The 57,671-nt window shown below is 57.2% G+C and carries 38 protein-coding genes and 2 pseudogenes (1 of these 40 running past the window's edge); 21 read left to right on the forward strand and 19 right to left on the reverse strand.

All coding sequences use genetic code 11. The features are described from left to right. Positions 1-372: 372 nt before the first annotated feature. A complete protein-coding gene (locus tag G8764_RS12795; RefSeq protein ID WP_166165050.1) occupies positions 373-2,826 on the forward strand; it encodes a TonB-dependent receptor in 2,454 nt (817 codons plus the stop codon). Positions 2,827-2,867: 41 nt separating this feature from the next. Next, a complete protein-coding gene (locus tag G8764_RS12800; RefSeq protein ID WP_207951869.1) occupies positions 2,868-4,646 on the forward strand; it encodes an amidohydrolase in 1,779 nt (592 codons plus the stop codon). Between the two features lie 296 nt (positions 4,647-4,942). Here the strand turns inward: G8764_RS12800 and G8764_RS12805 are convergent, their stop codons facing one another. From G8764_RS12805 to G8764_RS12815, 3 genes and pseudogenes are all read right to left on the reverse strand, one after another. Further along, complete coding sequence (locus G8764_RS12805) at positions 4,943-5,941, reverse strand: CobW family GTP-binding protein (protein ID WP_166165051.1); 999 nt, start codon at positions 5,939-5,941, stop codon at positions 4,943-4,945. Next, a pseudogene (locus G8764_RS23065) lies at positions 5,929-6,114 on the reverse strand (phosphoribosyl-AMP cyclohydrolase); the annotation flags it as partial. The gene G8764_RS12805 and the pseudogene G8764_RS23065, both read right to left, overlap by 13 nt. 68 nt (positions 6,115-6,182) lie before the next feature. Then, a complete protein-coding gene (locus G8764_RS12815) occupies positions 6,183-6,365 on the reverse strand; it encodes a CopG family transcriptional regulator (protein ID WP_166165052.1) in 183 nt (60 codons plus the stop codon). A gap of 354 nt (positions 6,366-6,719) precedes the next feature. Between G8764_RS12815 and dauA the strand changes: the two genes are divergently transcribed. The 9 genes from dauA to G8764_RS12860 all read left to right on the forward strand — a co-directional run bounded on the left by dauA (position 6,720) and on the right by G8764_RS12860 (position 17,366). Further along, entirely contained in the window at positions 6,720-8,462 is a 1,743-nt protein-coding gene (dauA, locus tag G8764_RS12820) for a C4-dicarboxylic acid transporter DauA (RefSeq protein ID WP_166165053.1), read from the forward strand. Then, on the forward strand, positions 8,449-8,679 hold the full coding sequence (locus G8764_RS12825) for a hypothetical protein (protein ID WP_166165054.1): 231 nt from the start codon (positions 8,449-8,451) through the stop codon (positions 8,677-8,679). Before dauA ends, G8764_RS12825 begins: the two co-directional genes overlap by 14 nt. A gap of 23 nt (positions 8,680-8,702) precedes the next feature. Next, complete coding sequence (locus G8764_RS12830) at positions 8,703-9,053, forward strand: zinc ribbon domain-containing protein YjdM (RefSeq protein WP_166165055.1); 351 nt, start codon at positions 8,703-8,705, stop codon at positions 9,051-9,053. A 738-nt stretch (positions 9,054-9,791) separates the two neighbouring features. Further along, positions 9,792-12,917, forward strand: coding sequence for a TonB-dependent receptor (locus G8764_RS12835; protein ID WP_166165056.1), 3,126 nt, complete (start codon positions 9,792-9,794; stop codon positions 12,915-12,917). 170 nt (positions 12,918-13,087) lie between these two features. After that, entirely contained in the window at positions 13,088-13,435 is a 348-nt protein-coding gene (locus G8764_RS12840) for a cupin domain-containing protein (RefSeq protein WP_166165057.1), read from the forward strand. Then, positions 13,432-14,733: an MFS transporter gene (locus G8764_RS12845; RefSeq protein WP_166165058.1), complete on the forward strand. Its 1,302-nt coding sequence runs from the start codon at positions 13,432-13,434 to the stop codon at positions 14,731-14,733. The genes G8764_RS12840 and G8764_RS12845 overlap by 4 nt, the downstream gene beginning before the upstream one ends. An 80-nt stretch (positions 14,734-14,813) precedes the next feature. Beyond that, positions 14,814-15,695 carry an NAD(P)-dependent oxidoreductase gene (locus G8764_RS12850; RefSeq protein ID WP_166165059.1) on the forward strand — a complete coding sequence of 294 codons (882 nt, stop codon included), beginning with the start codon at positions 14,814-14,816 and terminating at the stop codon, positions 15,693-15,695. 196 nt (positions 15,696-15,891) lie between these two features. Continuing rightward, on the forward strand, positions 15,892-16,971 hold the full coding sequence (fbaA, locus tag G8764_RS12855; protein WP_166165060.1) for a class II fructose-bisphosphate aldolase: 1,080 nt from the start codon (positions 15,892-15,894) through the stop codon (positions 16,969-16,971). A gap of 212 nt (positions 16,972-17,183) precedes the next feature. Beyond that, complete coding sequence (locus G8764_RS12860) at positions 17,184-17,366, forward strand: PLDc N-terminal domain-containing protein (protein ID WP_166165061.1); 183 nt, start codon at positions 17,184-17,186, stop codon at positions 17,364-17,366. A gap of 93 nt (positions 17,367-17,459) precedes the next feature. Here the strand turns inward: G8764_RS12860 and G8764_RS12865 are convergent, their stop codons facing one another. The 3 genes from G8764_RS12865 to G8764_RS12875 form a co-directional block, all read right to left on the reverse strand. After that, entirely contained in the window at positions 17,460-18,089 is a 630-nt protein-coding gene (locus tag G8764_RS12865; protein ID WP_166165062.1) for a cupin domain-containing protein, read from the reverse strand. After that, positions 18,073-18,696 (reverse strand): sigma-70 family RNA polymerase sigma factor, encoded by a 624-nt coding sequence (locus G8764_RS12870; RefSeq protein WP_166165063.1) that lies wholly within the window; start codon positions 18,694-18,696, stop codon positions 18,073-18,075. The genes G8764_RS12865 and G8764_RS12870 overlap by 17 nt, the downstream gene beginning before the upstream one ends. A gap of 267 nt (positions 18,697-18,963) precedes the next feature. Next, entirely contained in the window at positions 18,964-19,554 is a 591-nt protein-coding gene (locus G8764_RS12875) for a hypothetical protein (RefSeq protein ID WP_166165064.1), read from the reverse strand. Positions 19,555-20,019: 465 nt separating this feature from the next. Between G8764_RS12875 and G8764_RS12880 the strand changes: the two genes are divergently transcribed. The 3 genes and pseudogenes from G8764_RS12880 (at position 20,020) to G8764_RS12885 (ending at position 26,506) form a co-directional block, all read left to right on the forward strand. Further along, a complete protein-coding gene (locus G8764_RS12880) occupies positions 20,020-20,724 on the forward strand; it encodes a hypothetical protein (protein WP_166165065.1) in 705 nt (234 codons plus the stop codon). Next, positions 20,714-21,235 (forward strand): annotated as a pseudogene (locus G8764_RS23135) (Tle-like phospholipase domain-containing protein); the annotation flags it as partial. The gene G8764_RS12880 and the pseudogene G8764_RS23135, both read left to right, overlap by 11 nt. Before the next feature lie 285 nt (positions 21,236-21,520). Next, a complete protein-coding gene (locus G8764_RS12885; protein WP_166165066.1) occupies positions 21,521-26,506 on the forward strand; it encodes a cadherin-like domain-containing protein in 4,986 nt (1,661 codons plus the stop codon). Positions 26,507-26,533: 27 nt separating this feature from the next. Here G8764_RS12885 and G8764_RS12890 read toward each other — a convergent pair whose 3' ends face one another. From G8764_RS12890 to G8764_RS12900, 3 genes are all read right to left on the reverse strand, one after another. Next, positions 26,534-27,784 carry a hypothetical protein gene (locus G8764_RS12890; RefSeq protein WP_207951870.1) on the reverse strand — a complete coding sequence of 417 codons (1,251 nt, stop codon included), beginning with the start codon at positions 27,782-27,784 and terminating at the stop codon, positions 26,534-26,536. A 393-nt stretch (positions 27,785-28,177) separates the two neighbouring features. Continuing rightward, a complete protein-coding gene (locus G8764_RS12895) occupies positions 28,178-28,450 on the reverse strand; it encodes a helix-turn-helix domain-containing protein (protein WP_166165067.1) in 273 nt (90 codons plus the stop codon). A 1-nt stretch (position 28,451) separates the two neighbouring features. Further along, positions 28,452-29,186: an AraC family transcriptional regulator gene (locus G8764_RS12900; RefSeq protein ID WP_166165068.1), complete on the reverse strand. Its 735-nt coding sequence runs from the start codon at positions 29,184-29,186 to the stop codon at positions 28,452-28,454. Between the two features lie 200 nt (positions 29,187-29,386). Between G8764_RS12900 and G8764_RS12905 the strand changes: the two genes are divergently transcribed. The 6 genes from G8764_RS12905 to G8764_RS12930 all read left to right on the forward strand — a co-directional run bounded on the left by G8764_RS12905 (position 29,387) and on the right by G8764_RS12930 (position 36,784). Beyond that, positions 29,387-30,595: an acetyl-CoA C-acetyltransferase gene (locus tag G8764_RS12905; RefSeq protein WP_166165069.1), complete on the forward strand. Its 1,209-nt coding sequence runs from the start codon at positions 29,387-29,389 to the stop codon at positions 30,593-30,595. A gap of 67 nt (positions 30,596-30,662) precedes the next feature. Then, the gene (locus tag G8764_RS12910) at positions 30,663-32,834 is read left to right on the forward strand and encodes a 3-hydroxyacyl-CoA dehydrogenase NAD-binding domain-containing protein (protein ID WP_166165070.1); all 2,172 of its coding nucleotides are present in this window, start codon (positions 30,663-30,665) and stop codon (positions 32,832-32,834) included. Positions 32,835-32,853: 19 nt separating this feature from the next. Further along, positions 32,854-34,026 carry an acyl-CoA dehydrogenase family protein gene (locus G8764_RS12915; protein ID WP_166165071.1) on the forward strand — a complete coding sequence of 391 codons (1,173 nt, stop codon included), beginning with the start codon at positions 32,854-32,856 and terminating at the stop codon, positions 34,024-34,026. A 360-nt stretch (positions 34,027-34,386) separates the two neighbouring features. Continuing rightward, positions 34,387-34,611, forward strand: a complete 225-nt coding sequence (locus G8764_RS22970; protein WP_166165072.1) for an SDR family NAD(P)-dependent oxidoreductase — start codon at positions 34,387-34,389, stop codon at positions 34,609-34,611. Between the two features lie 135 nt (positions 34,612-34,746). Beyond that, complete coding sequence (locus G8764_RS12925; protein WP_166165073.1) at positions 34,747-35,886, forward strand: CaiB/BaiF CoA transferase family protein; 1,140 nt, start codon at positions 34,747-34,749, stop codon at positions 35,884-35,886. Positions 35,887-36,010: 124 nt separating this feature from the next. Then, on the forward strand, positions 36,011-36,784 hold the full coding sequence (locus G8764_RS12930) for an SDR family NAD(P)-dependent oxidoreductase (RefSeq protein ID WP_166165074.1): 774 nt from the start codon (positions 36,011-36,013) through the stop codon (positions 36,782-36,784). A gap of 198 nt (positions 36,785-36,982) precedes the next feature. Here G8764_RS12930 and G8764_RS12935 read toward each other — a convergent pair whose 3' ends face one another. The 10 genes from G8764_RS12935 to G8764_RS12980 form a co-directional block, all read right to left on the reverse strand. Further along, positions 36,983-37,357, reverse strand: a complete 375-nt coding sequence (locus G8764_RS12935) for a hypothetical protein (RefSeq protein ID WP_166165075.1) — start codon at positions 37,355-37,357, stop codon at positions 36,983-36,985. Then, positions 37,354-38,028: a response regulator gene (locus tag G8764_RS12940; protein ID WP_166165076.1), complete on the reverse strand. Its 675-nt coding sequence runs from the start codon at positions 38,026-38,028 to the stop codon at positions 37,354-37,356. The genes G8764_RS12935 and G8764_RS12940 overlap by 4 nt, the downstream gene beginning before the upstream one ends. Positions 38,029-38,391: 363 nt before the next feature. Next, positions 38,392-39,201, reverse strand: coding sequence for a thioesterase II family protein (locus G8764_RS12945; protein WP_166165077.1), 810 nt, complete (start codon positions 39,199-39,201; stop codon positions 38,392-38,394). Positions 39,202-39,250: 49 nt separating this feature from the next. Next, complete coding sequence (locus G8764_RS12950) at positions 39,251-40,483, reverse strand: hypothetical protein (protein ID WP_166165078.1); 1,233 nt, start codon at positions 40,481-40,483, stop codon at positions 39,251-39,253. A 74-nt stretch (positions 40,484-40,557) separates the two neighbouring features. Beyond that, on the reverse strand, positions 40,558-41,406 hold the full coding sequence (locus G8764_RS12955; RefSeq protein WP_166165079.1) for an outer membrane lipoprotein-sorting protein: 849 nt from the start codon (positions 41,404-41,406) through the stop codon (positions 40,558-40,560). A gap of 73 nt (positions 41,407-41,479) precedes the next feature. Then, entirely contained in the window at positions 41,480-43,882 is a 2,403-nt protein-coding gene (locus G8764_RS12960) for an efflux RND transporter permease subunit (RefSeq protein ID WP_166165080.1), read from the reverse strand. Positions 43,883-43,884: 2 nt separating this feature from the next. Continuing rightward, positions 43,885-48,045: a non-ribosomal peptide synthetase gene (locus tag G8764_RS12965; RefSeq protein ID WP_166165081.1), complete on the reverse strand. Its 4,161-nt coding sequence runs from the start codon at positions 48,043-48,045 to the stop codon at positions 43,885-43,887. 19 nt (positions 48,046-48,064) lie between these two features. Beyond that, positions 48,065-54,679, reverse strand: coding sequence for a type I polyketide synthase (locus G8764_RS12970; protein ID WP_166165082.1), 6,615 nt, complete (start codon positions 54,677-54,679; stop codon positions 48,065-48,067). 525 nt (positions 54,680-55,204) lie between these two features. Beyond that, positions 55,205-55,975: a 4'-phosphopantetheinyl transferase family protein gene (locus G8764_RS12975; protein ID WP_166165083.1), complete on the reverse strand. Its 771-nt coding sequence runs from the start codon at positions 55,973-55,975 to the stop codon at positions 55,205-55,207. 183 nt (positions 55,976-56,158) lie between these two features. Then, positions 56,159-57,259: an NAD(P)H-dependent amine dehydrogenase family protein gene (locus G8764_RS12980; protein ID WP_166165084.1), complete on the reverse strand. Its 1,101-nt coding sequence runs from the start codon at positions 57,257-57,259 to the stop codon at positions 56,159-56,161. A gap of 378 nt (positions 57,260-57,637) precedes the next feature. On the opposite strand from G8764_RS12980, the gene G8764_RS12985 reads away from it, so the two are divergent. Beyond that, a protein-coding gene (locus tag G8764_RS12985) for an ATP-dependent acyl-CoA ligase (RefSeq protein ID WP_207951871.1) crosses the window boundary here: on the forward strand, positions 57,638-57,671 show its beginning. Its footprint extends 1,589 nt past the window's final position; only the first 34 of its 1,623 coding nucleotides appear in the window; it begins with the start codon at positions 57,638-57,640; the stop codon falls past the right edge of the window.

Raw genomic sequence — 57,671 nt, forward strand, 5'->3', positions numbered from 1 at the left:
CGAGCAGATCATCGAACTGCGCCGCAACGCGAAGGCTGGCGGTGAATCGGATAACAACCAGGCAGACCTGCCGTTTGACGACAACATCGATTTCTGAGCGCCCGTAAGCAAAATAGGGCGATTACGAGGCGGTGTAATGGCGGTGTTGCGTGAAATCAAACGGCGGCAAATAACCGCGCTTTTACTCCGGCGTTAACACTTAGTGCACTTGACCTATTCTATAGATGGTGGAAGAATGCTCGCCAATTAGTGATACGTAAAATAAAAAAAACACATAAAATAGTATCAAAAAATATAGGGTCGTAGTTAAAGCATCAACGGGCGACCTGAAAAACGAAACTCCGATCTAATATTATAATGGAGCACAGCAGCATGAAAATAAGCACCTGCAGGTCTGGATTTACCCCCTCAACACTCGCCGCCCTGATTGCTTTGGGCACCGTCTCCAGTGCACAGGCCGTGCTGGAGGAGGTCGTCGTCACCGCACAGAAACACGCCCAAAGCGTCAACGATGTTGGCATCACGGTAAACGCCTTCAGCGGCGAAACCATCAAGGATTATGGCGTCAGTTCGGCGCAGGATATTGCCGCCTTCACCCCTGGTCTGACTGTTAGCTCTACAGGCGCTACCGGTGTTCCGGTCTACACCATTCGCGGTGTCGGATTTCAGGATATCACCACCACCAGCTCTTCCACCGTTGGCCTCTATTTTGATGAAGTTGCCATTCCCTATACGGTGATGAGTCGCGGCGCCCTGTTTGACGTGGAGAGAGTGGAGGTATTAAAGGGCCCGCAGGGTGATCTCTACGGTCGCAATACCACCGCCGGCCAGATTAACTACATCAGTAACAAGCCCACCGATGAGTTCGAAGCAGGTATTACCGGCAGCTATGGTCGCTTTGATGTGCTGGACGTGGAGGGTTTTGTCAGTGGCGGCCTGAGTGACAGCGTTCAGGCCCGTCTTGCCTTTAAAACCACGCAGTCCAGTGAGGGCTGGCAGGAAAGCCTTTCCCGACCGGGGGATGAACTGGGGGAACAGGATGTACTCGCACTTCGCGCCCTGTTTAATTTTGACCTGCCCGATCAGGGGGCAATACTGCTGAATATTCATCATGTGGATGACCAATCCGACAACCGGGCGCAAACAGCGTACGATGGCCGTCTGGTAGGTTTGGGGGAATACGGTGCACCCTATATCCCCCTGAATGAATACCGCCTTTCCGAGGGCACTCAGTTTGGCGAAACACCGCCCTGGTATTCGACGGGTGATAATCGTGTGGCTGACTGGACCAACAACTGGACCAACCCGGTAACGGGAGAAACCAACAGCCTGAGACCGAGCAGAGATAACCAGTTGAGCGGTATATCAGTAAAACTGGAATGGAATTTCAATGAGGTCACATTCACTTCAATTACTGCCTATGACGAATTTGAGCGCAGCGAGACTAACGATATAGACGGTGGTGCTTTTTCCAGCCAGGAAACCATCAACGTCACCGAGCTCGAGGTGTTCTCTCAGGAGCTAAGGCTGTCGGGGCAGAACGACAAATTGTTGTGGATTGCAGGTTTGTATTACTCCAGCGATGAAGCCGACGAGCTCTATAATTTTTTTATGGCGGATTCCATTTTCGGTGACGCCTCGGCTGCATGGGGGCTTAACAATCCTTTTGCCGCATTTCCCATTCGCCGTTTACACACCAAATACCAACAGGAGACTGAGTCCAAAGCGGTATTTGGTCATATTGAATACAACTTTACTGACAAGGCACGGCTTACCCTGGGGCTGCGCTACACAGAAGAACAGCGTGACTGGATTGGTTGTACCTACGACGTCGGCGACAATACCTACGCCGGATTCTGGAATGGAATTGTCGGTGCCAGCCTGCCGCCGGGTTCATGTTCCACTCTCGACGATACTGCCGGTTCACCCACCAATATTGCCAACGTTATTGGCACTGCCAACATCAATGATGCTTTTCATCCTTTTGAAACCGATATCAGTACCGAGAAGTGGATGGGGAAAATCGGTATCGATTACGCCATCAGTAATGATCTTTTGGTGTACGCCACCCTGTCAAACGGCTTCAAGTCCGGTGGTTTTAACGGTAATAATTCCAATACCACGACTCAGCTCAAACCATACAAGCCGGAGGAGTTGACTTCACTGGAGCTGGGGGTCAAAGCCACCCTGTTGAACAATACCATGCAATTCAATGCTGCTGTGTTTCACTACGACTATCGAGACAAGCAGGAGTCGGAGCGAGCAATTACCTTTGTCGGTGCCATTGGCGGGCTGGGCAATGTAGACGAATCCACAATACGCGGTGCCGAACTGGATATTCAGTGGGCCCCGATTGACGGCCTCAGTGTAAACCTGGGGGCTGCTTACCTGGAGACTGAAATCGAGGAGTGGATTACACCTGTGTCCGGAGAATTTGACTTTGCTACAGGCAGCGCCATCAACGTTGTGTCTGTGGATGCCTCGGGATCCGGCTTGCCCCAATCGCCTGAGTGGTCTTACAACGCGCTGGCGCGCTACGAGTGGCCCATCAGTGATAACCTGTACATGGAAGCTTCTGCCGACATCAACTTCACCGATGAAACACCGGACCCCGTGCGTCTGCAGAACTCTCTGGACGATTACCTGATTACCAACTTCCGTATTGGCATTGGTGAAACCTCAGGCAAGTGGCGCGCCTTGCTCTGGGGCCGCAACATCACCGATGAATACTATTACCAGGCCGCATTTGGCGGCACCAATGGCGGCTATATGCGCTCGGTCGGCATGCCGCGTACCTATGGCATTAGCCTGGCCTACAATTTTTGATTGCGCACTTCACGCCGCAGAATTTGAGAACGGAGAATTTAATGATCATATGCTTTAAGCGCGCAACTCTACTGTTTGCGACCCTTGCGCTCGCAGCCTGCAGCGAGAATCACCTGAGGCAGTCTTTTGCAAGTGAAAAAGCGCAGGAAGAGGCTGACCTGCTACTTACCAACGGCAAATTTTACACCGTCAATGCAGACCAGCCCTGGGCCGAGGCCGTTGCGATAAAGAACGGCAACTATCTGTACGTCGGTGCTATGAGAAACGCTGCCGAGTTCAAAGGTGAAAACACTAAGGTTGTCGATCTGGGCGGCAAGATGGCCATGCCCGGTATCAATGATGCGCACGTTCACCCAACCAGGGGCGGCATCAAAAAGTTATTTGACTGCAATTTCCCGTTTGACAGCAATCCGGATCAAATCGCGGCTGCGGTTGCTGAGTGTGTCGAAAACAATCCGGACGCTACCTGGATTCGCGGTGGCCAATGGGATAGTGGCTTCTTCGATCGCTATAAGATTGCCTCACCGCGCAGGTTCCTGGATGCTGTTTCGGGTGACAAGGCGGTATTGCTGAACGATGACAGTAATCACAATGGCTGGGCTAACACCAAGGCACTTGAGTTGGCGGGCATTACTGCCGAAACTCCCGATCCGGCGGATGGAACCTACGTTCGCGAGCCGGGGAGCAGGGTTCCAAATGGCTTGTTGCTCGAAGGTGCAGAGCAACTGCTCAGTGACAAGTTACCTGACTGGAGCCCCCGAGAGTATCAACTCGGTGCCCTGGAGGCGGTGCGCATCGCCAATGGTTTCGGTATCACTGGCATGAAGGATGCCAGCACCGATGAGCCAACTCTCGCGGCTTATCATGCTCTGGACCAGAAAGGGTTGCTGAGTGTGCATATGACTACCTCAATCCGCACACCCTATGGGCATCGTACTCAACCGCTTGACTACGATCGTATCGACGGGTTGAGAGATAAATATTCCAGTCGGCACGTCAATACCGCGGCGGTGAAAATCTTTATGGACGGGGTTCCCACTGCGTCGCGTACCGCTGCCATGCTTCACCCCTATGCACACGCCGAAGAACATTCACACGGCAACCCGGTGGACGGCATGCTGCACCTGCAACCGAACTTACTAACAGAGGACCTGATCGAACTCGACAAACGCGGTTACACAGTAAAGATTCATACCGCTGGTGATCGCTCTGTACGCGTCGCCCTGGATGCCATTGCCGCCGCTCGCTTGGCAAACGGCGACTCCGGCCAGCGCCATGAACTGGCGCACGCGGGCTATATTGACCCTGTCGATTTGCCTCGCTTTGCCGAATTGCAGGCGGTCGCCGACCTGTCACCCTACCTGTGGCACCCGTCGCCGATCATCGCCTCTATTATTGATGCGGTGGGCTCGCCACGTGGAGAACACTACTGGCCGATTAAATCCTTGCTGCAGGCACAGGCGCCCATACTGGCCGGATCGGATTGGCCGGCTGCTGTGGAAACCATCGACCCCTGGCTTGGTATCGAAGCGATGGTCACTCGCGCCGATCCCGAGGGCAAACACACCGGTACCCTGTGGGAAGCCCAGTCTATCAGCCTTGAAGACGCCGTCGAAATCTACACCACCAGAGGCGCGGCAGCCCTCGGGCGAGGTAACATCACCGGCTCTATCGAGGTTGGCAAGTCGGCCGATCTGATTGTCCTGAATCACAATCTTTTTGCTATCGAGCCCCAGGCTATCAGCCAAACCGAGGTGCAGATGACTCTGTTTGAAGGCACTGTTGTCTACCGTAAAGATGATTTTAAAAGGGGGCGGTGACAACTGAGGCTCATTCTTATTTCCAGCTTGCGGTACAGGTGCTTAACTACACGATTAGCTATCCGGATCCTGCTGAAAGAGCTCGGCGACACCCCGCAGGCCAAGGCTGTATTTCCCCAATCTGTCCTGTTATAGGATTTCACGGGCAGACAGTAGCGAGCCCTGCTTTTTCGGCGCTGCGGTTAAGTTCAGCATGCCTTATAGCTGCCTGATAATTGCCACAAAAATATGAAAGAGCCCTCTGCATGAAACCAGCGACATACTGCGTGAAATGGCAACAAATTATTCTGCTACACCTAATCTCGCACACAGGCAAGCAGGGCGTCTTCCAGGGATTCAAGTGAGCACCTGTCGCTACTGATGCATTCAATACGGCTGTCCATGCTGTCGTCCAGTTCGGCTTCTGTGAGCACATTATCGGCTTTGTTGTAGGCGGTAATCCCCTGATCGGTAATAAAGACTGCTTTGATCCGTTCTACATTCACGCCCAGCAGCAGGTTATAGAGCTCCTGTGAATTGAATATCCACTCGGGTTTGAATATCCATCCGCGACTGTAGAAACCCTCGCCTTCGTTATCAATGCTCAGGTAGCCTGTCTCGGGTATTTCGGGAGCCTCTGGTATTGAGGTAACGTCTTTCTCTGTGTGGTGATGGTGAGTCTGGATGTGTTGGCTTGCAGGGGCCGCCAGCCAATCAATTTTTAGCGCTCCCATACTCACTTGAAAGATTGATTTGCTGTCCAGGCTTGTGGTTCGTTCCAGAAAGCCCAGCAGGGCGGGAAAGTCCCCGGGGTGGTATTGATCCGCCTTGTTGGCGACGATTACATCAGCGATGGCCAATTGCTGGTTGAAGGTGGGGTGAGTGGTATAGCGTTCATCGTGAACTTTTCTGGCATCAACCAGTGTAATGGTGGCTCGCAGATCCACTACCTCCCGGTAGTGTTCGGCGACCAGTACGGACAGCACTTCCAGAGGGTGTCCAAGGCCGGTGGGTTCTATCAACAAGCGCTGCGGTTTGGCACGGGCGAGCAGCATATTCAGGGCGATCTGCATGGGCAGGCCTGCCGCACAACACATACAACCACCAGGGACTTCGCGAATGAAGATGCCGGCTTCTTCTGTTTTTTGCCCGGTAAACAGGCTGCCGTCGATACCCACTTCGCCAAACTCATTGACGAGTACAGCCCAGCGTTCATTGTCGGGCTTTTGTTTGAGCAGGTTCAGGATAGCTGTGGACTTGCCAACGCCGAGGAAGCCGGTGATGACATTGGTGGGTATGGCTTTCAGTGCTGACATGTCGCTGGAGTTCCTTGTTGTCCGGTGTGGCAAACCGGGCCGAGCTGCTCGACGTCGCACAGCAGGGTATCGCCGATACAATCGATGCGCAGGATGTGTAGTCGCTGGTGGCGCCTGCGGGTTTCACTTTTTCGCCATTGTAGCGATTGTGAACAGGACCAGCAGGTCGTATCGCCGCTGGCACGACAGCTCGCCTGGCAATTCCCGCCATGCCTGTATCAGCGACGAGGTTTCCGGCGTGTTATTCCTTATCGCTGAAGACCTGTTCCTTCCACTCCGGGCCTAAATTGTTCTCAATATACTCCCTCATAAACTGGCGAATTTTCTGCGAGGGGGTGACATCCTCGATTTCGCACAGTTTTTCGAAAGCTTCTTTTTTCTTGGGGTCTACCAGTACCGTCAGTCGGGCAGTGCGCTTTTCCATTGGTGGTCTCGTCTTTCCAGCCTAAGCGGCATGTTAATTTGATTATCATATTGTAAGCGTTGCTGGCTTACCTGCAAGAAGTGATGCCTAACCTTCGGCTGTGTCAGTGAACTGACCAAATTTAGCAATGAGTTTGTCGCCCAGGGCTGTGTTTTGGTAGGCCATTTTTACAGCTCAATGCCGGTCAGGCGAGGGCCTTGGTTACAAGCTTTGTATGCTATTTGAATGTTAACTAATTTAACATTATATGTTAATATAAATAAAGTCTAATGTGTGACGCCAGACGGATAGCCGCGCAGCCATTGCAGGCGAATTGATTAACCCCAGTGAGTGCCAGAACCAGGAAACCCAGCGATGCCGCACCGTGTACATCTCTTTTCATTGCGGCTGGGTTATGCCCTGCGTGAGGTGTTGGCCGAAGGTTATCAGCGCGCACACCTGATAAGGGATATCGTCGCCGGAGTCACAGTGGGTGTGATTGCCATCCCTCTGGCCATGGGGTTGGCCATTGCCAGTGGTGTAGCGCCCCAGTACGGCCTGTACACCGCCATCATCGCCGGGGCGGTGATCGCGTTGACCGGCGGGAGTCGCTTCAGCATCTCCGGTCCGACGGCGGCTTTTGTGGTTATTCTGTATCCCCTTACCGCCAAATACGGGCTGTCCGGCCTGTTATTGGCATCCATGATGGCTGGCGTGATTTTGGTGGTCATGGCCTGGGCTCGCCTGGGGCGGTTTATCGAATATATTCCGGAATCGGTAACCTTGGGGTTTACCGGTGGCATCGCTATTGTGATTGCGGTACTGCAAATTCCTGACTTTACCGGCATGACCATCGGCCACCTGCCGGAACACTTCGTGGGCAAGGTGAGCGTCATCGGCGCCAATTTGGCGGGTATCGACGCGGGCAGCTGCCTGCTCGCCCTGTTAACCCTGGTGGCCATGATCACCTGGCCGCGGCTGCGCCTGCCAGTACCGCCACACCTGCCGGCACTGGCGCTGGTTAGTGTGGTGGGCATTCTCCTCGCTGCGCAGGGTATTGAGGTGGATACCATAGGCTCTCGCTTTCACTATCTGCAAACCGATGGCACACAGGCGGCGGGCATTCCTCCCTATCTGCCCGCATTTGACTGGCCCTGGAATCATCCCGGTGCTGACGGCGAACCGTTGACGCTGTCATTGGAGCTGGTGTCGGAGCTGCTGCCTTCGGCGTTTGCCATTGCCATGCTGGGAGCGATTGAGTCGTTGTTGTGTGCGGTGGTGCTGGACGGTATGTCAGGCAAGCGCCACAGTGCCAATAGTGAGTTGTTGGCGCAGGGGGTCGGCAACCTGGTCACACCGCTTTTTGGCGGTATCACGGCGACTGCGGCCATTGCGCGATCTGCCACCAACTTCAAGACTGGCGCTGTCTCGCCGATTGCCGGTGTCGTTCACGCGCTGGTGGTGTTGCTGGGGTTGCTGCTGTTCGCTAGTGCGCTGGCGTATGTGCCCATGCCCGCCATGGCGGCGCTGCTGATGGTGGTTGCCTGGAATATGAGCGAGGCACACAAGGCGCGCAAGCTGGTGCAAAAGTCACCCCGCGGCGACGTTCTGGTTTTTCTCACTTGCCTTTCGTTGACGGTGTTGCTGGATATGGTGATCGCCATCACCGCGGGGGTTGTACTGGCTTCTCTGCTGTTTATGAAGGAGATCGCCTCGCTCACACAGGTGGTTGATGTTACCGAAAATCGTGTGTTGGTCAGGGAAGGGCTGCCAGGTAAATGGAAGGTGTTCAAGGTGCGCGGGCCGCTGTTTTTTGCCGCCGCTGACCGCATATTCTCCGAGATTTTCCACCGGGCGCAAGGGCTCGATGGCTTGATCATCCACATGGAATACAGCTCTTACCTCGATGCCGGTGGGCTATCGGCTGTTGACAGGCTGTTGGCCCAGTGCGCCGATAAACAGATATCAATCCGTTTTTCCTGCTGGCAGTTTCAGCCGCTGAAAACCCTTGCCAAAGCGCGCAGCGCCGGGGTAGGGCCGCTGGAGGTGTCGTTCTCTACGTTGGAGGGGGCGATTGACGCTGTGTTGAGTAAAGGAACAAATCATGAAGTTGGATAACGCCATTACCCTGGGCGCCAAGGGCGCCTGGATCGAGGCGCAAGTTCGGCTGAGCCCGGGCAGTCGCACCCATTGGTTTATCATGCTGCGGGATAGCAACAAAAAATCGTTTATTCTTGCGGACAACGACGATAATGCCATCTCCAGCGATGACATCAACGATCTGGCCCGGCTGCTTAAGTCACTGGGTCTGAAAGAATTTACCGGTTTTTTGTAATACAACTGAAGGAAGTTTTAGCTATGAGTATTTGCCCCCCTTGTCCAAAATGTGAATCACCTTACGCCTACGAAGACCGCAATCTGCTGGTTTGCCCTGAGTGTGGCCATGAATGGGATCCGGCCGCTGCGGCGGCTAGCACAGGCGAAGATCAGCCCGTGGTGAAGGACAGCAATGGCAATGACCTGTTTGAGGGGGATAACGCCACCCTGATCAAGGATCTGAAGGTGAAAGGCAGTTCGAGTGTGCTGAAAATCGGCACCAAGGTCAGGATCAATCGCATCGTCGACGGCGATCACAATATCGATTGTCGTGTCGACAAGGTCGGCGAGATGATGTTGAAGTCGGAATTTGTCAAAAAGGTCAATGGATAAACCTGCAAAGGGGGCGGCATCAGCCAGCTCGCGAGTGGCCGGGCTGCCGTTGATAGATCCCCGCCTGCGAGGGGGGGCAGTCTAAAGTAAATACCATTCGTCACCGACCCCTTTTCCTCAGCAGCCTGGCTGCCCAGGCCCCGGTGCTGCACTTCCAGCCGCGTCGATAAAACAGCGGCATTCCCTTGGTCATGTGAACTCTTCGGCCCTTGCAAGGCAAATATATCTTACTCCCCCTCCCGGCGAAGTTGGCCAAGCATGATGATTGGTAATAAATAATACCTTGCTAATGCAGAAATGACATTTTACGATGGTTTGATAAATGGTTCTAATTGGGCAAGATTTTTGGTAATTACTGGCTTGAGGTCTATAGGTTTAGGGCCTTTTTGGGGATTTATCTGTAAGAACATTTTGTAAAATAAAAAATTAAAACACCCTTTGATTCGGCTGCTCTCCCGTCTGCAAGTCGACTTTCCCGAGGTGGCATACTATATTTCTGCCAGTCAGGTAGCCAGCGTCAGTCAGATTTTGTCAGTCAAAAGCAGTAATCTTAGTGATAGTCACGACTTTTCTGGCTCTCTTATCATCAAAACCAATAAATGTCTATCTTACCAAATGTATTGACATTTATGTATGACCCGACTAACCTTCTACACGTTGTGTAAAATCCAAATAGCTTTCTTGCTGGGTTTTGTGCAGCGTTTATAACAAAATCATATATAAGAATGGGGAAAAGCCATGTATGAAAGCACCAGCCATTTCAATAGCCAGGGTATTTATAAGCCGAGCAACTTGCGCAAAGCGCTACTAGCGAGTGCTATAGCCAGTGCAATTTCGCTGCCCGTATATGCTCAAGGTGAGAAGGCCCTGGAAGAGGTCGTCGTCACCGGAACTCGAGCGACCATTCAGGACCAAATCAACCTCAAGCGCATGTCGACCGAAATCGTTGACGGCATGAGTGCCGACGAGATCGGTGAGCTGCCCGCCCTGTCTATCGGTGAAGCGCTTGAGACGATTACCGGCGCAGCTTCTCACCGTGAGAATGGCGGCGCCACAGAAATTTCCGTGCGGGGTCTGGGGCCATTCCTGGGCACCACGGTGGTAAACGGTCGCGAGGCGACTAACGGCAGTGGCAACCGCGCGGTTAACTTCAGTATTTTTCCTTCGGAAATGTTCAATTCCATTGCCGTGCATAAAACCCAGTCTGCGAAGTACATTGAAGGCGCGGTCAGTGGCCAGATCCACCTGGATACCCGGCGCCCGATCGATTACGGTAAGGAGCGTTTGCAGCTCGGCCTGAAGGGCTCAATGCACCCTGACGACAAGAATATTGATGGCCAGCAAGAAATTGGCTACCGCGGTACCGCTAGCTATATCAATTCCTGGGAGACCGATGCAGGTACAATCGGTATATCCATTGGTGGACAAAAGCGCGACGATTCCAATCCCGAGGCGGAAGCGTTTCACACCACGGGTTCCGGACGGTTTGAAGGGTGTTTGTTAGACTCATTCGATCGCAATGCCCAGCCAGTCGATACCTCTGGTCGATGCCATGACGGATCAGCAGGTGTGACCAACGACGATATCCAGGGCATTATCGATAGTGACCCCAATATTAATAGCGTTGCAGATATTCCGTGGGCCTATATCCCGCGTGATCGTTCATACCGTCAAAATACTACGGACGATAATCGTGAAGCCTTATTCGGGGCGATCCAGTGGCAGCCCAATGACAAGTTGGACATCATGGTGGATTTCCAGACCTCAGAGCGGGATCAACGGGAGCTGCGCCGGGATCTGGTGTTTGGAGCAACCCAGAATAACATTACTGATCTGGTGTCTGACCCTACCACCGGTATTGTTGAGAGCTTTGTCACTGATACGGATATTAACGCCGTAACCACTGACTTCACCCGTTTTGAAGAGTATAAGGGTGCGGGCTTTAATATTGCCTATCAGCTTACCGATGATCTGAAAATATCATTTGATGCGTCCTATTCCGACACCGAGCGTACGGAAACAGACGTTGAGGTAAGGCTGGGTTCAACCGTCGACGGCGCCACGCAAAGGGGCAGGGACGAGTTCCTGGTTGCCTTTGATGTCAATGCGGACGGTACCGATGGCCTTGCGCTGCCCACCATTCTCTGCCAGGACGGTGGTACTTGCGATGCCTCTACGCTGGGTGATTATGATGTTACTGATCCCACCTTCTTTACCGCTGGCGAGCGCGCGCGCCTTCGTGCGAGGGAGCAGGTGCGTGAAAATACCATTCAAGCCTACCGACTGGACCTGAATTGGAACACCGAGAACCTGGGCTTTATCCACAGCATTGACAGCGGTATACGCTTCTCCACACTCGAGTATCTCACCACCGGTGGAAATCGCAACGAAGCAGGTTTTAGCCTGTTTGAGGATGAAGACCTGGCCGGTACCCCGAACGGTGACCGCGATGCTCCGGAGGCCCTGGCGGCGGTAACAGCAGCTGCTAATAATTGTGGCCTGAGCAGCTTCCCGGAGTCCGGTTTCCTGTCGGAATCCAGGGGCAGCAACGACCTGATTACAGTGGCAAGTGGTATCGGTACCGGTAACACCTACGCAACATTCGACCATGGCTGTCTGCTCGATGAGTTGCTGGTGAACTACGGCGGTGCATCTGCCGTTGGCTTTCAAACAGGCATTACGTCCGGCACTATTGACGTAACTGAAGATACAATGGCAGCCTACGTGCAGGCCAACTACGAGTCCGAGCTGGGCGGCAAATCTGTTCGAGGTAACTTCGGTCTCCGTGTTGTCAAAACAGAAGTTGAATCGATTGGCTACCGAACCCCGCTCACTGTTGTTACAGAAGATGACGGTATGGGTGGCACCGCGTATTATGTAGAAGAGGTGTCCGGCGCCGGGTTTGAGCAAACCAAGCGAACCAACAGCTACACGGAATTTTTGCCAAGTCTCACTTTCATTATGGATCTTTCCGATGAACTGGTGTTCCGTGCCGGTGCATTTAAAGGTATGTCGCGCCCGGATCCTCACTCTTTTGGTGCTGGCCGAAGTGTCGAAACTAACGACTCCTCCGACAGTTCTGATCCCGGTTTCGCTAGCCTGGAAGAGGCAGTTCAGGGGGTCGATGCCAACGGTAACCCGAAGCTGGAGCCTTTGACATCCTTGAACCTGGACCTTGCCCTGGAATGGTATGTCAACGACGATACTATGTTGACCGCGGGTGTCTACTGGAAGGAGTTTAAAGGCGGCTTTGAGAGTGTCTTCCAGCAAGAAACCTTCATCATTGACGGCAACCCGGTAGTCGGCTCGGTAAGAACCACGCAGGTTTCTGATGATGATAGCGAGCTCAGTGGTCTTGAGCTGACGGCTACCCATGCATTCACCTACCTGCCAGGCTTCGCCAGCGGCTTTGGTGTGAAGTTCAGTTATAACTATGCCGATTCGAATTTTGAATTTGAAGATGGCTTCGGCGGTGATGGCATTGACTTTGACGACGATGGTAATGCGACTCCGCTTATTGGTGTTGTGCCACCCGCCGGATTATTCGGGTTGTCGCGTCATACCCAATCATCGCAACTTTACTGGCAGAACGATGACTTCAACATCGCCCTGCTTTGGAAGACCCGTTCCCAGTACTTCCAGGGTTTCGGTCGCGATACCAGCAGTCGTATTCGCTATGTGGATGACAATCAGAGCGTTGATCTGCGCATGAGTTACGATGTTACCGACAACGTCAAATTGTCGCTGGAAGCCCTGAATATACTCAGCGAGCCACGCAGGGATTTCCGTCCAATCGATGGCAGTACTATGGCGACCCTTGAATACGGCCCGCGCGTATTCTTCGGTGTACAAGGTAAATTTTAACCCGGCGGTAACCCCCCGCGCGCAAGCGCGGGGGGTTCAATGCCTCAATTTGTTGAGTTACACAGCAAAAATCAGACAGCACAGAATTCAACGAGAATATCGTTAAAGGGGCTCGAAAAGTAATATCGGGTCAGCATTATCAGTTTATTCAATAGTTAGAGGTGTATAGCATGCAAACAGACGCGTTTCTATCAGGAAAAGACTTGCCATTCGAATACGTTGCTGAGGGTGTCAAGCGGCAGCTTATGGGATATAACAACCAGATCATGATGGTCAAGGTATATTTTGAGGAGGGCAGTGAAGGCTACGTTCACAGTCATTTTCACTCCCAGGTTGCTTATGTTGAGAGTGGAGAGTTCGACGTCACCGTAGGTGATGAAACGCGAACCCTGGTTGCGGGCGATTGCTTCTTTATGGAGCCCAATATCAGCCATGGTGCTATATGCAAGAAAGCCGGAGTGCTGATCGATGTGTTTAGCCCAATGAGAGAAGACTTTCTCGGGGAGAATCAGGGATGAAGGTAAAAAAACTGCGGTGGTGGGTGATCGCCCTGATCGCTCTCGCCACCATTATCAACTATATCGACCGACAGTCGATGAATGTCCTGTGGCCGGCGATATCGGCCGATATTTACCCGGACAAGACACCCGATGAACGCAAGGAAATTTTCGCGTTTATTTCCGTTGTGTTTGTTTTTTCCTACGCAATTGGCCAGGCGCTTTTCGGCAAGATATTTGATTGGGTCGGCACCCGCATGGGTTTTGTCTTGTCAATTGGTATCTGGTCGCTCGCGACAGCCGCCCATGCAATGGCGCGCGGAATTGTTACCTTTAGTATTTTTCGCGCAATCCTGGGGGTTGCCGAGGCGGGCAACTGGCCTGGGGCTACCAAGGGCAACGCCGAGTGGTTCCCCATCAGGGAGCGCGCCCTGGCGCAGGGTATATTCAATTCCGGGGCGGCAATCGGCGGCATTATTTCCATACCGTTGATCGCCTTCCTTACCGTCTTTATGAGTTGGCAGGCAATTTTTATTCTGGTCGGCCTGGTGGGGTTGTTGTGGTTAATTCCCTGGATCATTTTGGTTAAGGCGCCACCGAAAGATCACCCCTGGATTACCGACGAGGAGCGAGAATACATCCTTACCGGTCAGCGCACTTCACAGTCAGCAGCGAGCGGTGATGACGATGACGGCTACAACCCTTCCACCAAGGAAATGCTGTCCCGTAAACAAAGCTGGGGCGTTATCATCGCTTCCGCGTGTATCGACCCGATCTGGTGGTTGTTTATTTTCTGGATTCCCATCTACCTTTTCGAAGTGTATGGAATGGACGTCAAGACCATCGGTATCTACGGCTGGGTACCCTACGTTGGCGCGATGCTGGGCGCCTGGGCGAGCGGCCTGCTGGCACAGAATCGTCTCAAGGCCGGCTGGACTGTTGACCGCACACGCAAGATGATCATCACTCTCGGCTGTCTGCTGATGTTGCCGGCCCTGTTGGCGATGGCCAATCCGGGCGCACCGGTCAACGCAGTGTTGTTGATGGCATTGATCCTGTTTGGATTCCAGGTCGCTATCAATAATGTGCAAACCCTGCCAAGTGATTTATTCGGTGGCAAATCAGTCGGGACACTGGCGGGATTTTCCGGCATGGCGGCCAAGTTTGGCGCCGCCGCGCTCACTTCCCTGGTTCCCTGGTTGACCTCTGGTGGCAACTACACGCCGGCATTTGTGCTGGGGGCTTCCCTGGCTGTAACCGCTATGCTGAGTGTCTGGATTTTGATCCCGAAGGTTGAACCACTCAGCCCAAAGAGTTAAGACAAAGTACCAATTGATATACAGGGTGTCAGTACCAGACACCCAAATTAATTTACATCAAATTCATTAAGGAGTAAGACATGACTAAACCCGTTATCGGCTTCATCGGCCTCGGCCTCATGGGCGGCAATATGGTTGAAAACCTGCAAAAGAAAGGTTATCAGCTCAATGTAATGGACCTCAACAAGGACGCCGTTGCGGCCGTGCTCGCCCGTGGTGGTGCCAAGGAAGTGACGACTGGTGCTGAATTAGCTGCGGCCAGCGACATTGTTATGCTGTGCCTCACCACCTCTGCTGTAGTCGAAAAACTGGTCTATGCTGAGAACGGCATTTTGGCTGGCATAAAGGAAGGCTCAGTATTGATCGATTTCGGCACATCGATTCCGGAATCTACCCGCAAAATCGGCGCAGATCTTGCGAAGAAAGGCGCGGGTATGATCGACGCTCCCCTCGGCCGCACACCAGCCCACGCCAAGGATGGGTTGCTTAACATCATGGCCGCAGGCGACAAGGCCACCTTCGAGAAGGTCAAGCCGGTGCTCGAGGATCAAGGCGAGAACGTCTTCTACCTGGGTGCGCTGGGTGCCGGTCACACCACCAAGCTGATCAACAACTTTATGGGTATGACCACCGTCTGCGCCATGTCACAAGCCTTTGCCGTGGCCGACCGCGCTGGCGTCGATCGTCAGCAGCTGTTCGATATCATGTCAACTGGTCCATCCAATTCGCCCTTTATGGGGTTCTGCAAAAACTACGCTGTGGACGGCGTCAGTGACCTGGGTTTCTCAATCGGCAATGCCAACAAGGATCTGGGCTATTTCCTGCAGATGGTGGATGATTTGGGTACACGCGCCCAGATTGCCGAAGGCACCTCCGCCAACCTCAAAGCGGCGGTTGAAGCCGGCATGAGCAACGGCAATGTTCCGGAAATCTTTGATTATTTCCGTACGCTCGAAAAATAATTGCAATGAGGCTCGAAAATAGCCGAAAATAATCAAAACTGGCACATGGATGTGACCAGGCGATTGATATCAAGGCAGCGATTCCCTTTATCAAGGAGAGTTCTCCTACTGCGGTTGCGGATGTTGCTGCCTGCCTTGTCGCCAGTCTTATCGCCAATCAATCCTCGTTTTACCAATAAGTTGCAGGAGCTCCACCATGTCGAGTAGCGTAAGCACCTTCGTTCCGGGCGTTATCACCGGCAATGACGTACAGGCACTTTTTACCCTTGCCAAAGCCAACAGCTTTGCGCTGCCGGCGGTGAATGTGACTGGCAGTAATACCATCAATGCCGTACTTGAGACCGCAAGCGAGATCAAGGCGCCGATGATTATTCAATTCTCTGGCGGTGGTGCTGCTTTTTACGCAGGCAAAAGTTTGTCGAATGAGGGCCAAAAGGCCTCCATTGCCGGCGCCATCTCCGGTGCCCAGCATGTGCATCAGCTGGCCTCAGCCTATGGTGCCTGCGTGCTGCTGCACACCGACCATGCTGCGCTCAAGCTGCTGCCCTGGATTGACGGGTTGCTGGATGCTGGCGAAGCTTTCTTTAAAGCTCACGGTAAACCCCTGTTCAGCTCCCACATGCTCGACCTGTCTGAAGAGCCATTGCAGGAGAATATTGAAATCTGCAAGCGCTATCTGGAACGCATGAGCCGCATGGGCATGACCCTGGAAATCGAGCTCGGTATTACCGGCGGAGAAGAGGATGGTGTGGACAACTCCGACGTCGACAGCAGTGAGCTGTATACCCAGCCCGAGGAGGTGGCCTTTGCCTATCGAGAGCTGAGTGAAGTGAGCAACCAGTTTACCGTGGCCGCATCGTTTGGCAATGTACACGGTGTCTACAAGCCCGGTAATGTCCAGTTGCGGCCGAAAATCCTGCGGGATTCACAGGACTATATCCAGAAAACATTTAACACCGCCGCCCAGCCGGTAGACTTTGTTTTCCACGGCGGTTCCGGTTCCAGCGCCGAAGAAATCAAAGAAGCAATATCCTATGGCGTGGTCAAGATGAACGTCGATACCGATCTGCAGTGGGCCTTCTGGAACGGTATTCGCAAGTTCTCCCAGGATAAACACGGTTACCTGCAAACCCAGATAGGCAACCCCGACGGGGAAGACCAGCCCAACAAGAAGTACTATGACCCCAGGGTTTGGTTGCGCAAAGGCGAGGAGTCTTTCAAGACTCAGTTGATCGAGATTTGTCGCACCTTAAACAATGTCAATACACTGGCGTAGCTAGCTACAGCTACTTCGCCAGAATCCCCAGCACTTCTTCAGCCAGTACCCGCGTTCCAGCGGGGCTGCTACCTCGGTAATTTTAGATTATCCACAGTCGGGTGCGGGTACCGGTCCGCTGGTGCTCGCCGCGCAGTATGGGTATGATCTACCGGGTAAATTGTTCGAAGCTCAGCCGGTGCAATTAATATCAGGCCAATTGGAGGCATACTGTGAATTTGGAAACGGGTGGTTTTTTTGGATTACTGCTGCTTATCGCAGATGTCTGGGCAATTCTGAATGTCGTCCAGTCATCGGCAACCATGGGCAAGAAATTCTTGTGGATTCTGCTGATTCTGTTTTTGCCACTGCTGGGGCTGATCATTTGGTTTTTCGCCGGCCCCCGGGGCAGGTGAATCCTGGCAGCGCAGATCCTGCGCTTGCAGTCAGTGACCGGCAAGCGCAGGCAAACCCTTGTTTCACACCCACCATTGCAAGTGGCGCGCTGCCTAATTGTCCAGCCACTGGATCGGTCCCTCCAGCAGCACAAACAGCAGGGCCGGGCACTCACTCTCTACCTTGAACCGGTGGCTACTGCCCGCGGGCTTGTGAACAATATCGCCGCTGGCAAAAAGGCGACCTGAATCTTCCTGCAGCAGGCCCTGGAGGACGTAACCCCACTCGTGGCCCTGGTGACGGTGGGCCGGGAAGTTGAAGCCCGGGTCCAAATGCAGCAATTGGGCTTGAGTGTTGGCTATATTAGGGCCTCCTTGTATGGGTAAGGCGAGCAGACCGGGTAACCCTGTAGCCTGCCAGCCGGGCGCGTCCCGGGTTGCCGATTCAGCCGTCTGCAGCAGTTCTTGTACCCGGTCCGATGGGAGGTCGAGGAACGGGCCCAGGCGACCGACATGCGCATGGAAGCGGCCGGAGTCTTCCAGTGAAGCTAAGATCCGATCGCGCAGCCCTCGGGCTGGTGGCAGCGGGGTAACCGTGTCGCCGAAATCGACCAGCGCTTGCTGCGTCTCCAGTGCCAGGCCGCGATCGCCGTTAGAGTTGGAGATCGAGGCTTCGACATGGGCACGATCGCCTGGCTCGAGTTGCTCCAGCCAGTATTCCACCAAATCAGTATCTCTGCGCATTTCTGCTATCTCCGTGGTTCGCGTGGTATTGCCGCAGGCTGCGTAAAGCGGCGGACAGTCTGGATTTGACCGTGCCGATCGGCACGTGGCAGCGGGTCGCAATCTCGGCGCAGGTGAGCCCTTCAAAGTAGATAAGCTCCAGCACCGTGCGCTGAACTTCGCTCAATGCGCAGACGCGCTTGCGAGTCAGCGCGTTATCCGTACAAAGGCTCGGGTCACTGGCCGGAGGTGCCGGTTGCTCATCTGGCACGGCACTAACCAGTGCTCGCCGGCGCGCCGTGGACAGGACACGCAGTCGGTCTATGGCTCTCGAGCGCAAGCGTAACATCAGCCAGTTAAACACCGACCCGCGCCCTGGATCAAAGCTGCCGGCTCTTTGCCAAACCTCAATAAACAGGTCGTGGATCAGGTCCTCCGCATCGCTGCGGTTGTGGAGGATGCGCCAGGCGCAACCGAGAAGTCGGCCGGCATGGCGCTCATACAGTTGCGCCAGAGCCTTACGGTCGCCAGCCCCGACCTGTTCCACCAGCAGTGCGTCAGGTCTGTCGGCCTCGGGCGTCGCTGGTTCATCCTTTGCTGCATTGCGTAGGGAATTTGTCCTTTGCACCACCATTGCCTCCCATCAAACCGGATAATTGCAGTACAGTAAATGCGATGAACTCTGGTTTTAGACCGCGGCATCGCCAGGTAGTCTCGATTATTCTCTTATTGCTCTCAAACACCAGTACGACCCCAATAGGTAAACGGTTCGCTGTTGCGGTGGTCAATTGGCCTCGAAATGTCGTTGCAAGTGTATCCGGCGCGGGCCGCTGTTATGCGGCTTCCGCCCGGATTAGTTTGCCTGGGTTGTCTGGCGCTCATGCAAGGCCAGGTATCAGTACAGCGGGGTCAGTAAACGCTTGATCTCGACCAGGCGCGGCTCTACTCGCTCTACATCCACTGAGGCTCCGGCAACAGGCGTCGCCTGGGCGCCACCATTGCTGCTGGCGGTACGAGAGTAGGTGGTATAGACCTCCAGGTCATCAGTCGCGCGCAGCAGGTGGACGTAGCCCACCACCGCGTCGGGCACGCCTATGACGCCCAGTGCTGCGATGATGTCCGCGCAGTCGGTAGTCGCATTGCCGTAGCCGGGCAGTGAATAGGACTCGACGAATACCGGCGCGGCACCGGGCAGGGCGGCAAACACCGAGATTACACCAGTGGTTGTCGAGCTGGCATTAAAAGCGCTGAAACTGGTCGCGTACTGGCCAGTCTCGAGGGTGGTCGGCAGATTGACTGAAAGCGCTCGCTGCGCACCGCAGCTGAAGGGCGCGGCGTATAGCTGGCGACCCAGACTCAACTGGGCGCTTGCGGAAGCACTCGCCAGCAGGGTGGCGAGGGTTATAGCTGAGCTAACTGCGAGGGCTTTAAATGGCCGGCGACGGGGGAGGGCGGGGATTGAATTACGACGTTTAGAGTAGTACATAACGTTCTCCTGAAATAATAATAGGGTTGGTCGCGCGACACTCCCCAATACGAGCCACCCCGGGGATAGGGTTCGGTCGCCGGGTATTTGTGTGGAAGGGTCGACACCCCTAAAGTCATTCCCCGCCGGCGCTGCTAAAACTGGTACCAGAGCATGATTTTCGGGTGGGAGACGCTATTCTGGAAAATAATGAGATCGGCACTGCCTTCAAAGGTGGGCCCGGGAGTGCCAGAATAACCACCGTGACACCCAGGAATACGGAGCCTTTTGCCTTGCACGGGGCGGCAAACTGTATTTTACTTGTATGACACCGAAGTAGCCTGCTTCAACTGCAAGGACATTCAGGGATGAAGATGCAGAGTTCAGCAACCCTCCTCGATAAGCCCCGATATCGTTGTTCAGCGGTATTCGAAATTCCCTTGCCTCAAATAATAAATTGCCAGTGCAACTGGTGGGAGTTTGTTTGTGAATAATCGTCGTGTCATCTTTTGTCGTACCATTATATTTTTTATGACTATTCTGTGCGTAGCCTGTTCGTCGGAAAAGGCGGGGTTACGTGAGCTTAAGAAGCTTTGCGAGAAAGATGCGGGCTTGACGGTTTATAAGACGGTTGAGGCGGATGGTTACTATGATGGCGCGCAAGCAGGTGGAGCTTTACGTGTCCTTGTGCCATCGAAATTCAGCTTTGTTGAATACTGTGAACTTGCGCCAAATGTCGCCAGCTTGTTTCAGGAAGCAGGATGTTGGCGATTGACAAAAATTGCGAGAGATACTGGCTCGTGTAGTGAAGTTATTGACAACATATTGTGGGGAAGTGGTCTAAGCGGGTATGTGGATTATAGGGAAAATAATTGCATTTTAGTGGATAAGCTTGTTAAGCCAATGGCGAAGTATGCTTTTAATTCATCTGTGAAGGAATGGCTTGGGGATGATCAAGTTTCTGGATTTAGGCGGGTCGAATCATATGTTGAAAATTTTTCTACTTCAGAGTTGATGGGTAGATATGTGTCCTATTCCTACAGCCTAAAGCCAGGTTACGCCATTACTAAGTACTGCCAGAATATAGATAAGAAATATCTGACATATGAAGAAGCACGACTGATTGAATCAGTTATCAAACCACGGATGGAAGTTTCTATTAATTCAGGAGATATGGGTCATGATAGATGATGTTTATTTGGGCTCTTTGTTGGCTGCGGCAGCTTATGCAAATTGGGGAAACGGAGACACCGCAGATATCAAGGCTGAATTGTTTGGCAGAGGGTTTACTGAATCTCAAGTAAACGATTTATTTTTTGGTGGCAATCCAAAGTACCAAGTAGTCGGATTCACTGAAGATAATAACGGCTTCTCAGCTACTATTTTCAAGAATATCAATTCAGAGAGTAGCAATTATAACGGGCTTACCGTTTCTTTTAGAGGTACGGAGCCCAATTTTCCGTTACTGGATTTGTTTGCTGATCTTAGTGCTGTATTGGGTAACCCCGGAGGACTACTGGAGTTTTTCAATCAAACCAATAACATTGACCAGTTTTTGTTGAATAATGGTTTTCTTGAAAACGGGCAATTGACACAGCCCATCAATTTTACGGGGCATTCGTTAGGTGGCTATTTGTCAACGATGGCGGCTTATAAATACGCATCTAGTTTTGGCGAGGTATATACCTATAATGGTTTAGGGCTAAATCCTCAGGAGTATGTTTGGGAAACTATAAGTAACTTTTTTGAAGGGCACTTTTTGGATGGCAATAAGGTTCGTAATTTTTTTGCTGATAAAGGGTGGGAGGCTGCATCAAGTCCTCGATTTCAAAGGCCCGGTAGCTATGAGAGAATTTTTATTGAGTACAATGGAGTTGCAGATAATTTCCCCTCTTTTGCGAGCCACTCAATAGCCAAACTAGTAGAAAGTATTTCCGTTTACCGCCTCTTCACCCAGCTCGACCCTGCACTGGATACCAACGAAGGGATGGAACAAATTTACGCCATCCTCAACGCAGCTACCGCTGTAGAAGACCAGTCACTGGAAGTCATAGTCGACCAGCTGGGTGATCTACTGGGTGGCAATCTCGCCCAGCAGGCCAACAAGGACGATATCGAGCTGTTCTATCAGGAGCTGGTTGCAGCCGGAAAAAGCCATTCCATTGCCTCTCTGGTGCATGCCGATATCGCCAGTCTCGCCACCCAGGATACCGAAGCCGGCCGCGGCTATCGCTATGCGTTGATGAATATGCAGCCCTTCGGGGTTACCTCTGGTCTTGCCGACACGGCTGCCGCTGGCAGTGCCTATGACCTGGATAAATTTAGCGAGGATTATCTCTACGACCGTGGCGCCTATTTACAGGCCCGCTTGCAGTTGAATGGTGTAGAGGGAGATGGTGTCGCCGGCACTATCCCTGGCGCCGAAGCGGGGCTGTATATTGATATGGCCGAACCCGATCAGAAGGTATGGATTGCCGATTCTGAAATCCGCTTGAACAAATCCTTTCCCCTGGGCGAGGACCAGCAAAAGCAGATTTTGCTGGGTGCCGAAGAGGGTGAAAACAGTCTCGTTGGCGGCGACAACCATGACCGCATCTACGGGCAAGGCGGTGACGACACTCTGCGCGGTAATGGCGGCGATGATTACCTTGAAGGCGGGGCCGGCGACGACACCTATATCTTCAATAGCGGCGATGGCCACGACAGTATTTATGACCTGCAGGGCGTCAATAGCCTGCGTATCGATGATCATCAAGCAGTGCAGCTGGCGGCAATTGGTTCGGCTGGCAGTGGGCAGTATCGGGAGGTGGATGCCGAGGGTATCCCGGTCGATGACACAGTGTTCTCCTTGACCTCCGCCGGATTGCTGGTGCATGTCAATGGCATAGGTTCAGGGGATACGATCGAGCTATTAGGATTAGAGGCGGATTCTACGGATTTTGAATTGGCGCTGGCGTCCGTAGCCGAGACAGTCATTGAGCCCATAGCATTAATCGATACGCCACTGGATACAGACACTCCTTACGACCTCTCCCAAGCCATGCTTACCTTTGCCGCGGATTATCGAATACCGCAGCCGTCCGCTTCTCACATATCCGGCTTTAACTTCCAGCATTTGCTGCAAAATGCCGCACTGGAGGGCTATGTCTCCGGTGCCAGTGTGGAGGTGAATATTGACCAGATGCTGCAAAACATGGGGTACGATTCACTTGGCTACGACTACCATATGGCCTATTACGGCAGCCAGAATGGCTTTAGCGATTACGAATTGCACACCGATATCGTCTATGGTCGGGATGCCGTCGGCAGCGAAAAAGAAGAGTTTATCGCCACGGGCCTCGGTGATGACATTGTCTACGGCCAGGGGGGCAGAGACCGGATATTTGCCGGATTTGCAACTCAAGGGTCGACCTACAGCGACTCCACCAGCTTTGGTAGTGGTGGGGCTGAGGATTACCTGGCCGCTATATCGGATGACGATTATATCGATGGCGGCAATGATCTCGATATCCTGTTTGCCGATGCCTATATGACCTATGACAGTTACAGGGACGATTTCTACAGCGCCATAACCGAGCCCAACCCCGAACTGCCCAATAGCGGGCAAAAGCTCAGGGTGAAGAATCTTTCCGAATACTATATGGCTGAACCTGTCGATAATGGTAACGATACGGTTCTCGGTGGAGCCAATGATGGCAACACTTTTGGCGACCTGATCAGTAGTGGTGGTGGTGACGATTTTATTTTCACCGGTCACGCCGCTGGTCATAACACTGTGGCAGCAGGCGCCGGTAACGATGCCGTCGTTGGCAGTGATGGTGTCGACCGCATTTTTGCCGATGGTGTCGGTGTGCAGGTCTACAACTATAGCGGCTCCAAATTCGATGGCATCGATAACCCCTGGCGGGTGGCGCACCAGATGCTGGATTACAGCGTGGCCATGCTGGATGCGCGCTATCAAAATGTGGATAGTCTGTCCTACGATGATTTTGTCCAGGCAGGAGCGGGCAACGATTTTGTCGCCGGTGAGATTGGTGACGATGAATTGCGGGGGGAAGGTGGCAATGACCTGTTGCTGGGGGACCGGGTGAATTACGCGGGAATGTATTCTTCCGTCGAACAACTTACTTATTTCGACCTCAACAGTGCCGATCACGGCAATGACCGGCTCTTTGGTGGCCAGGGGCATGACCAACTGTTTGGTGGCGGTGGCGCCGACCGCCTGCTTGGAGGTGCCGGCAACGACCACCTGTGGGGCGATGACAGTTCGGTCGCCATTCAGTTTCATGGTGCCGACCACCTGGAGGGTGGCACCGGCAGCGATAAGCTCTTCGGCGCAGCAGGAGAAGATACCCTGCTGGGCGGAGCCGGAGATGATCGCATGTATGGGGATATTCTGCTCGATTTAACCCTGGTCAATGGCGAGATTGTCAGTGGCGCCTATGACACCAGCGCGCACGCCAATGACCGCCTCGAGGGCGGCGCGGGCGACGATTTTCTCCAGGGCGATGGCGGCGATGATACGCTTATAGGGGGAGCCGGTGACGATACCTACTATTTCGATCAAGGTTTCGGGCATGACGTTATCAGCAGTGATGGCAATACAACTGCGGATCAGGATGTCATTCGCTTTGCGCGGGCTATCTCCATAGCCTCGTTAACGGCCACACAGGTGGAAAACCACTTGCGCCTGGATGTGGGGCCGGACTCTGTCACCCTGCGCGATTTCTTCGCCGCGGACTTTAACGCCATCACAGTGGAATTTGAAAATGGCCTGGTGCTGAACACCGATGGCCTGCGCGCACTACTGGGCCTGGATAGCGAGGCGCAGAGCGATGTATTTTTCGATACCTCCGGTAACGATAGCATCGTCGCGACGATCGGCAACGACAGCATCACCCTGAGTAGTGGTGCTGACGAAGTATGGGCCGGCAACGGCGACGACACGGTCTACCTGTCGGGTAGCGACCAGGGGGTCAAAAAAATCCGCGCTGGCACCGGCGACGACCTGCTGCAGGGCGGAGAGGGTGATGATACCTTTACCTTCAATAGCCTCAGTGCTGCTGACAGCCTGGAAACCATCGATGGCGGTGCGGGAGTAAATATCCTCAGCGGAACCGACGCCAATGACAGCCTGGATCTATCCAATACGCAGCTGCTGAATATGGCGTATGTCGACGCCGGCGCCGGTGCGGATAGTCTTATTGGCACCCGCTTGAACGATCACCTTCGCGGCGGCAGCGGGGATGATATTCTCAACGGCCTGTCCGGGGCCGATACCCTGGTGGGCGGCAGCGGCAACGACACCTACATCAACCCCGGCAGCGGTCAGCTTACGATTGATAATTATGAAGCGGATGGCTCGGGTGTCGACGTACTGGTATTTCAAAGTGTCTCGAGAAGGGCCGACAACACCTGGTTTGAACGGCGCTACGACGACCTGGTGATCGAGAATGTGGTGGTGCAGGACTTCTTCTCGGCTGACGCCGATTACCAGCTGGATCAAGTGCAGTTTGCGGATGGTTCGGCAGTGGATAAAAGCCAGATAATTGGCTGGCAGGTCGATAAGTTCGCCCATATCGACGCCGTTGCTGACACTTACCAGATGGACGCAGGAGCAACGCTGGTCATCGCCACTGCAGACCTGCTGGCCAATGACTTCTACCGCGATGATGGCGGCAAGACCTATGGGGTAGAGCAGTGGGCATCGATAATTGATGTCAGCGGTTCTGCCGATGCAGAAGTCATCTGGAACGACACCGATGATACCATCCTGGTTACGCCAAATGCGGGCTTTTCAGGGGAGCTGACGTTTAGTTACGACATCAATGATAGCTATTACGGTGCCCTTGGCGCTGTCCATATTGAAGTTACAGGAAGCAGTAATATTGCCCCGGTCGCCGCCAGCGATGTGTTCACCGCCGTTGGCACGCAACCGATCTCCATCGCCATCAGCGAGTTGCTGGCAAACGACAGTGATGCCGATGGTGAGGCGCTTGAGGTGACGGAGGTATTCAACCCGGTCAACGGTAGCGCCGTATTGGATGCAGCGACCGCAACGGTGCTGTTTACTCCTGCCCCGGATTTTATAAGCGGTGCCGCGGCTTTTGACTATACGGTGTCGGATGGCGAGGACACTGCCTGGGCAACCGCGGCGCTGGATATTCTGAATTTGATCACCGGCACATCGTCGCGGGAGAAGCTCACCGGTACCAGTGGTGACGATTACTTCGTCGGTGGCAAGGGCAATGACATTCTGCTCGGTGCCGAGGGTGACGACATCTTCGCGGTCGAGGGTACAGGCCAGGGCTACGACCTTATCAGGGGCGGCGAGGGGTTCGATACGCTGCTGGGTGGCGCTGGCGACGACGCGTTTGGCCTGGTCAGATTGCTGGCCGCTGACAGCCTGGAGCGCATCGACGGTGGCGCCGGCGAGAATACTCTGGTGGGTACCCGCCGCGACGATCGCCTGGATTTCAGAAACACGGAATTGCTGGGTATCACTGCCATTGACGGTGGCGGCGGTGACGACATTATTACCGGCTCCCGGGGAGATGACCTGATTATCGGCCATAGCGGCAATGACCGTCTGCGCGGTGGTGACGGTGATGATCGGTTCGAATTCGGTCAGGGCTCCGGGCGCGATAATGTATTTCTGAATGTTGCCGATAGTGGCCAGGACAGTTTTGTGTTTACCGACACGGCCAGCGATGACCTGTGGTTTCGGCGCAGCGATGACCACCTGGTTGTCAATGTTCTCAGCAGTAGCGACCGGGTTACCTTCAGGAGCTGGTTTGCCGACGGGCAGCAGGAACAGCAAATCCTGGCGGCTGACAAGCAATTGAATCCCGGTACCCTGGAACAACTGATTAGCGCCATGGCGGCATTCGATCCACCTGCCGGTGCGGGTTATGTCTTGCCCCAGGATATCCGGGATGAGCTGGCGCCGCAGTTGGCAGTCGCCTGGTCCTAACGGCTGTCGCCTTTTACCGCTAACGAATCACTGCGGTAGCAGCAATGGAGATTTCAGGGTGCTGGAGTGCTTCCCAGTCAGGTCGGTAAAAGCGTCCTGCAGATCCTGCAGATCCACTTTGCGCTGCTGCATAAGCGTGCGGCTAATGTCGTCAATGGTTCGATCATTGTTGGTCAGTTCACGAATCTCTCGATCCAGTGCCGCGAATAGCACAGCGGCCCGCGCTGTGGTTGGTCCGGTGGATTTTTTGCGGTGCAGGGTGTCAACCTCGCTGCTCCACTCGCTCAGCCAGTTCAGTACCCGTTCGCGCCTTACCGCGGTGATGCCGCCGGCTCGATAGAGCAGTTCAAACGAGTAGAACTCTGCCAGTCCCTCGGCAATCCAGTCGGCGTTGCGATCGCCCCGTATCCGCGTGACCATATGAAACAGTTCGTGCACCAGGGTGCTGGTGGCGTTTTCGCTGACCAGCGGACGATCAGCGTGCAGGAAAAAAGAATTGGCGGCCGACAGGCCCCCGCGCCAGAACGGATCGTCAGCGCCAACAATCAGGAGTTCGCGCGGTACTTGCAGGAAGGCTGCCTCCATCTGCGGCCAGACAAAGTTCAAAAACGTCAGTACATCGAGACGGCGAAAGGTGGAGCCGGCGGGGGCGCTGACAGAAATTCGGGTCGAACCGACTTCATCCCGGCGGGTGCCCAGTTTGCCGGCGATAATCCAGCCGGTGGGACGATCAAACGACTTGTCCGGGTTGTCGATAATAAACCGCGTGGCGTACTCGCCCGCTTTCAGGCTCTCGTCCTCGGCCCGCTCCCAGCCGGTATTGATGCTGGTCCAGCCGCCGGGGAGCTCGAAGTCCAGTAAGGCCGCATCCAGCTGCAGCTTCTTTTTTCGGGATTTGCTGATTTTTGCCACTGCCGGCGGAACCAGGTCATCGCCGCGCATCAGCAGCCAGTCAGCCGTGATCATGGCGTCATAGGCGCCGGGCTGCCGTTGATGATCGATTTTTACCCGGTAGCTGAGCCACGACGTTGACCGGGTTGGGCGCCAGACCACGCGCTCGCCGGTAGTCTCCAGTGCCGATGCCTTGTCGGCCTTGAAGTCCTGTTGGTACTCGCCGTCGATATTAAAATCCAGGGCCAGGAAAGGATGGTTTTTGGCCAGGATCATTTTCACCTGCGCGGCTTTTTCGCCGGGTAGCAATTTAACCTGGTAAGTCAGCGGGTATTGGCTGTCCGCCAGCGATCCGGGCGCGCCCAGCAAAAAAAGCAAGGCTGCCATTGTTCCACAGAGGGACAAAATGCAGGTGATCTTTAGCGGGTATACCCGCGCTGTTTGAAAAAATGTTGGTCTCAACATGCGCTGGCCTCCGCCATCGTTCGCAAATTTCAGGGCGTTTATCCTGCAGCTACGGGGCAAGCCGGCTACCGGGCGTTACATTTCCATGGGGCAATCGCCCGGCCTGTCGCACGCCTGCATCTGCAAGGCAAAATCCGGATCGTGGGTTAGCAGGCCAATACGCTGGAGATACGCTTAATCTCCGCCACGTTCCAGTATTAAATGCGCTGCCTAGTATCAGGCTTCACTGCAGCATCGACAACTCTTAACCCTCCCAGTTCCAAACACCGATTTGGGTAACGCAGAGAGTGCTGGTACTAATCTGTTCTAACAAGGTCAGGTTAAATCCTTGCGGTAAGTATACGGGGTCACTCCGGTCCATTTCTTGAACGCCCGGATAAACGCGCTGGACTCGGAAAACCCGGTCTTGAAGGCAATCTCCTCGCCCGAAGTGTCCCGCCGGGACAGGTGATAGATGGCGATATCCCGCCGCAGTTGCAGCTTCAGTTCGCTGTAGGTGAGGCCCTCTTCACTGAGCAAGCGGCGCAGTTTCTTGGGGTTGATTTCCAGGCTGCTGGCAATGTCGAGAAAGCTGGGCAGCTTGCTCAAATCACTGCCGATCAGGTCTTTGATACGCTGGCTCCAGCTCAGGCTCTGGTAGGGGTTTACCAGGATATTGTACAGCGGGTGGCGCAAAAAGGTCGCCAGGGTTTCCGGGGGTTTGCACGATCGGCCGGCTGAATAACCTGCGCTTAAACACAAAGCTGCACTGCGGGCTGTCAAAGCGGATCGGGGCGCCTAAAAACAGCGGGCGGTATTCTTGCACATGGGGTGGCGCCGGGTAGCTCAGGGTGACGACCTCCAGCGGTGGCAGGGATTCAGTGAGCCAGCACAGCAAGCGGTGTGCACTGTACATAAACAGTTCATAGGCGTAAGGAACCAGCTTGCCAATGTCGGCCGGACGGGGAGCAAATTGCAGCTGGGCTCGATCCCCATCGGTCAGCAGTGAGGGCTGCAGGCCGCCCTCCGCAATATTGTAAAACAGGCAGTAGCGCTTTAGCGCCTGACCGAGGGTTTTGCAGGATATCAGCCAGTGGCAAAGCGCAGACCATTGGCCCCGTCGTGCAGGGTATGAGCAGTAGCCCAGCATCTCATCTCCCATCTCCCGCATCGTCACCGCCTGCAAGTGGGCGTACTGCTCCGCGCTGACCCTGGCCTGGCTTTCGTGCATAAGCCGGGGTGAAATACGGCTGCGCTGCAGCAAGCGCTCGGTGTCAAAGCCGTGGGCGGCAGCTTGTTTGATTACCGCGTTGACAAAATAGATGTGAACGGACAGGTCTTTCATGGCCAGGTATGGGTTACCGCGTAATCATCGTCAGCCAGTCGCCTTCGATCTCAGGTTAAGGCTATTGACTTCAGGTTAAGATGATCGACTCAAAATGTCTATTTTTGTCCATCAGTGTCATGGTTTGCGAGGGTTCTTGCAAGGGATAATCTCGCCATGAACCATTTTAGTCGTACATTTCACTGCAACAGGATACCCGCATGAGCCATACAGCCTATATCTACGATGCCGTCCGTACTCCGAGGGGGAAGGGCAAGAAAGACGGTTCCCTGCATGAAGTCAAGCCAGTCGCCCTGGGCGCGGGCTTGCTGCGTGAGCTGCAGCGACGTCACGACCTGGATACCAGCCGGGTGGATGACGTGGTGATGGGCTGCGTGATGCCAGCCGGTGAACAGGGAGGTGACATCGCCAAGACCATCGTCCAGTTTGCCGACTGGGACGAGAGTGTCGCGGGCGTGCAACTGGACCGTTTTTGCGCCTCCGGTCTGGAAGCGGTCAATATGGCCGCCATGAAAATTGCCTCCGGTTGGGAGGAGCTGGTGGTTGCCGGTGGGGTCGAATCCATGTCGCGAGTGCCCATGGGAGCCTCTGGTGGTGCCTGGCTGAACGATCCGGAGATCAGTATTCACAGCGGCTCCATCCCCCAGGGTGTGGGCGCGGATACCATCGCCACTCTGGAAGGCTGGAGCCGGGAGGACGTCGACGCCTACGCGCTGGAGTCGCAACAACGCGCCGCCGCGGCCCAGGCCAATGGCTACTTCGATCGCTCGGTGGTGCCCGTGACAGACCTGAATGGCGTTACCATTCTGGCAAAGGACGAATTTATCAAACCCGGCACCACCCTGGCCGGGCTGGCGGGCTTGAAACCCTCTTTTGCGGCCATGGGAGCGATGGGGTTCGATGACCTGATGTTGCGCAAGTACCCGACCCTGGCCAATATCAACCACGTGCACACCCCGGGAAATTCCTCCGGTATTGTGGATGGTGCCTCGGCGGTGCTGATCGGCAGTGAGCGGGCGGGCAAGGATCTGGGCTTAACGCCCCGCGGCCGGATCGTGGCCACCGCGGTGTTGGCCACAGACCCCACCATTATGTTGATTGGTCCGGGGCCGGCGGCCAAAAAGGCGCTGGCCAAGGCCGGTATGACCACTGCCGATATCGACCTGTTTGAAATCAACGAAGCCTTCGCGTCGGTGGCGCTGCGCTTTATGAAGGACCTGGATATCTCCCACGAAATTACCAACGTCAATGGCGGTGCGATCGCCATGGGCCACCCCCTGGGCGCGACCGGCGCCATGCTGGTGAGCACCATGCTGGATGAGCTGGAGCGCCGCAACCTCAAGCGTGCCCTGCTGGCCCTGTGTGTGGGCGGCGGCCAGGGCATCGCCACCATCATTGAGCGGGTTTAAGCCAGGGCTGGGCGGGCCCTGCCCCTGGCAGTCATTACTATCGACAGAATTCAACGGGTAACAAGTCATGAGTGAAACAATACACGGATTTATCTACCACAAAGACGCTGACGGCATCGTCACCATCACCATGGATATGGACGGACCGGTCAATGCCATGAATGAGCAATTCCGCCTCGCCATGGGCGAGATTCCTGCCAGGCTGGAGGCGGAAGAGGGCCTCACCGGGGTGGTGATTGCCTCGGCCAAGAAGACCTTTTTTGCCGGCGGTGACCTGAAGGAATTGTCCTCGGTGCCAAAGGGCGGGGAAGAAGAGCAGTTCCGCACCATCGAAGACCGCATCAAGGCGCCCTTGCGCCGGCTGGAAAAGCTGCCGGTACCGGTGGTGGCTGCCATTAATGGTGCCGCCATGGGCGGCGGCCTGGAAATCTGTCTGGCAGCCAATCACCGGGTCATCTGGAACTCCCCCAAAGTGATGGTGGCCCTGCCGGAGGTTACCCTTGGTCTGCTGCCTGGCGGCGGCGGAATCGTGCGCTCCATTCACATGCTGGGCCTGGAAAAGGCGCTGCCGCTGCTGCTGGAGGGCACCCGTCTCAACCCGGTCAAAGCAGTGGAAGTGGGCCTGGCCGATCAACTGGTAGATTCACTCGACGACCTGGTACCCGCCGCCAAAGCATGGATCAAGGCCAACCCCGATGCCTGGGCCCAGCCATGGGATATCAAGGGGCACAAAATCCCCGGAGGCGATGTCTGGAATCCCGCCATCACCGGCCTGCTGTCGGTGGCACCGGCCATGACCTTTAAAAAGACCCGCGGCTTGCTGCCAGCGCCGGAGCGAATCCTGGCGGTAGCCGGCGACACCATGGCGGTGGACTTTGATACCGCTTGCCGCATCGAGTCCCGCGGCCTGGCTCACCTGATTACCACCAAAGAAGCGAAGAACATCATTACCTCCGGCTTCTTCCAGATGAACAGCATCAACAGCGGTGCCAGTCGCCCGCAAGGCATTGCGCCCGGCAAGGTCAAAAAGGTCGGTGTGCTCGGCGCCGGCATGATGGGGCAGGGCATTGCCTACAGTTCCGCCCTGGCAGGTATCGAGGTGGTGCTAAAGGACATCAGCCTGGAAGCGGCTGAGAAAGGCAAGGCCTACAGCGCCGGCCTGCTGGACAAGCAAATCAAACGCGGCCGCAAGACCGAAGCAGACAAAAACCAACTCCTGGGGCGGATTGTGGCCAGCGCTGACTACGCCGACCTGCAGGGTTGCGACCTGATTATCGAGGCGGTGTTTGAAGATATCGAGTTGAAAGCCAACGTCACCCGGGCAGCGGAACCCCTGCTGGCGGCCGGTGGAGTGTTTGGTTCCAACACCTCGACCCTGCCAATTACGCAACTGGCCGAGGCCAGTGCCAAATCGGAAAACTTTATCGGCGTTCACTTCTTCTCCCCCGTGGACAAGATGCCGTTGGTGGAGATCATTTGCGGTGAGAAAACCAGCGCTGAAACCCTGGCCAAAGCCTTCGACTACGCGCGCCAGATAAAGAAGACCGCCATCGTCGTCAATGACTCGCTGGGCTTCTATACCTCCCGGGTGTTTGGCACCTATATGGATGAAGGTGCACGCCTGTTACAGGAAGGTCTCGATCCGGTCCTGATCGACGCCATGGGCAAGCAGGTCGGCATGCCAGTGGGCCCTTTGACGGTACAGGACGAAGTCAGCCAGGAGTTGAGTCGCAAGGCGGCAGAGACCCACCGGGCAATGGGGGTGTTTGGCAGTAAGGGTGACCTGAGCGTAAATATCAAAATGGCCGAGTTGCTGGTCAATGAATACGGTCGCGGTGGTCGCTATCGCGGTGGTGGTTACTACGAGTACCCGGCGGACGGCGACAAGTACGTGTGGCCAAAACTGAAAGAGCTGTTCTACAAGCCGGAAGTGGCATTGCCGCAGCAGGACATCAAGGACCGAATTCTGTTGCGCCAGGTTATCGAAAGCCTGAAGTGCTTGCAGGAAGGAGTGTTACGCTCGGTGGCCGACGGCAATGTTGGTTCGCTGTTGGGTATTGGCGCGCCAACCTGGACCGGCGGCTTTCTGCAAGTGGTTAACACCTGGGAGCACGGTGACCAGATTGGTTTACAAGCCTTTGCAGCGCGCGCCAAGGAGCTGGAAGAGCGGTATGGGGAGCGTTTTGCCCTGCCCGCCATTGTGGCTGAGAAAATCGCCAGCGGCGCAACTTTCACCTGAGCAGAAAGGGTAACAATTTATGTTTAAGCGGGAATTTACCGAAGAACAACAGATGTTTCGCCAGGCCTACCGGCGTTTCCTCGAGCAGGAAATCCAACCGCACATGGAAGCGTGGCGCGAGCAGGGTATTGTTGATCGCGAGGCCTTTACCAAGGCGGGAGCCAATGGTTTTCTGTGTACCTGGGCCGAGGAGGAGTTTGGCGGTCTCGGGGATCCGGATTTTCGCTTTGAGCAAATCATGATCGAGGAGGCGCAGTATGCCCTCTGCGGCGACTGGTACGCGACCCTGCACAGCCGCCTGGTTGGGCCCTACCTGAAGCGCTTCGGCACCCCTGAGCAACAGCAAAAGTACCTGCCTGGATGTGTTTCCGGTGAATGTATCCTCGCCATTGCCATGACCGAACCGGATGCCGGCAGTGACCTGGCGGGTATGCGCGCCACCGCCATCGACCAGGGTGATCACTACCTGCTCAACGGCAGCAAGACCTATATCTCCAACGGCATCAACGCCGACCTGGTGATCGTCGCTGCCAAGACCGAACCGCAGGACAACCCCCGGGCGATTAGCCTGTTCCTGGTGGAGCGTGGCATGCAAGGGTTTGAGCGCGGCGCCAACCTGAAGAAGATGGGCAAGAAAGGCCAGGATACCGCCGAGTTGTTTTTCTCCAATGTCAAAGTGCCCAAGGCCAACCTGTTAGGCGCCGAAGGTCGCGGCATGCACCAGTTGATGGAGGCGCTGGCGGAAGAGCGCCTGATCTCCGCCGCAGAGGCATTGGCGGCAGCGCAAAAGGCGTTTGATCTGACCGTTGAATTTGTGACCGAGCGCAAGGCTTTTGGCAAGCGCATCGCCGATTTCCAGAATACCCAATTCAAACTCGCGGATTTGCGCGCCGAACTGGATATGCAGCAGGTGTATATCGATCAGTGCGTCAAGGCGGTGAATGCCGGCGAATTGACCGCAGTGGACGCCGCCAAAGCCAAGTACCTGACTACCGAGCTGTTGTGTCGGGTGGCCGATGAAGGCGTACAGTTACACGGCGGGGCTGGCTATATGGATGAATACCCCATCAGCCGCATGTATACGGATGCCCGTGTTACGCGCATCTACGCAGGTACTTCAGAAATCATGAAGTTGATTATCAGTCGCGATATCTTTACTGAGGATTACCAGCAATTTATAGATCGAGACTAAGTGATAAAGATTGACCTGATTATTCCAGTACATAGGGCAGCCATTGGCGATAGTGGGCATACATTTTTATAGCCTGGGGGGATCTATAGCCTGAGGGGCATCAGTTCTTTTCCCGGCCTGGCTTCGGGGGCTTGCTTTCAAGACTCGCCGTGCATCCATCCATGGAGGCTCCACGACAGCATCCCTGCTGTCGAGGGTCTTGAAAGCAATCCCCCAAAGCCAGACCTACCATATTGCCAGCCGCAGGATGATTGACTTTGGTGGTAATTAGGGAGGTATAAGAGACTCAGGTTTAAGCAACACAGGTTTAAGCAAAACAGATTTCTCACAGATCACAAACAACCTTTAGAGGAGCAGTTTATGGATATAGCCGGAAAAACAGCCATCGTCACCGGTGGGGCCTCAGGCCTGGGTTTGGCAACCGTAGAGCGCTACGCCGCCGACGGTGCCAATGTAGCGATTTTCGACTTGAACGAAGAAGTGGGGCCGGCCGTTGCCAAGCTGTCTGCCCACATTGTGGATAATGACTACATTAATGGCGAGTGCATTCGCATGGACGCAGCCATCCGCATGCAGCCGAAATAAGTTTGCTCAATTCGCTTGCTTGCCCTCGTCGTACAAGAAACGTTGTACCAGAAACGTTGTATCAGAAACGTTGTATCAGGAACTTACTGAAGGTTTGGGGCAGGCTGGTACCGATAATGATTACAGGAAATTGATATGGGTGTTCTGAGCGGTTACAGAGTCATCGAACTGGCGGGGCTGGGGCCTTGTCCGATGGCGGGTATGTTGTTGGCGGATATGGGGGCGGAAGTGATCGTTATCGATCGCGGTCCAAACACTGATCCCATGTACGCCAAAGACATGAGTCGTCGCGGTAAAAAATCCATCGTCGTGAATTTAAAAAGCGAGCAAGGTCGCAATACCTTGCTCAAGCTGGTGGCCACGGCGGATGTATTGCTGGAAGGCTTTCGGCCCGGAGTGACCGAGAAGCTGGGTATCGGGCCGGATGATTGTTTTGCCGTAAACCCGGCGCTGGTCTACGGTCGCATGACCGGCTGGGGGCAGGACGGTCCGCTGGCGCACAGCGCCGGGCACGACATCAATTACATTTCCCTGACCGGCGCCTTGCACGCCATCGGTGTCGCAGGCCAGAAGCCGGTGGTTCCCCTCAACCTGGTGGGCGACTTCGGCGGCGGTACCATGTTTTTGGTCACCGGAGTGCTGGGTGCGTTGCTGGAGGGGAAAAGCTCTGGCAAGGGCCAGGTGGTGGACGCGGCCATGATTGAAGGCGCCGCCAACCTGATGTCGATGTGTCACAGTTTCAGCGCCTCCAAGGCCTGGGATTTCAACCGGCCTGGCACCAATATGCTCGACGGGGGCGCGTTTTATTACGACACCTACGAGTGTGCCGATGGTAAATACGTTGCGTTGGGGGCGATCGAGCCACAATTTTTTCAACAGTTTGTAACACTGTCCGGTGTCGATCCCGCCGTGTTTAATGTCCAGGCCCAGGCTGATCAACAGCGTTGGCCGGAGCTCAAAGTGGAGCTGGCCCGGGTGTTTGCGACCAAGACTCGCGACCTGTGGGCGGAAATTTTTGCCGGCAGTGATGCCTGCCTGACTCCCGTGCTCAGTGCGGAAGAAGCGATATCCCACCCGCACAACCAGGCGCGGGGCAATTACCAGGAAGTGGACGGTTTCCAGCAGCCGGCACCGGCACCGCGCTTCAGTCGCACGCCTTCCAGTGTTGCCCATGGCAAGCATGAGGCGGGGGCCGATACCCGGGCTGTGCTGCAGGACCTGGGGTTTGCCGACGACGATATCCAGGTTCTTCTCGACACCGGCGCAGTGTCCTGAAACGAGGTGGTTATCCAAAACATTACCCTTCGCAGCGAGGACTTCAAGGAAGGCAGCAGCGCCTTTTTCGAAAAACGGCAGCCGGACTTCAAGGGTTGCTGAACTTATTGAATGGAGAAGTTTTATGTCACTGACTGGTTTGTTTTCATTGCAGGGAAAAACCGCGCTGATATCCGGCGCGTCCAGTGGCCTTGGTGAGCACTTTGCCCAGGTCATGGGGGAGGCGGGTGCCGAGGTTGTGGTCGCCGCGCGTCGCGTAGACAAGCTGGAAGACCTGGTTGCACGCATTCGCGCTGGTGGCGGTAAAGCCCAGGCCATTGCCATGGACGTGACTTCACCGGAAAGCGTGGTGGCTGCCTTCGAACAGCTGGATGCCAAGGTCGAGCGACTGGATATTCTGGTCAACAATGCTGGCATCAGTACCACGCCGACTAAATTCCTCGAGCTGGAAGAAGACACCTGGGGTTACCTGTTGGATGTCAATTTGAAAGGTGCCTGGCGAGTCGGCAAGCAGGCTGCGCAACGCATGAAAAACCAGGGGGGCGGGGTAATAATCAATACCGCCTCCGTTTACAGTCATTGCACCGGCATCATGAAAGCTGACTACAACGTCTCCAAAGTGGCGGTGGACCAGCTCACAAAAAATATGGCACTGGAGTTAGGGCGGGCGGGGATACGGGTGAACTCCCTGTGTCCCGGGTATTTTGCCACCGCCATCAATGAGGACGAGTTTAACAGCGAGCGTGGCAAGGCCTATATTGCGCGGCTGGTACCGCAGCGTTTGGGGCAGTATCACGAATTAAACGGCCCGCTGTTGCTGTTAGCAAGTGATGCCGGGTCCTATATCAACGGTACATCGCTGATAGTGGATGGCGGCAGTCTGCTGAGACCGGTGTAAGTGAACCCCTAAGGGTTACTTGCGCCCCAGGCAGAGGAGCTGGAAATGTTGCTAACGGATTTTTAATTCAGCTTTGGTAAAGTGGCGCAATTTGCGCCAGGGCGCGGTGGTATTGCGCGTAACCCTGCTGGTAAACCCTGGCGTTGTGGGCGTTTGGCCGGGTGGATAACGCCAGGTTAGGGCTCAAGTGCTCCCTGGTCAACTGCAGTCAGTGGCGGCATCATCGCGAGCTGCTGCTTCACCATAGACACTGGCGATCGCCTGTTGCCTGATCCGGCGCTCTCTATCACGGTCGGGGGCCTGCCAAAAGACATTGATTAAACGATCGAGCTTCTGGTTTGCGTGGTTTATGCCGTCGCTATTTGCGGCGCTGGAATGGCGACCCTGATGCAATTGCGTGTCTCTTTGATGGGAAGGCTCCTGTTCTGCCGGGTGCGAAGAATATTGTTTTAATTGTGGCATCAATTCGACTCCCTGGTCTTTGCGCGAGGGCATATTATGTTCAGCCAGGGTAAGCAATTCTATGGGGTGATTTCCTAAATTTGCCGCCACTGCACTGGCGGCTTTTGTCACTTGCGCAGCGACAGCACCCACTCTACTGCACGGTGAACCAGCCGGGTACTGTCAGATACGCCGATTTTCCGTTTGATGTGTTCGCGGTGGGCATCCACGGTTTTGGGACTGACGTGCAATTTGGCGGCGATTTCCTTGCTGGAGTAGCCATTGCCGATAAGGTTAAAAATCTGCAACTCCCGCTCGGACAGGGTATTCACCGGCTCATCGGTTTCCTGGGGCGCACCGCTAGCCTGGTGTTGCAGCATGCGATTTGCCAGCTGCTTGCTGATGTACATATCCCCGCCGCAGACCAGCTCTAATGCCTCCGCCAGCTTTTCCGGGTTATCCTGTTTGCATATATAACCGTTGGCACCGGCTTTGATCGCGCGCTCGCCGTACATAAATTCCTCGTACATTGAGGCCACCAGGATGCGCAGGTTGGGGTGGGTTCGCCTGGCCTGCTGAATCAGGCGCAGACCGCTGTCATCGCCCAGGTTCAGGTCGACGACCATCATGTCGGGAGCTTCGCTTTCCAGCGACAGCATCGCCGAGTTCAGGTTGTCGGCCTCGGCACAGACCGCAAGGCCACCCAAATGATTAATCACCGACTTGAGACCTTCGCGAAAAGTAGGGTGATCATCGACCAGCAGGACTTTGGCGGTTCGACCGGGTATTGGCATTGAATTCATTATTATGGTGTCTATTTCAGCGCTCGAGGCGGCCTCATGCCACCTTCCTGCAGCTCGATTACCCGCGTGCCCAAACGATATCTAATAGATAGTTAATGGATAAAGTGAGGAGGGCTCAAAGCTGGAAATTCTATTGTAGCCCCTGAATGAATCATATAGGAAATATTCCTAGTGTTGAATACTGCCAAGTGTGGGAAGTCAGGATCGATAAACCGCTGTAGCCCGGCTGCTCAGCAGCACTGGCCGGAGCTCAAAGGCTAGCTGGCCCCGACACTCGCAGCCAGGATTCGCGACCAATGGCCGACAATTTTTGCTGGCAGTGATGCCGGCTTCGAACCGATTATGCGCCCATTCGCAATTCCATCAGCCGCAGTTCGAAGCTGGAAATTGGAGTGTTTCAGGGCGCGACCGCTGCTGCAGGCGGCGCAAGTTGAATTCCAGCACTGATTCATTCAGGAACTGCAGCACCTGCTCACTGTGCTGGTTGATAAAGAAATGGCCGCCGTCGAACCAGTAGGCCTCGATCACAGACTGGTAGAGCGGGCACCAAGCGGACAACTGCTCCGGGGAAACGAAGGGGTCGTCCAAACCGCCCAGCAGGGTGAGCTGGCCGGCGATCTGTTGCTTCGATCTGTTGCGATAGGTCTCCACCAGCTTGTAGTCTGCGCGCAGGGCGGGTGTGCACAGTGCCATCAATTCCCGGTTGCGCAGTATCTGCGCCGGGGTGCCACCGAGTCGCGCCACGGCGGCGACGAACTCGGCCTCCGGCAGCTGGTGTATGGGCGGGCCAGGGCGCTGGTGGAATGGCGCTGTGGCGGCGGAAATTACCGTGTGCAACGGCGCCGGCAGGGCACGTTTTTGCAGTGCCAGCCCCAATTCATAGGCCAGCTTGGCGCCGAGACTGTGGCCAAAAAATACCAGTGGTTTATCCAGCAGCTCGGCGCTGGCACTGGCCAGGTCCCGAACCAGCGTGTCCATGTCGTCGTAGGGGGTTTCGAACAGGCGCACACCGCGGCCGGGCAACTGGCAGATCACCAGCTCCACCTCGGGGTGCAGGTCGGCTTGCCAGCCCAAAAAATGGTTGGCGTTGCCGCCGGCGTAGGAAAAACACACCAGACGCAGCTGTGCGTCCGGCCTGGCGGTGGCGATATGAAACAGTGAACTTGTGTGCATGGCTAATGTGCTCCCGGATTGTGAGGTGTGAGGTGTGTGGTGTGTGGTTTCAGAAATAAAACTTCAAGCTCGCGCGCAGGTAGTCGTCATTGCGAAAGCCGTGCAGCAGATCGGTGTCTGCCAGGTTGCGGAAGGCCTGTCCTTCCAGCTCCAGTACCAGGTCGTCGCGCAAGCGTGTGTTGAGCTCCAGTCGCAGTGCCTGGCCACTGGTTTTGCGATCGTGGTAAACCCCCAGCAGCAGGCTGGTCTGGGCGATGTTGTTGGCCGCCAGCCGCAGGCCGAGGAACAGGTCGTTCTGGAACGTGGTGGTGGCTTGTTCGCCGCGCTGGTCATAGAGGTATTCGGCGATGTAGCCCAGGTCCATGGCGCTGCCAAATACGCCCACCTGGGTGAATTCAAACCCGCTGACCAGGGCGTGGTAGCTGCCCTGGCGACTGCCGTGGCGCTGGATGGCTTCCAGTTTTAGCAACAGGCCAGCGCCGGTGCGCTGCAGGTCCAGGCTGGTCTGTTCGATCTGTTCATAGTAGGGCGATAACACCAACTCACCGGCGGCGTTGAATTTCGGGTCCAGCAGGGGCTCGCGGCTGGTTCCGCGAAAGTAGGCGAGGCCCAGGTCCCAGGCGCCCAGGGTGTGGGCGTAGCGCAGGGCCACGTCCTGGTGTTTGTCTTCGGCCCCGGAGGCGTAGCGGCTGCGGCTGGCGTCGATGGGGAGAGCGGGGTTGAGGCGGGCGCCGGGGGCTGCGAACACGCGCTCGCGAAAGCCCGGCAACCAGAACAGTTGCAGGTTGCCCCAGTCCTGGTGGGTCTGCCATTTGAGCATCGGCTGGCCCAGTTTCACTTCCTCGTCGATATTGTCTGCCACTGAGGTCTGGTTGAGTATGTCCACCAGGTGGCGCGACTCGGTGACGCCCCAAAACTCGGTGGCAAAGCCTATTTTGACGTCAAATCTATCGGCGTAATAACTCAGCGCCAGGGTGCGCAGGTCGGCCCGCTGGCGATTTTCGTCATGGCGGTCCCAGCCCAGGTAGCCGTCGAACTCAACCAGCCAGCGCTGGTCGGCAAAGTACTGATCCCAGCCGAGGCTGGCATAGGCGTATTGATCAGCGCTGTAGTTGTCGCGCCCCGCTGCGGCCTTTTGCGGGAAGAACTGGTATTCCACTCCCAGTTCCAGGTCCGGGCTGGCGGCGCCCACGCCGTAACTCAGTAGCGCAGCGAGAAGCGCTACGCCGATGGTCGCGAGCAGGGGGCAGGTGCGGGGCTTGGGCTTTATCGGGCATTCCATATCGAGCATTCCAGGGCTGTGGGTTACCAATTAATTTACGCAAAAATGTGTCGCAAACATCGGCAGGAGTCGGCTTATTGCAGTCGATTGAGTTTGGACTGGGCCAGGTCGGCTTCGGTCAGCCCCGTGGCGAACTGGTAGTCCTTCCAGAGCAGTTGGGTAACCCGGCCGGTCTGGTGGTTGGTCATGATCATGCGGCCGGGGCGCCACCACTGCCCCTGGTACTGGCGATAGTCCTCAAACCGCAGGGTCTTCAGCAGATCGCCCTTGCGGTCGAAGTAGTCGATGCGGCGCGGCCGGAAAATGGTTTTGTCGACCCACTCGTGCAGTTTGCTGTAGCCCGAATCTTCATAGAGGGGTGTGTTTTCCACAAGGAAGCAGTCGACGTCGTCGACGCGATCGGATTTCAGGAAACGGTAGCCGTACTTTTCCGGCTGCCAGGTGGAGATATCCTCGTAGGCGAATTCACTGCCCACAAAGGGGCCGGACTTGCTCCGGGTGGAGATGCGCTTGACCCGTTTGATGGCCGGCAGGTACAGCCATTGATCGTCGGGCTTGAGGCCGTGGGAGTGAATCAGGATGGCGGTGCCCTCCACGTCCCGGGGACTGCGAAAGACATTGACGGAGTGGTCGCCGTCACCGCTAATTTCCAGTACTTTGCTGAAGAACTCGCGCTCGCTCAGCACCTGGTCGTTTTGCATCAGGATCATTTCAGCCTCCACCACGTAGTCGCCGAAGCCGGCGTCGCGGCGCTCGGTTTCGTGGGCGATTGCCAGGCCTTTTTGCACCGGGTCGTGCAGTTGCTCGAGTTTGTCGAGGCTGGCCCACAGCGGGGTACTGATGACCAGTGCCAGGGCCGGCACCAAGAGAAATACCAGTGACCGTGCCAGCCGCCGGGTAGAACCAGGGGTAGTGAAATACATAATCGTCGCTCCTGTGACGGGTAATTGGATCGCGTTTACTGTGAATTTGGTGCTGTGCATGCCGTGCTGTACATCAACTGGTGATCGCGCCAATGGGCTCGCCTGTGGTTGGTGTGCTGGCTGCCGTGCTGGCCGGAATGGTGGCCGGGGTACTAACGGCCGCCGGCTCCTCTGTCGAATCGGTGCTCCGCTCGCGACCGCGGTCCACCAGCACCAGCACGGCGGGCAGCAGGGTCAGGTCCAGCAGCAGCGCCAGCGCAATCGCCAGTGCGGTGAGTGAACCCATACCGGCGTTGATTTCGAAACTGGAAAAGCCCAGCACCGCGAAGCCACCGGCCAGCGCTATGGACGTGATTACCAGTGCCTTGCCGACCCGGGCAAAGGTGTAGCGCACCGCAGCGCGGGCGTCGTAACCGAGCAGGCGCCGGGCGTGCAGGTAGCGGCTGATGATATGCACGGTGTCGTCGACCACGATGCCCAGGGTCAGGGCCGCGACCACCGACAGTGCCATACCCACCTGTCCCACCAGCAGGCCCCAGATACCAAACGCAACCAGCGCCGGCAGCAGGTTCGGCAGCAGGCTGAGCAGGCCGTATTTGAAGGAGCGGAAGATCAGCACCAGCAGCAGGGAGATGACCACCAGGGCGATAGCGGTACCGGTCAACATGCTGGTGATATTGCGCATGCCGATATGGGCAAACATGATGGTGAGACCGGTGCCTTCACTGAATTGGATGTTCTCGCCGTGGGCCTGCAGCCATTCCTGCACCCGCCCGTCAAAGGCCAGCACTTCGGCGCTGGACAGGGTTTTCAGGGTGGCGGTGACGCGGCTGGCATCCTTGCTGCCGTTGATGCGGTCACGCAGGTCGAGGCCGTAGGGCAGCGACATTTCATACATCAGCAGGTATTGCGCCGCCAATTCGCGGGATTGCGGCAGCCGCGCAAAGGCCGGGTCGTCGCCGTGCATATTGCGGTTCAGGCGGCGGTAAATGTCGGTGATGCTGTTGACGTGCAGCACTTCCCCCTGGGCTCGCAACCACTGGGTAAAATCATCCAGCGTCTGCAGGTAGTCCGGATCGTTGACGCCGCCGTCGGCGGGGCTGGCGATGGCGTAGTCGATGTAGTAGATGCCGGTCAGGTGCTCGGTGGTGAAATCCGTGTGCTGGCGAAATTCGATGCTGTCATCGAAGTACTTGACGAACTCATCGTTGAGACTGTTCTTGACGATGCCGGCGCTGAGACCGGCGGCCAGCAGCAGGGAGCCGAGAGCAAACCTCGCCGGGTGCCGGGTAATGGCAACGGCCAGTTGGTCGAGCCAGCTCTGCAAGCGGCTGCTGCCCGTTGCTGTGACTTTAGTGCGCAGCAACATCATCAGCGCCGGCAGCAGGGTCAGGCTAAAGAACAGTGCCGTCAACACGCCCAGGGCGGTGATGTTGCCCAGGTCGCGAAACGGTGGTGCCTCGCTGGTATTGAGGCAGAGAAAGCCGATGCCGGTGGTGACACTGGTGATCAGCACCGGTTTGAGGTTGCTCTGCAGGCTGTGCTGCATGGCGGTCTTTTTATTCTCGCCGTTACGCCGCGCCAGCAGGTAACCGGCCAGCAGGTGCACGCAATCGCAGATGGCGATGGTGAGAATAATGTTCGGGGCGTTGATGCTGACCGGATTGAGCAATATGCCCAGCCAACCCGCCAGGCCCATGGCGGCGACGATGGACAGGGTCAACACCAGCAGTGCCACCAGGCTGGCGCTGAGCGAACCCATGATCAACCCCATCAGCGTCAGGGCCAGCACCAGCATGGCCGGCACCAGGGTCTGCATATCCCGCTCGGAAGACTCGGCAAAGGCGTTGTCCATCATCACCACACCGCTGAGATACAAATCTATGTCCGGGTAGCGGGCGCGAATGTCGTCCGCCAGTGCCCGTACGTGCGCCACTACCACGGGCACGCTGCTAAGTTCCTTGCCCTTGGGGATATTGATGGTGACGTTGATGCCCGTAACCTTGCCATCCGGGGAGATGGCGCGATTGCGCAGCAGGGGATCGTCCAGGGCAATAGCGCGGATGGCAGCCAGTTGCTCGGGATTCAGCGACCCGGCGTCGAGCACCAGGTCATCGACCACGATATCGTCACCTTCGGCGTAGCTGTGCTTGTAGTTGGTGATGGAATCCACGCGGCTGGAAAACGGAATCTGCCAGGCGTTGGTGGTGAGTTCCTGCACCAGTGCCAGCACCCGGTTATTGAAGACTCCGTCCGCCGGTGCCAGCACAAACAGCACATTGTCCACCTTGGTGTAGGTTTGTTCCATCCGGTCGAGGGAGAGGATCTGCGGGTTTTCCGGACTGAAATAAATGCGCAGGTCCGACTTGAACGACAGCCGCGGAATACCCGCGGCTGTCGCGGCCAGCACCAGCAGGGCGAGCAGCAGAACTGCAATCGGGTGCTCGGTAACAAAGCGAAAATAGCGTCCTGACATGATTAAATCTCCCTCTCTTGTAAGCGGCGGGCCAGTGCAGCGGCGAGCCCCTCGGCCTGTGCCGGTGCCAGCATGGTGATGTGATCTCCGGCCACCAGTTGCACTTGCACCGGGCCGCTGGCGTATCCCTGCCAGCCGAGGCTCGACTGCGCCAGGTCGAGCCCGGGGTCGTCATGGTGGCGATAATCGTAGTGCGGATTGAAATCCCGGGCGCGGTACAAAGTGACAGGGATTTTGTGAATATTCCCTTGCTCTTGATAGTGCAATTGGGCGTTGCCAATAAACACTTGCAGCAAGCCGCGGATCTGCGCCAGTGGCGTGTTGTTCGCTACCACCCCGGCGCGGGACAATACCCCGCGCAACACCTCCAGTTGCTCGTCGGCCCCCAGGGGTTCCAGCGCGACCGGGTCCAGTGCCAGCTCCTGGCCGGTCATTTGCGCAATGCTGCCCACCAGGATGCCGATCCACTGCGCGCGGCTGGGCGCGGCGCCGGGCCGCGGGGTGAAAAAGTGCGGCGCCGGGGCATCGAGAATCAGCAGTTGCTCGATCTCCGCGCCGCTGGCCACCAGCTGCTGGGTGATGGCATGGGCAATCAGCCCACCCACGCAGTGGCCGCCGATCAGGTAGGGGCCCTGTGGCTGTCGTTGGCGGATCTCAAGTACCATTGCAGCGGCGATCTCCTGCAGGTTGTCCAGGGGCGCGCTGACGCCATCCAACCCTCGCGCCTGCAGGCCGTAGACCGGGCGCTGGTGGCCCAGTTGCTCGGCCAGGGGATAAAAATACAGCACGTTGCCGCCACCGCCGGGCACCAGGAACAGGGGTGTCTGGTCGCCCTCCTGCTGGATCGCCACCAGGGAATTCCAGTGTTGCTGCGGTTGTGCCTCGATCAGCTGGGCCAGGCCGGCGATGGTGGGATGCTGCATCAGGCTGGCCAGCGGCAGTCGCTGGCCCAGTTCGGTTTCGATGGCCGCCATAAGACGCACGGCCAGCAGCGAGTGACCGCCGAGGGCGAAGAAGTTGTCGTCAATGGACAGCCGCTGTACCGGCAATAGTTCGCGCCAGAGGCGCAGCAAGGTGCGCTCCACCTCATTGCGCGGCGCCAGGGCTGCTCCCTGGCGGGCGCCCTCGAATCGGTGCTCGGGCAGGGCCCGGCGATCGACCTTGCCGTTGGGGGTGAGGGGCATGGCGGGCAGGAATTCCAGCGCCGCGGGGACACAGTGGGCGGGCAGCAGTTCTGCAGCTTGTTGCAGGATCGCGGCCGCATCTGTATCGCTACCGTCGCGGGTAGCGAAGGCCAGCAGATACTCACTGCCATCGCCGTGGGCACGCTTTACCACCACCGTTTCATGGACCCCGCGGCAGCGATTCAACATGGCTTCTACCTCGCCCAGTTCGATGCGGAAGCCGCGCAATTTGACCTGGTCATCCATGCGCTGCAGGTACTCGATATTGCCATCGGGCAGGTAGCGCACCAGGTCGCCGCTGCGGTAGAGGTGTGTCGTTCTATCGCCACGGAAAGAATCGCCACTGAAAGGGTCGGCGATAAATTTGCTGGCGTTCAGTTGCTCGCGCTTGAAGTAGCCCCGGGCGACCCCGATGCCGCCGATCAGCAGCTCGCCGTTGACGCCGATGGGTACCGGCTGCAGGTGTTTGTCGACCACGTGAATCTGGATATTGGCAATGGGCTTGCCGATTGGCACCACGCTGCCGCTGCTGTCCGGCCGACACTGCCAGGCGGTGACATCGATGGCGGCTTCGGTGGGGCCGTAGAGGTTGTGCAGTTCGGTATCCAGCTGCTGGAAAAAGCGCTGCTGCAGGTCGTGGCTCAAGGCTTCACCACTGCAGATCACGCGCCGGATACTGTCACAGCGGGACACTTCCGGGTTGGCGACAAACAGGCTCAGCATGGAGGGCACAAAATGCAAGGTGGTTATCTGTTCCCGGCGGATAATGTCGATCAGGTAATCCACATCCTTGTGCCCGTCGGGCCGGGCAATCACCAGCCGGGCGCCGGCCAGTAGCGGCCAGAAAAACTCCCACACCGAGACGTCGAAACTGAACGGGGTTTTCTGCAGCACGCTGTCCGCAGCGGTCAGTTGATAGGCTTCCTGCATCCACAGCAGGCGATTGCAGATGCCGGCGTGGGTGTTCATGGCGCCTTTGGGGTTGCCGGTGGAGCCGGAGGTGTAAATCATGTACGCCAGGTTGCTGGGGCCCACCGGCAATTGCGGGTCGTCGGCGGCGTAATCTTCAAGGAACAATTGCTCGACGCACACGATCCGGGTGTCTAGCTCGGGCAGCTTGGCCAACAGCGGCGCCTGGGTAAGCAGCAGTGGCGTCTCCATGTCTTGCAGGAGAAAGCCCAGCCGGGCAGCGGGGTAGTTGGGGTCCACCGGCACGTAGGCGCCGCCGGCTTTGATGATCGCCAACAGGGCAATCACCATATCAAAGCTGCGCTCCATGCAGACCCCCACCTTGGTTTCCAGCTCCACCCCCTGCTGCAACAGAAAGTGGGCCAGGCGGTTGGCGTGGGCGTTCATGGCCGCGTAGGTCATTTCCTCGTCACCGAACTTGAGCGCTACGGCATTGGGCGTGCGCGCCACCTGGGCTTCGATCAACTGTTGCAGGTTGTCGTGGGGCGGATACGCGCGACGGGTGTCGTTCCAGCGCGCCAGTTGCTGCTGCTCGGCCTCACTGAGCATGTTCAGCCGGGCGATGGGCGACTCTGGGTTGGTGACCATCGACTGCAACAACTCCTGGTAGTGGGTTGCCAGCATTTCGATCTGCGGCTCGTCGAACAGGGCGGTGTTGTACTTGAGGATGCCGCACAGTTTGTCGCGGTTGTCGGTCAGTTCCAGCTCCAGCTCGAACTGCCCCTCCTGCTGGTTGAGGGGGTATTGGCGCAGGTCGAGGCCGGCCCACTGCACGCTTTCACCCTGTTGCCCCGGGGTCCAGGCGGCACTGAGGGGGTTGCTGGGGTCCGCCTGCTGAAACACGAAAGAAGCCTGGGAGTAGGGTGTGAGACCCGGGTCGCGGCGCGGGTTGAGGGCCTCGATGACGGTGGCAAACGGGTACTGTTGATGTTCCAGCGCTTCCAGTACGGTGTGCTGGACTCGCTGCAGGAAGTTCGCCACGCTGGGGTTATCCTGCAGCGCAGTGCGCAGGATCACCGGGTTGACGAAGTAACCGATCGCACGGCGGTAATCGGTCTGCACCCGACCCGCCGTGGGCGAGGCAACGCAGATGTCCTCTTGCCCGGAATGCCGCGCCAGCAGGCAATACCAGGCGGCCAGCAGTAGCGAAAAGCAGGTGACACCTTGCTGTTGGGCCAGCGTTTTAATGGATGTGGCCAGCGCCGCCGGGATGGAGAAATAATGGCTGTCACCGTCAAACACCTGCAGCCCGGGTCGCGGCCGGCTGATGTCGAGGGTGAGCGGCGGCTGGTCGGGGTTCAGTGTCGCCTGCCAGTAGTTCCGGTCGGCGCGTCCCCGGGCGCTTGCCAGATAATCCTGTTGCCGTTGGCAGAACTCGCGATACTTGAGCGCCGGGCTGCGGCGCATGGCAGTTTCACCTTGATTCAGCGCCTGGTAGAGCTGGGCTAACTCATCCATCAGGAGCCACAGCGAGGTGGCGTCGATGGCGATGTGGTGCACCACCAGCAGCAACACACACTGGTCGTGGGCCAGTTGGTAGCAGCGGGCCCGCATTGGTGGTACGGAGCCCAGGTCGAAGGGCAGGCGGTAGTCGTTGACGATGCGGGCGTGCAACTGCTCCTCGGTGAGTATGCGGGCGTCGATGCAGCTCAACTTAAGTTCGGCGCCGGGGTGAATCTGCTGCACGTTTTGCCCCTCTACCACCCCGTAGCTGGTGCGCAGGATCTCGTGGCGTTGCAGCAGCAGGTTGAGCGCCTGTTGCAACAGGTCTCGATCCAGCCCGGCGTCAATATGGACCGCCATGGCGACGTTGTAGGCGGCGGTTTGCGGTGCGCTCTGGTGAACAAACCAGAGTGCCTGCTGGCCGTTCGACATGGGCGCCAACCTGACGGCGGCGGGATTCTTTTTATTCAGCAGCTCTTTCATCAAGGCTTTCTTTTCCTCGATGTTCATCTGCTGCAGTGCTATTGGCGCGGTGCCAACGGTGGTGGCTTTTTGCTGGGCGGTCATGGGGCGGTGCTCCTGTTTGCTAGTTCAATTCCAATTCCTTTTTCAGCAGCTCGTCGAGCTGCTCTTCACTCATTTCATCGATGCCCGCCGGCGCTGAGCTGTCCTGTGCCAGGTCGGCAAGGATTTCGAGCTCGGCTTCTGCCGGACTGGCAGCAGACTGTGCTTCCCGTTCGTCGTGGTCGCTGGCACCGGTGCCGTCATCGAACAAGGCGCTCAACTTGGTGGCGATCACCTCGGCGATTCGGGTGCTGCTATTGCCCTTCATCAACTCCAGGATGGAGACGTCCACCTTGAACTCCTCGCGGATTTTCATCTGCAGGTCGATGGCCATAAGCGAGTCGAGCCCATAGCGATTGATGGGGGTGTCCGGGTCGATGTGTTCTGGTGCCAGCTTCAGGGTGGCGGCCAGCATGCCGGTGAAGCACTGGGCGCTGGCGCTGGTCAGCGCGGCGCTGCCCTGGGCGTGCAGGTCGGACCAGCTGTCGCCCTGGGGCTGGTCAGCATCGGCATCTACCAGTTCGGAGAAGCGCGGGTTGGCGCTGGCGCTTTCACACTGGCCCCAGCGCTGCCAGTCGATATTGAAAATACCCATCTGCGCCACCGGCGCCTGCATCAGTTGGCCAAACGCCGCGTGGGCCTGGTCTACCGAGCAACCGTGAATGCCGATATGGGCCAGGTGCTTGATCACATTGGCGTCGGCCGCCATGCCCACATCGCTGAGCACGCCCCAGTTGATGGACGTGGCGGCCAGGCCGTGGGCGTGGCGGTGCTGGGCGAGATTGTCGAGGAACAGGTTGGCGGCCACGTAGTTGGCCTGGTTGCGGTTGCCGATCAGGGCGGAGACCGAGGAGTAGAGTACAAAGCAGTCCAGTGGCAAGTGCCGGGTAAGGCTGTGCAGATGCCAGGCGCCCAGGGCCTTGGGGCGCATGACGGTGGCCAGGCTGGCGCTGTCGATGGCCATCAGTTCGCGGTCGTCCAGCACCCCCGCGGTATGGAATACCCCGCCCAGCGGTGGCAGCTGCTGGCCGATGCAGGCCAGCATGTTGCTGGTGGCGGCGCGGTCGGCGATATCCGCCGCCAGCACACTGACGCGGGCGCCAGCGGCTTCCAGTTCCGCAATTGCGGCGTTTGCCGCTGTAGTGCTGGCGCCACTGCGGCTCACCAAAGCCAGGTGGCGGGCACCCTGTTGCACCAGCCAGCGGGCCATGCCGAGACCAAAGCCGCCGCAACCACCGCTGATGAGATAGGTGGCGTCGGGCCGGATGCGCAGGCTGGCAGCGGGCTTGGGAATACTTTCCAGGGGCGCAGCGGAATCGAGGTCCAGCACTCCCGGGGCAGCAGGGTCGGTGAGCAGCGCTGTCGCTTCCAACACCGGCAGGGGCGCACGGTCCCGAGCGGCAACCTGACTTGGATCGAGGTTGGCAATCAGGGATTGCAGTTGCCGCTGTAATTCGACTGGCGCGAGCAGGGCGTCGGCCAGCAGGTCAGCTTTGCGCAATTGAACCTGCAGTTTGCCGGAGGCCAGGGGTACAGGCAGCACATCCTGTTGCAGGTCAGCCTGCAGGTTGATCAAGCAGCCCCGGGTCGCCAGCAGGGCATCGACATCGATATGGGGCGCGGGACCCGCGCTGTTGAGGATCAAATCGAAACCGCTGGCGGGGCGCCGGGCCTGTAAATCCTGCATTAAGTCGGCGCTATTGATATGTAGCTGGCGACCGCTGCTGGTGTCGGCTGCGGCCAGTACTTCCACACACTGGCAACCCAGGCTGGCGGCCAGCTGTGCCAACCAGTGGCCGCTGGCGGTGTCGCTGCCGAGAATCAGCACCGAGCTACCCACTTCTACGCGGCCATAGTCCAGCAGCGCGGCTTGCGCCTGGTGCAGGCCGGATAGGGCGCCCGCGGCTCGGGTTGCCGGCCAGTCGGCGGGTTTGCGCAGCGCCAGCATCGAAGCCGGGTCGAGGTTGACAAAGCGCCGCAGCTCACCCCGGTAGCAAGCGATGATTTCCTCACCGCTGTGGTAAGCCTTTACGGCAGCGCCAGTGTTGACGATACGCGCACAGACTTCCTGCAGGTCGTCGCTGCCGCCGTTTACAACCGCGGCCAGCAGTTGGATTTCAATCTCATGGTCCTGGGGCTGGCGGCGTGAGCAGTGCTGGAACCCGGCGCCGCAGAGTTGCGCCAGCTCGGTGGGCGCCAGCTCGACATTACGCTCTGGCCCGGCCACTTGCGGCTGCGGACGTGGCGCCTCGTGCAGAGGACTGTGGCAGAGGCGATAGGCGAACCGTTGTGAACCGCGCAGGGCGAGTTCCTGTTCGACTGTATTGTCGGCGCGAGTATTTTGGCCGGAGGGGCTGACGGCACATTCGGCCAGTAGTTGTTGCATGGCCGGTGGGGACAGGTCGCGATCCAGGTCGATGGCAGTGCAATGCAGCTTGGGCAGTTCCATTGCCGCCACCCGGGCGAGACCGATCACCGGGCTCTGGGCGAAGCCGTCGCAGGTGTCGGTGTCCAGCACCCGCTGGGCGTCGCGGGTCAGGAGAATGGTTTTCAGGGGCAGCGGGCTGTCCAGCTCTTGTACTGCTTGCAGGAACCCCAGGGCCTGGGCGCTGCCTTGCAGGTGGACGGGGTCGTCACTGGTCTGCTCCATGGCCAGGCCATAGACCAGGCACAGCCGGTCGTAGTCGCGGAACTGCTGCTGGTCTGCGAAGACGCGTCGCAGCTGCTCGGCACTGCCCGGGTCAAGCTGGTATTCCCGCTGGTTCAGTTTACGGTACTCACCCTCGGCATAGAGGGTGATCTGGTCAATACCTGGCTGCTGCTGAAAGGTCTGCTTTAACTGCTGGCCGGCATCACTGCGTGGCAGCAGGACGATATGGCAGACAGAACCCTGGTCGCCCGGATTCTGCTGGTCGGCAGCGACCGCTGCCGTATTTATGTCAGGCAGTGCCTCTTGCGGCAGCCAGCGCCCCTGGTAGGCCCAGTCATCCAGTTGCACGGCGGCGTCATCCTGCAGGGAGCGCAGCGCCTGGCAGCGCAAATCGAGAATTTCTGCCAGCACCCGGCCGCTGTCGTCGCAGATACTGATATGGCCGCGAATACTCTGCGCGCTGATATCCGTCACCGTGCCATGACAGTAAATGGCACCGCCGGCTTTCTCGTAGTGACGCAGTTGACCGATGTGTACTGGGATATACACCTGGCGACCGAACTCACTCTGTTCCGGCAGCGCCGAGATCAGCGCCTGGAAGCAGGCATCCAGCAGGGTGGGGTGCAGCTGGTGATCCCCGGCCGGCAGGCTGATATCGGCGTGGGCGCGAATCCGGGCCAGCACTGCGCCGTCGCGGCGCCAGAGCATGTCGATGCCCTGGAACCGGGGGCCGTACTGGAGCCCGCGTTGCGCCAGCGCCGGGTAGATTTCGGCCGCCTCCAGCAGTTGCATGCCCGCCGCCTTGAGGGCGTTGATGTCGACGCTCTGCTGCTGCACCAGGGTCAGGTCCTGCAGGCGGCCGCTGGCGTGCAGGGTGTGCTGGTCGCGCTCTGCCGGGGTGTGACTGTGGATTTCAAAGTGCCCCTGTTGCACCCGGGTCTGCATCAGGTGCTCGCTATCACTGTCGATCACCATGGCATTGTGCAGGCGGATATCGGTCAGCAAGCAGGCGTCGCCAGTGGCAGTTTCCCGGTGGGCACAGAGTGCCGCTTCGATATAGGCGGCGCCCGGCAGGATAACCAGGTCTTCCACCTTGTGATCTTCGAGCCAGGGCAGGTAGTTGCTGTTGACCTGGTTGCACCAGCTGTTAAACGGCCCCTCCTCCCGCGCGCCCAGTACCGCGTGCTGGAAACTGTGGCCGAGCCGGTCGCGCTGCGCCTGGGGGGCATCGTTCCAGTGACGCTCCCGCTGCCAGGGGTAGGTGGGCAGTGGCACGTAGGCAGGTGCCATGGGGGTGCAATGCTCACCGTCGACGGTCCAGCAAAAACGATTGCTGGCCAGGTTGGCCCAGTGCAGGCGGTAACCCAGGGTGTAAAGGGTTGCTGCACAGTGGCGCAGGTTCAGCTGTTCCGCGGCACCCCGCTGCAGTGAGTTCAGCAAGTGGCCCTTGACCTTGTGTTTGCTGAAACTCTCTTTGATCGAGGTGGATAAAACCGGGTGTGGACCGATCTCAATAAAATCCTCATAGCCATCGGCCAGCATCTGCTCCAGCGTCTTGTAAAAGTACACCGGCTGGCGCACGTTGCGGCACCAGTATTCGGCGTCGTAGGCGCTGCCTTTGATGCGTGCAGCGGTGACCGTTGAGTACACAGACAATGTCGGCTTTGCAGGCGTGAGCTCGGCCAGGCAGCTGCGGATTTCATCCAGCAGCGGGTCCATGGTAGGGCTGTGGTAGGCCACCTCGACCTGCAGCGGACGATTGAACGCACCACGCGCGTCCAGCTGGGCGGCGATTTTCTCCAGCGCTTTGCTGTCGCCGGCCAGGGTAATGGCGCTGGGACCGTTGATGGCGGCGATGGATACCTTGCCCTGCCAGGGCTCAAGCAGGGCGTCGGCTTCGGTTTCGTTTACCCCGACCGCCAGCATCGACCCCTGGTGGGCGGCTTTCTTCTGGATGCGGCTGCGCTGGTAGCTCACCAGCAGCGCCTGTTGCAGTGACAGAATGCCGGAGTGGTAGGCGCTGGCCACCTCGCCCACGCTGTGGCCGACGATGGCTGCCGGCTCGATACCCCAGCTGCACAGCAGTTCCACCAGCGCCACTTGCAGGACAAAGTTGGCCGGCTGGGCGATCTGGGTTTCGCCGATCCGCGATTCGTTTTCGGGGCGCAACATTTCTTCCTGGATTGACCAGCCGGCGATGTCGCGGAACAGCTGGTCACAGCGGTACACCGCGGCGCGAAATACCGGCTCCGAATGAAACAGCTGCTGGCCCATACCCCACCACTGGGGGCCCATACCGGTAAAGACAAAGGCAAGCTTATTGCGCGCCTGGCTGACGTGGCCCTCGGCGCTGTGCGGGTTGGGTTGCTGGTCCAGGTACTGGCGCAAGTTCGTGCACAGCTCCTCCCGATTGGCGCCGCTGATGCAGAGTCGATGCTCCAGTTGCGCGCGCCGGTCGCCGGCGGAGTAACACAGGTCGCTGAGGGCAGGCTCATCTGTGTCGCTCTGCAGTCGCTGCCAGTAGAGTTCTGCCAGCTTTGTGAGTGCGGGTTTGCTGCGCGCCGACAGCGGCAGCAGCCAGCGCTGGCCGCTGGCGTTTTCAATATTGCCCCGTGGCAGGGACGGTGCCGCGGGAGAGTAACTCTGCAACAGGGCACCGGCGTTGGTACCGCCGTAGCCAAACGAATTGATGGCGGAGTACAGCGGCTGCTCGCCGCCCGGCAGTGGCGTGGCCCGGCGCGGCACTTGCAGACGCAAATCTGCGAACGGAATTTTCGGGTTGAGTTGCTGCAGGTTTGCCTGGGGCGGCACACAGCGGTGCTGCAGGGTGAGGGCGGTCTTGATAATCCCGGCCACCCCGGAGGCGGCTTCCAGGTGGCCGATGCTGCTCTTGACGGAACCGACGATACAGGGGGCGTCGGCCGTTTTCTCGCAACCAATGGTGGCGCCGATGGCGGACATCTCCAGCGGGTCACCGACGGCCGTGCCAGTGCCGTGGGCTTCGAAGTAGTGAATGTCTTTCAGCGGCACTTGCGCGCGCCGCGCCACTTTGCGAATCAGCGCTTGCTGCGATTCGGTATTGGGCACAGTAATGCCGTCAGTGCGACCGTCCTGGTTGCAGGCGGTGGCGCGGATCTGGGCGTAGATCCGGTCGCCGTCGCGCTCGGCGTCGGCCAGCGGTTTGACCACGATGATGCCGGCACCTTCACCGCGACCGTAACCGTTGGCGCGGGCGTCGAAGGCCTTGGAGCGGCCGTCGGGGGCGAGGAAACCGCCCTTGCACAGGCCGATAAAAATTTCCGGCCGGTGCATGATGTTGACGCCGCCCACCAGGGCCAGTTCGCTGTCGCCATTCCAGATGCTTTGGCAGGCCTGGTCGAGGGCCACCATGGAGGCGGAACAGGCGGTATCGATGGTCATGCTGGGGCCGCGCAGGTCGTAGAAGTAGGAGAGCCGGTTGGAGAGCATGGTCAGGGTCATGCCCACGGCGGTGTTGGCGGCGATGGTGTGACGGTTGAGGGGGCTCAGTTGGGTGAGCTTGTTGTCCAGCATAAAGCCGCCCACAAACACGCCGGTCTCGCTGCCGGCCAGGGATTCCGGGTCGATACCGGCATCTTCCAGCGCTTCCCAACTGACTTCCATCAGCACCCGTTGTTGCGGATCCATGGAAGCTGCTTCCCGCGGCGACACGCCAAAAAACAGGGCGTCGAAGTCAAAGATATTTTCTTCCAGGAAGCCGCCGCTCTTGACGTACATCTTGCCCGGCTTGTTGCGATCACTGTCGTAGAATCGATCTATGGCCCAGCGGTCGGCGGGCACATCGACGATGCAGTCCCTGCCCGCCAGCAGGTTGTCCCAGAACAGGCGCGGATTGGCAGCCGCCCCGGGAAAGCGGCAACCAATACCGACAATCGCCAGTGGCTCAGGGGCCTGGTCACGGGTGGTTGGGACGAGGTTGAAACGCTCGGCGGAAGTGTAGTCATTCATAGTGTGATCCTTCACTGCGCTGGTGGGTGTTAACACGATGGTTTGCGCCAGTCAGGCAAATGGCTCGTGAACTGTGCTCGATCGCCGGCAGGGAAGCTGTCGAGTTGCAGCACAGTGTACGAATAGCAGGGCTCGCCGGGCTGTTAGAAATTACCCGGCGTTTTGTGACTTATTTACATTGTTCGGGGCACTTCGGAGGTGGACTGAAATTTTCTGCGCAGCCTGAATTTATAGGCTTAAACGGTAGGCCGGAGACGAATGGCACTTACTTGAGAGTGTCATCCCCGCGCAGGCGGGGATCCAGTGTTTCAGGACACATATAACGCAGGCCCCTGGATTCCCGCCTGCGCGGGAATGACACCCAAGACAACGCGCGAAAGCTGATTAACTCTCCTGGATTCCCGCCTGCGCGGGAATGACAAGCTGGATTTTTCGCAACTTTGCGATGTTGCCGTCCAGGTTAGAGGCTTTTAAAAACTGCCGCAGCAGAGACAATCATCATGCGGGCCTGGGCGTGCACGAAGGTCAACTGTGAATAAACACCCGGGTCATAACGTACTGCGTTGCAAGTAACTGGCAGTTGACATCCAGCTCGCGCCCGGTTGGCAGGGAACTGTGCAGGGGTTGGTTGATGCGTAACCTGAGAGAGCTTAGCCGCGGCTCAATATGGATCACCGACACCGCATCGAAATCAAAGTAGCGACCGACCACCGGGTAGGCGGCCTTGAAAAAACTTTCCTTGGCAGAAAACATGAGGGTGAGCAGCAGTTGCCGTGACACGCTCGACTCATCCAGCAGCTCGCGCTCTGCGTTGTCCAGTAGCCGGCACTCGATGTTCGCGGCCGTCTCCGCAGGAACGATTTCTTCAATATCGATTCCCAGCCCGGGCCAGTGTGCTTTGCCCGCTCGGCCGGCATGGTCCTGTTGCACCACCAGCGCCACCGCCTGGCCCCGGCAGTGACTTATGGAGCCGGTAAAGCCCTGCGGCCAGGTCGGAATACCGAGTTTATCCCGGCCCACGCTTACCGGCTGCAGGCAGAGTAGATCCAGGGCGCGCAGGGCACAGTAGCGGCCGGCGAGGTATTCGGCCCGGCGACGCAGTACGGATTGGCGAATGCTGGCGGGTAAGGGGATCTGCAGTTCGTCAAACAGCGTGTCGCGGTAGCGGGAAATGTCGAAACTACAGTGTACCAGCGGTACTGCGCGGCCGTGCCACAGCCAGCTGCAGTTCTCCTGCAGGAATGGCAGAGGCTCAAGCGTGGAGTGTACGGGTATCGATACCGCTTCGCAGGTCATGGTCGGTTTTCCTGGATTCTTCCCTGGTTGCTGCCAAGGCTAGACCATGCCCGCGCCCGCGTATGTCGACAATTGCGCTGCCAATATGTGACTTATTTACCACGCGGTATTTACCTGACGATATTTATCCCGTGGCAGTATCACCACACACCGTCACCGCAAAAGCTAATGCCAGGGCGTCTTTCACTGCGGCACCAGGTCGCGAAAGTCCTGTTTCCAGTTGATGCTCGGGTCCAGCGATGGCATCAGCCCCGCTGCGGCGGCACAGACCCGCGGGATGGCCTGGATGCAGGGCATGATGGTGGAGATGTAGCTGGGCTCGACCTCCATATTGCCGAGCTGGAAAAAGCGCTCGTCGCTGTGGTTGGAGACAGAGTAGTTGAGGGTCATGCGCATGGACGGGCGCCCCTCGATGGTACCTACATAGTACTGGCCCGGTTCGACGCCCTCGGGCAGCATGCTGTCCCCCACCAGCCAGTGGTATTCGATGGTGAACAGTGGGTCCGGGCCGATGCTGTCCACGAAGCCCTGCATGCGGTGGGTGATGCGGCCGACGGTACCGGCCTTGATCAGGAAGGGCTTGTGGATATCCGCGGCGGCGGGAATATAGTCGTGGGAGGCCACTACCCGGTCGTAGGTTACCCCCAGTACCTTGCCAGCGGTGTGGACGATACCGTTCATAAAGTTCACGGCCATGGTCCTGGAGACTTCAATCTTCTCAGCTTCCTCTGGTGTGTTGCCGAAACCTATGTATTTAAGTGGGCCAGGATCAGCTTCACTGCAATCCCAATGCTCCTGCAATTTCACCGCTTTGACGTCGGCGCTGCCGTTGGTCAGGCCCAGCAATATGCGATTGGGAATCAGGTGCGGGTCGATGCCGTCGGCATAGAAGGTGGCGTTGCCCTGGGCGCATGCGGCTTGCAGCCGGTCGATAAAGGCCTGGTCGCGATACATCTGTGCGTTCTGGTAGGGCAGCGGTGTGACGATGTTCTTGCCCGCGGCAAGAATCTGCAGGATCTCATCGTCGGTATGGTAGGTGCCTTCGTCGTGGGCGGTATAGATGACACAGTCGCACTCGAGGGCCAGCAACTCCTCGACGTTGTTGCTGGCAATGACGCCAGTGGCCTCAATGCCCACCAGCTCGCCGGCGTCGATGCCGTTTTTTCGCTCGCTGTAGACCCGCACACCGACCAGTTCAAACGCCGGTGAATTGACGACTTCCCAAATGCTGATGCCGCCCATTCTGCCGGGGCCCCAGACGATGACTTTATAGGGTTTACGCATAGTGTTGTCCTTATTGATTATGGTATTTGCTTTGGCTTTGGCTTTGGCCTTGGTATCGGTATTGATATCGGTAAAGCCATTGGTTGCGGTGCGACCTGGCCAACGGTTTGACTCGGGGTCATAGCATTCTTATTTGGCGCCCGGGTGCCCCGGGTCGATGGCCGAAGCGCCTTGGGCCAGTGGCCCGGGCGGCTTCGAGACCGGTTCCGAGGGCATCCGCTTGCATAGCTACCTGAGCCTTCAGGCTATTGCTGTTATGGTTTATATTTGACACTTTTAGTGATTCTGTATAAATTAAGTCCAAGTTTCAAGCTTAAATTATAAAAATCCCGTTGCCCATCAGGGCGACACTTCTGTGAGAATGAGAATATGTCTGGAATGGGAAATCCCGAAACCTGGTCCTTAGGACAGC

It is taken from the genome of Pseudomaricurvus alcaniphilus, assembly GCF_011440395.1.
Taxonomy (GTDB): Bacteria; Pseudomonadota; Gammaproteobacteria; order Pseudomonadales; family Cellvibrionaceae; genus Pseudomaricurvus; species Pseudomaricurvus alcaniphilus.

What these genes read in the sequence shown, in the direction of transcription:
- G8764_RS12945 (WP_166165077.1), bottom strand. Translation starts at nt 39,201, where the DNA reads ATGCACACAAGTTCACTGTTTCATATCGCCACCGCCAGGCCGGACGCA.
- G8764_RS12830 (WP_166165055.1), top strand. Translation starts at nt 8,703, where the DNA reads ATGAGTATTTGCCCCCCTTGTCCAAAATGTGAATCACCTTACGCCTAC.
- G8764_RS12815 (WP_166165052.1), bottom strand. Translation starts at nt 6,365, where the DNA reads ATGGAAAAGCGCACTGCCCGACTGACGGTACTGGTAGACCCCAAGAAA.
- G8764_RS12845 (WP_166165058.1), top strand. Translation starts at nt 13,432, where the DNA reads ATGAAGGTAAAAAAACTGCGGTGGTGGGTGATCGCCCTGATCGCTCTC.
- G8764_RS12875 (WP_166165064.1), bottom strand. Translation starts at nt 19,554, where the DNA reads ATGTACTACTCTAAACGTCGTAATTCAATCCCCGCCCTCCCCCGTCGC.
- G8764_RS12925 (WP_166165073.1), top strand. Translation starts at nt 34,747, where the DNA reads ATGGGTGTTCTGAGCGGTTACAGAGTCATCGAACTGGCGGGGCTGGGG.
- G8764_RS22970 (WP_166165072.1), top strand. Translation starts at nt 34,387, where the DNA reads ATGGATATAGCCGGAAAAACAGCCATCGTCACCGGTGGGGCCTCAGGC.
- G8764_RS12865 (WP_166165062.1), bottom strand. Translation starts at nt 18,089, where the DNA reads ATGCGCAGAGATACTGATTTGGTGGAATACTGGCTGGAGCAACTCGAG.
- G8764_RS12960 (WP_166165080.1), bottom strand. Translation starts at nt 43,882, where the DNA reads ATGTCAGGACGCTATTTTCGCTTTGTTACCGAGCACCCGATTGCAGTT.
- dauA (WP_166165053.1), top strand. Translation starts at nt 6,720, where the DNA reads ATGCCGCACCGTGTACATCTCTTTTCATTGCGGCTGGGTTATGCCCTG.
- G8764_RS12940 (WP_166165076.1), bottom strand. Translation starts at nt 38,028, where the DNA reads ATGAATTCAATGCCAATACCCGGTCGAACCGCCAAAGTCCTGCTGGTC.
- fbaA (WP_166165060.1), top strand. Translation starts at nt 15,892, where the DNA reads ATGTCGAGTAGCGTAAGCACCTTCGTTCCGGGCGTTATCACCGGCAAT.
- G8764_RS12800 (WP_207951869.1), top strand. Translation starts at nt 2,868, where the DNA reads ATGATCATATGCTTTAAGCGCGCAACTCTACTGTTTGCGACCCTTGCG.
- G8764_RS12965 (WP_166165081.1), bottom strand. Translation starts at nt 48,045, where the DNA reads ATGACCGCCCAGCAAAAAGCCACCACCGTTGGCACCGCGCCAATAGCA.
- G8764_RS12975 (WP_166165083.1), bottom strand. Translation starts at nt 55,975, where the DNA reads ATGACCTGCGAAGCGGTATCGATACCCGTACACTCCACGCTTGAGCCT.
- G8764_RS12980 (WP_166165084.1), bottom strand. Translation starts at nt 57,259, where the DNA reads ATGCGTAAACCCTATAAAGTCATCGTCTGGGGCCCCGGCAGAATGGGC.
- G8764_RS12805 (WP_166165051.1), bottom strand. Translation starts at nt 5,941, where the DNA reads ATGTCAGCACTGAAAGCCATACCCACCAATGTCATCACCGGCTTCCTC.
- G8764_RS12910 (WP_166165070.1), top strand. Translation starts at nt 30,663, where the DNA reads ATGAGTGAAACAATACACGGATTTATCTACCACAAAGACGCTGACGGC.
- G8764_RS12915 (WP_166165071.1), top strand. Translation starts at nt 32,854, where the DNA reads ATGTTTAAGCGGGAATTTACCGAAGAACAACAGATGTTTCGCCAGGCC.
- G8764_RS12955 (WP_166165079.1), bottom strand. Translation starts at nt 41,406, where the DNA reads ATGTATTTCACTACCCCTGGTTCTACCCGGCGGCTGGCACGGTCACTG.
- G8764_RS12885 (WP_166165066.1), top strand. Translation starts at nt 21,521, where the DNA reads ATGGAACAAATTTACGCCATCCTCAACGCAGCTACCGCTGTAGAAGAC.
- G8764_RS12970 (WP_166165082.1), bottom strand. Translation starts at nt 54,679, where the DNA reads ATGAATGACTACACTTCCGCCGAGCGTTTCAACCTCGTCCCAACCACC.
- G8764_RS12825 (WP_166165054.1), top strand. Translation starts at nt 8,449, where the DNA reads ATGAAGTTGGATAACGCCATTACCCTGGGCGCCAAGGGCGCCTGGATC.
- G8764_RS12835 (WP_166165056.1), top strand. Translation starts at nt 9,792, where the DNA reads ATGTATGAAAGCACCAGCCATTTCAATAGCCAGGGTATTTATAAGCCG.
- G8764_RS12840 (WP_166165057.1), top strand. Translation starts at nt 13,088, where the DNA reads ATGCAAACAGACGCGTTTCTATCAGGAAAAGACTTGCCATTCGAATAC.
- G8764_RS12890 (WP_207951870.1), bottom strand. Translation starts at nt 27,784, where the DNA reads ATGGCAGCCTTGCTTTTTTTGCTGGGCGCGCCCGGATCGCTGGCGGAC.
- G8764_RS12905 (WP_166165069.1), top strand. Translation starts at nt 29,387, where the DNA reads ATGAGCCATACAGCCTATATCTACGATGCCGTCCGTACTCCGAGGGGG.
- G8764_RS12795 (WP_166165050.1), top strand. Translation starts at nt 373, where the DNA reads ATGAAAATAAGCACCTGCAGGTCTGGATTTACCCCCTCAACACTCGCC.
- G8764_RS12930 (WP_166165074.1), top strand. Translation starts at nt 36,011, where the DNA reads ATGTCACTGACTGGTTTGTTTTCATTGCAGGGAAAAACCGCGCTGATA.
- G8764_RS12950 (WP_166165078.1), bottom strand. Translation starts at nt 40,483, where the DNA reads ATGGAATGCCCGATAAAGCCCAAGCCCCGCACCTGCCCCCTGCTCGCG.
- G8764_RS12900 (WP_166165068.1), bottom strand. Translation starts at nt 29,186, where the DNA reads ATGAAAGACCTGTCCGTTCACATCTATTTTGTCAACGCGGTAATCAAA.
- G8764_RS12850 (WP_166165059.1), top strand. Translation starts at nt 14,814, where the DNA reads ATGACTAAACCCGTTATCGGCTTCATCGGCCTCGGCCTCATGGGCGGC.